General features: G+C 39.2%; 51 protein-coding genes (1 of these 51 running past the window's edge). 31 read left to right on the top strand and 20 right to left on the bottom strand.

Annotated features, from left to right (window positions below; genetic code table 11):
* From DUT71_RS00260 to DUT71_RS00235, 6 genes are all read right to left on the bottom strand, one after another.
* Positions 1-518, bottom strand: partial view of a HEAT repeat domain-containing protein gene (locus DUT71_RS00260; protein ID WP_113660558.1) — the 5' portion only. The gene continues 238 nt to the left of window position 1, outside the view; the window shows 518 of its 756 coding nt (coding positions 1-518); its start codon is at positions 516-518; its stop codon lies beyond the left edge, outside the window.
* Positions 508-1,038: an RNA polymerase sigma factor gene (locus DUT71_RS00255; RefSeq protein WP_162795903.1), complete on the bottom strand. Its 531-nt coding sequence runs from the start codon at positions 1,036-1,038 to the stop codon at positions 508-510. The genes DUT71_RS00260 and DUT71_RS00255 overlap by 11 nt, the downstream gene beginning before the upstream one ends.
* A gap of 102 nt (positions 1,039-1,140) precedes the next feature.
* Positions 1,141-1,836 (bottom strand): DUF6624 domain-containing protein, encoded by a 696-nt coding sequence (locus DUT71_RS00250; RefSeq protein ID WP_113660556.1) that lies wholly within the window; start codon positions 1,834-1,836, stop codon positions 1,141-1,143.
* A gap of 96 nt (positions 1,837-1,932) precedes the next feature.
* Positions 1,933-2,574, bottom strand: coding sequence for a peptidase associated/transthyretin-like domain-containing protein (locus DUT71_RS00245; protein WP_113660555.1), 642 nt, complete (start codon positions 2,572-2,574; stop codon positions 1,933-1,935).
* A gap of 69 nt (positions 2,575-2,643) precedes the next feature.
* Positions 2,644-2,889 (bottom strand): NifU family protein, encoded by a 246-nt coding sequence (locus tag DUT71_RS00240; RefSeq protein ID WP_113648204.1) that lies wholly within the window; start codon positions 2,887-2,889, stop codon positions 2,644-2,646.
* Between the two features lie 35 nt (positions 2,890-2,924).
* Complete coding sequence (locus tag DUT71_RS00235; RefSeq protein ID WP_205313800.1) at positions 2,925-4,004, bottom strand: Mrp/NBP35 family ATP-binding protein; 1,080 nt, start codon at positions 4,002-4,004, stop codon at positions 2,925-2,927.
* A gap of 214 nt (positions 4,005-4,218) precedes the next feature.
* Between DUT71_RS00235 and DUT71_RS00230 the strand changes: the two genes are divergently transcribed.
* The 3 genes from DUT71_RS00230 (at position 4,219) to DUT71_RS00220 (ending at position 7,766) form a co-directional block, all read left to right on the top strand.
* Positions 4,219-6,378: a transglycosylase domain-containing protein gene (locus DUT71_RS00230; protein WP_113660554.1), complete on the top strand. Its 2,160-nt coding sequence runs from the start codon at positions 4,219-4,221 to the stop codon at positions 6,376-6,378.
* Entirely contained in the window at positions 6,368-6,907 is a 540-nt protein-coding gene (gene hpt / locus DUT71_RS00225) for a hypoxanthine phosphoribosyltransferase (RefSeq protein ID WP_113660553.1), read from the top strand. The genes DUT71_RS00230 and hpt overlap by 11 nt, the downstream gene beginning before the upstream one ends.
* 199 nt (positions 6,908-7,106) lie before the next feature.
* Positions 7,107-7,766, top strand: coding sequence for a phosphatidylserine decarboxylase family protein (locus DUT71_RS00220; protein ID WP_113660552.1), 660 nt, complete (start codon positions 7,107-7,109; stop codon positions 7,764-7,766).
* A 340-nt stretch (positions 7,767-8,106) separates the two neighbouring features.
* On the opposite strand, the gene DUT71_RS00215 is transcribed toward DUT71_RS00220, so the two are convergent.
* The 4 genes from DUT71_RS00215 to trmD form a co-directional block, all read right to left on the bottom strand.
* The gene (locus tag DUT71_RS00215) at positions 8,107-9,246 is read right to left on the bottom strand and encodes a mechanosensitive ion channel family protein (protein WP_113660551.1); all 1,140 of its coding nucleotides are present in this window, start codon (positions 9,244-9,246) and stop codon (positions 8,107-8,109) included.
* Between the two features lie 3 nt (positions 9,247-9,249).
* A complete protein-coding gene (locus DUT71_RS00210) occupies positions 9,250-10,476 on the bottom strand; it encodes a Glu/Leu/Phe/Val dehydrogenase dimerization domain-containing protein (protein ID WP_113661057.1) in 1,227 nt (408 codons plus the stop codon).
* A 156-nt stretch (positions 10,477-10,632) separates the two neighbouring features.
* Complete coding sequence (gene rplS, locus DUT71_RS00205; protein ID WP_113660550.1) at positions 10,633-10,980, bottom strand: 50S ribosomal protein L19; 348 nt, start codon at positions 10,978-10,980, stop codon at positions 10,633-10,635.
* 150 nt (positions 10,981-11,130) lie between these two features.
* On the bottom strand, positions 11,131-11,805 hold the full coding sequence (gene trmD, locus DUT71_RS00200) for a tRNA (guanosine(37)-N1)-methyltransferase TrmD (protein WP_113660549.1): 675 nt from the start codon (positions 11,803-11,805) through the stop codon (positions 11,131-11,133).
* A 134-nt stretch (positions 11,806-11,939) separates the two neighbouring features.
* Between trmD and DUT71_RS00195 the strand changes: the two genes are divergently transcribed.
* The gene (locus DUT71_RS00195) at positions 11,940-15,161 is read left to right on the top strand and encodes a chondroitinase-B domain-containing protein (protein WP_113660548.1); all 3,222 of its coding nucleotides are present in this window, start codon (positions 11,940-11,942) and stop codon (positions 15,159-15,161) included.
* On the opposite strand, the gene DUT71_RS00190 is transcribed toward DUT71_RS00195, so the two are convergent.
* The 3 genes from DUT71_RS00190 to DUT71_RS00180 form a co-directional block, all read right to left on the bottom strand.
* Complete coding sequence (locus DUT71_RS00190) at positions 15,162-15,800, bottom strand: hypothetical protein (RefSeq protein WP_113660547.1); 639 nt, start codon at positions 15,798-15,800, stop codon at positions 15,162-15,164.
* Between the two features lie 39 nt (positions 15,801-15,839).
* Positions 15,840-16,367, bottom strand: coding sequence for a ribosome maturation factor RimM (gene rimM / locus DUT71_RS00185; protein WP_113660546.1), 528 nt, complete (start codon positions 16,365-16,367; stop codon positions 15,840-15,842).
* A 119-nt stretch (positions 16,368-16,486) separates the two neighbouring features.
* Positions 16,487-17,056, bottom strand: a complete 570-nt coding sequence (locus DUT71_RS00180) for a 30S ribosomal protein S16 (protein ID WP_113660545.1) — start codon at positions 17,054-17,056, stop codon at positions 16,487-16,489.
* 150 nt (positions 17,057-17,206) lie between these two features.
* Between DUT71_RS00180 and DUT71_RS00175 the strand changes: the two genes are divergently transcribed.
* From DUT71_RS00175 to DUT71_RS00060, 24 genes are all read left to right on the top strand, one after another.
* Positions 17,207-17,725: a 5' nucleotidase, NT5C type gene (locus DUT71_RS00175; RefSeq protein WP_240186813.1), complete on the top strand. Its 519-nt coding sequence runs from the start codon at positions 17,207-17,209 to the stop codon at positions 17,723-17,725.
* Between the two features lie 189 nt (positions 17,726-17,914).
* A complete protein-coding gene (gmd, locus tag DUT71_RS00170) occupies positions 17,915-19,051 on the top strand; it encodes a GDP-mannose 4,6-dehydratase (RefSeq protein ID WP_113661056.1) in 1,137 nt (378 codons plus the stop codon).
* Positions 19,052-19,086: 35 nt separating this feature from the next.
* Positions 19,087-21,546: an SLBB domain-containing protein gene (locus DUT71_RS00165; RefSeq protein WP_113660543.1), complete on the top strand. Its 2,460-nt coding sequence runs from the start codon at positions 19,087-19,089 to the stop codon at positions 21,544-21,546.
* 34 nt (positions 21,547-21,580) lie between these two features.
* The gene (locus DUT71_RS00160) at positions 21,581-22,855 is read left to right on the top strand and encodes a nucleotide sugar dehydrogenase (RefSeq protein ID WP_113660542.1); all 1,275 of its coding nucleotides are present in this window, start codon (positions 21,581-21,583) and stop codon (positions 22,853-22,855) included.
* Positions 22,842-23,972, top strand: a complete 1,131-nt coding sequence (locus DUT71_RS00155) for a DegT/DnrJ/EryC1/StrS family aminotransferase (RefSeq protein WP_113660541.1) — start codon at positions 22,842-22,844, stop codon at positions 23,970-23,972. The genes DUT71_RS00160 and DUT71_RS00155 overlap by 14 nt, the downstream gene beginning before the upstream one ends.
* Entirely contained in the window at positions 23,959-24,543 is a 585-nt protein-coding gene (locus tag DUT71_RS00150) for an acyltransferase (protein WP_113660540.1), read from the top strand. The genes DUT71_RS00155 and DUT71_RS00150 overlap by 14 nt, the downstream gene beginning before the upstream one ends.
* A gap of 6 nt (positions 24,544-24,549) precedes the next feature.
* The gene (locus DUT71_RS00145) at positions 24,550-25,590 is read left to right on the top strand and encodes a Gfo/Idh/MocA family protein (RefSeq protein WP_113660539.1); all 1,041 of its coding nucleotides are present in this window, start codon (positions 24,550-24,552) and stop codon (positions 25,588-25,590) included.
* Positions 25,591-25,604: 14 nt separating this feature from the next.
* Positions 25,605-26,711: a Wzz/FepE/Etk N-terminal domain-containing protein gene (locus DUT71_RS00140; RefSeq protein ID WP_113660538.1), complete on the top strand. Its 1,107-nt coding sequence runs from the start codon at positions 25,605-25,607 to the stop codon at positions 26,709-26,711.
* Positions 26,701-27,105 (top strand): sugar 3,4-ketoisomerase, encoded by a 405-nt coding sequence (locus tag DUT71_RS00135; RefSeq protein WP_113660537.1) that lies wholly within the window; start codon positions 26,701-26,703, stop codon positions 27,103-27,105. Before DUT71_RS00140 ends, DUT71_RS00135 begins: the two co-directional genes overlap by 11 nt.
* Entirely contained in the window at positions 27,105-27,515 is a 411-nt protein-coding gene (locus DUT71_RS00130) for a sugar 3,4-ketoisomerase (RefSeq protein ID WP_113660536.1), read from the top strand. Before DUT71_RS00135 ends, DUT71_RS00130 begins: the two co-directional genes overlap by 1 nt.
* A complete protein-coding gene (locus tag DUT71_RS00125; RefSeq protein WP_113660535.1) occupies positions 27,508-28,056 on the top strand; it encodes an acyltransferase in 549 nt (182 codons plus the stop codon). Before DUT71_RS00130 ends, DUT71_RS00125 begins: the two co-directional genes overlap by 8 nt.
* Positions 28,053-29,153 carry a DegT/DnrJ/EryC1/StrS family aminotransferase gene (locus DUT71_RS00120; protein ID WP_113660534.1) on the top strand — a complete coding sequence of 367 codons (1,101 nt, stop codon included), beginning with the start codon at positions 28,053-28,055 and terminating at the stop codon, positions 29,151-29,153. Before DUT71_RS00125 ends, DUT71_RS00120 begins: the two co-directional genes overlap by 4 nt.
* A complete protein-coding gene (locus DUT71_RS00115; RefSeq protein WP_113660533.1) occupies positions 29,153-30,232 on the top strand; it encodes a hypothetical protein in 1,080 nt (359 codons plus the stop codon). The genes DUT71_RS00120 and DUT71_RS00115 overlap by 1 nt, the downstream gene beginning before the upstream one ends.
* 2 nt (positions 30,233-30,234) lie before the next feature.
* Positions 30,235-31,167 carry a glycosyltransferase family 2 protein gene (locus DUT71_RS00110; RefSeq protein WP_113660532.1) on the top strand — a complete coding sequence of 311 codons (933 nt, stop codon included), beginning with the start codon at positions 30,235-30,237 and terminating at the stop codon, positions 31,165-31,167.
* A complete protein-coding gene (locus DUT71_RS00105) occupies positions 31,164-32,162 on the top strand; it encodes a hypothetical protein (protein WP_113660531.1) in 999 nt (332 codons plus the stop codon). Before DUT71_RS00110 ends, DUT71_RS00105 begins: the two co-directional genes overlap by 4 nt.
* Positions 32,155-33,330 carry a glycosyltransferase gene (locus DUT71_RS00100; protein WP_113660530.1) on the top strand — a complete coding sequence of 392 codons (1,176 nt, stop codon included), beginning with the start codon at positions 32,155-32,157 and terminating at the stop codon, positions 33,328-33,330. The genes DUT71_RS00105 and DUT71_RS00100 overlap by 8 nt, the downstream gene beginning before the upstream one ends.
* 61 nt (positions 33,331-33,391) lie before the next feature.
* Positions 33,392-34,663, top strand: a complete 1,272-nt coding sequence (locus DUT71_RS00095; protein ID WP_162795902.1) for an oligosaccharide flippase family protein — start codon at positions 33,392-33,394, stop codon at positions 34,661-34,663.
* Positions 34,653-35,330, top strand: coding sequence for a hypothetical protein (locus tag DUT71_RS00090; RefSeq protein ID WP_113660528.1), 678 nt, complete (start codon positions 34,653-34,655; stop codon positions 35,328-35,330). Before DUT71_RS00095 ends, DUT71_RS00090 begins: the two co-directional genes overlap by 11 nt.
* Positions 35,331-35,924: 594 nt before the next feature.
* Positions 35,925-36,665: a DUF268 domain-containing protein gene (locus tag DUT71_RS00085; protein WP_205313798.1), complete on the top strand. Its 741-nt coding sequence runs from the start codon at positions 35,925-35,927 to the stop codon at positions 36,663-36,665.
* 14 nt (positions 36,666-36,679) lie between these two features.
* Complete coding sequence (locus DUT71_RS00080; protein ID WP_113660527.1) at positions 36,680-37,780, top strand: glycosyltransferase family 4 protein; 1,101 nt, start codon at positions 36,680-36,682, stop codon at positions 37,778-37,780.
* A complete protein-coding gene (locus DUT71_RS00075; RefSeq protein ID WP_113660526.1) occupies positions 37,780-38,682 on the top strand; it encodes an NAD-dependent epimerase/dehydratase family protein in 903 nt (300 codons plus the stop codon). Before DUT71_RS00080 ends, DUT71_RS00075 begins: the two co-directional genes overlap by 1 nt.
* A 239-nt stretch (positions 38,683-38,921) precedes the next feature.
* Positions 38,922-39,743, top strand: a complete 822-nt coding sequence (locus DUT71_RS00070; protein ID WP_240186812.1) for an MraY family glycosyltransferase — start codon at positions 38,922-38,924, stop codon at positions 39,741-39,743.
* A gap of 51 nt (positions 39,744-39,794) precedes the next feature.
* On the top strand, positions 39,795-41,735 hold the full coding sequence (locus DUT71_RS00065) for a polysaccharide biosynthesis protein (protein ID WP_113660524.1): 1,941 nt from the start codon (positions 39,795-39,797) through the stop codon (positions 41,733-41,735).
* Positions 41,736-41,742: 7 nt separating this feature from the next.
* Positions 41,743-43,365 carry a gliding motility protein RemB gene (locus DUT71_RS00060; protein ID WP_113661054.1) on the top strand — a complete coding sequence of 541 codons (1,623 nt, stop codon included), beginning with the start codon at positions 41,743-41,745 and terminating at the stop codon, positions 43,363-43,365.
* A 63-nt stretch (positions 43,366-43,428) separates the two neighbouring features.
* Here DUT71_RS00060 and fcl read toward each other — a convergent pair whose 3' ends face one another.
* Positions 43,429-44,355, bottom strand: a complete 927-nt coding sequence (fcl, locus tag DUT71_RS00055) for a GDP-L-fucose synthase (protein WP_113660523.1) — start codon at positions 44,353-44,355, stop codon at positions 43,429-43,431.
* 37 nt (positions 44,356-44,392) lie between these two features.
* Complete coding sequence (gene dxs, locus DUT71_RS00050; protein ID WP_113660522.1) at positions 44,393-46,321, bottom strand: 1-deoxy-D-xylulose-5-phosphate synthase; 1,929 nt, start codon at positions 46,319-46,321, stop codon at positions 44,393-44,395.
* A gap of 174 nt (positions 46,322-46,495) precedes the next feature.
* Between dxs and glyA the strand changes: the two genes are divergently transcribed.
* The gene (glyA, locus tag DUT71_RS00045) at positions 46,496-47,767 is read left to right on the top strand and encodes a serine hydroxymethyltransferase (protein WP_113660521.1); all 1,272 of its coding nucleotides are present in this window, start codon (positions 46,496-46,498) and stop codon (positions 47,765-47,767) included.
* Positions 47,768-47,792: 25 nt separating this feature from the next.
* Positions 47,793-50,552, top strand: a complete 2,760-nt coding sequence (locus tag DUT71_RS00040; protein WP_113660520.1) for a PAS domain S-box protein — start codon at positions 47,793-47,795, stop codon at positions 50,550-50,552.
* A gap of 113 nt (positions 50,553-50,665) precedes the next feature.
* Here the strand turns inward: DUT71_RS00040 and DUT71_RS00035 are convergent, their stop codons facing one another.
* Together DUT71_RS00035 and DUT71_RS00030 are read right to left on the bottom strand one after the other, a co-directional pair.
* Positions 50,666-52,051, bottom strand: a complete 1,386-nt coding sequence (locus DUT71_RS00035; protein ID WP_162795900.1) for a hypothetical protein — start codon at positions 52,049-52,051, stop codon at positions 50,666-50,668.
* The gene (locus DUT71_RS00030; protein ID WP_113660518.1) at positions 52,048-52,749 is read right to left on the bottom strand and encodes a ComF family protein; all 702 of its coding nucleotides are present in this window, start codon (positions 52,747-52,749) and stop codon (positions 52,048-52,050) included. The genes DUT71_RS00035 and DUT71_RS00030 overlap by 4 nt, the downstream gene beginning before the upstream one ends.
* 115 nt (positions 52,750-52,864) lie before the next feature.
* Here DUT71_RS00030 and DUT71_RS00025 point away from each other — a divergent pair, with 115 nt between their 5' ends.
* On the top strand, positions 52,865-54,037 hold the full coding sequence (locus DUT71_RS00025) for a TlpA family protein disulfide reductase (protein WP_113660517.1): 1,173 nt from the start codon (positions 52,865-52,867) through the stop codon (positions 54,035-54,037).
* Here the strand turns inward: DUT71_RS00025 and rlmN are convergent.
* From rlmN to DUT71_RS00010, 3 genes are all read right to left on the bottom strand, one after another.
* Positions 54,034-55,083, bottom strand: a complete 1,050-nt coding sequence (rlmN, locus tag DUT71_RS00020) for a 23S rRNA (adenine(2503)-C(2))-methyltransferase RlmN (RefSeq protein ID WP_113660516.1) — start codon at positions 55,081-55,083, stop codon at positions 54,034-54,036. The genes DUT71_RS00025 and rlmN overlap by 4 nt on opposite strands.
* A gap of 79 nt (positions 55,084-55,162) precedes the next feature.
* The gene (rluF, locus tag DUT71_RS00015) at positions 55,163-56,080 is read right to left on the bottom strand and encodes a 23S rRNA pseudouridine(2604) synthase RluF (RefSeq protein WP_240186811.1); all 918 of its coding nucleotides are present in this window, start codon (positions 56,078-56,080) and stop codon (positions 55,163-55,165) included.
* A 112-nt stretch (positions 56,081-56,192) separates the two neighbouring features.
* Positions 56,193-56,690, bottom strand: a complete 498-nt coding sequence (locus tag DUT71_RS00010; RefSeq protein ID WP_113660514.1) for a DinB family protein — start codon at positions 56,688-56,690, stop codon at positions 56,193-56,195.
* Positions 56,691-57,671: the final 981 nt, after the last annotated feature.

Here is a 57,671-nt window from a genome sequence, read left to right as displayed (position 1 = left end):
GCCAGGCGTACGTTGTCGTTTTCATCCTCATTAAAAACTTTACTGAGTACTGTTTTTAGTTTTTGGTCTAAAGTAGGTAATGAGCCCGCTTTAAGTATGGCATTTAACCTGCTTGCCACAGAAAGACTATCAGCTAAGCCGCTATAAATTTCCTTGTTGGGCTGGTATGCAACTAAGCGTTTTGGTTTTTCAGTATTTACAGCTGTTTTTGCGGATACGATCTCTGTAGGCAAGGCAACAGGTGCTTCAACTTTATTTTTGTTGTTGGAAGCTATTTGGCGTGGCGGCGTAGTTACGGTGGTTTCCTGCGAAAGGAATAGGTAACTTCCTGCAAAAATCAACATGGAAGCTGCTACTGCCATCCAGGTATAGGTAAGTTTACGCTTTCTTCTTTCCTGTATTAACTGGCGCTCCCTCATATTCCCCAAAATATTGCCTAGCATGTTTGGAGGTAAAGCTTGGTCTTCAAAAGCCTCTTTGTGCTCTTGGACATATCGCTTAAAAAAATCATGTTCCATAGTATGCCTTATCTTTTAGTGCTAAAAAAACCTTCTTTTTGGCTCGGTGGTATTGCGTCCGAACCGTTGTATGGCTAATGCCCAGCATATTGCCAATTTCTTCTTGCCCCATGTCTTCAAATAAATGTAAAGACATAATGGTGCGGTAGCCATCCGGTAATTGTTGTATGGCTGCTTTTACGTCGTCTACCTTGCATTGAAACAACAGCTCTTCATTCATGTCCAGTTCCTCGTCCGCTACAGTTTCTAATTGGCCATCTTCTGTAAAAACCATTTTTTTCTTTCTCAGGGTTGATATAGCCTGATTAAGTGCTATTCTTTTTAACCAACCCTCAAAGTTGTTTTGGTTTTTGAGTTTGGCAATTTGCTCAAAAGCGGTGCAAAATGCTTCTTGAACAATGTCTTCAGTTTCGGCACTGTTGCCCATTACCCTATAAACGGTATGGTAAATGCGCTTGGCGTATTTATTGTACAGCATGGTATAGCCTTTTTCTTCGCGGGCTATACATTGCTTTACCAATTCTTGTTCATTTATAGAAATGCTCAGGTGCAAGGTGCTTTAAGTTGTACGTTAATAATTAATTTTTTGGTGCAGTTTGCTTTTTTGAGGCTCAACCAGCGCCTACCTAATGTTTTGTTCTTTTACAATTTGTGCTATCTCAGGTAATTTCTTTTTGTATTCTTCTAAATCCCAATTTTTAACATACGCAGCCATTGGGGGCATTCCCATTTGCTTGCGTCGTTGGTCTAATTGGCCTACATCTGCTATTGGATAAATGTAGCTGGTGCCAGTTACTTTATCTTTAAAACCTTGGCTTCCGTACAGTTGTTCCCTTCCTTCCCTCATGGCAATCCGGTCCTCCAATAGGGCTAAATTGCTCGAAAGCGTTTTGCCTTCCTTTTCGGCCTGTTTTATTAGGGGTAGATATTTTTTTTGTGTGGCTAAATCTGCATGTTGAATAACTAAAAATATTCCCTGGCTTCCGTTCATCCCAATTTCCTGCGGGCCTAACCAGCCATGTTTCTCCACAATGCCATTTACTTTATCAAGGTTGATTTCGTCTTTCTTTTTGATGATGCGCTTAATGCTGTCAAGCTTGGCCTGGCCAGCATTGTTTCTGGTTAAATTTATGAGCTCAAACCTGGGTAACTGATCATCTTTGTAAATGGTGTCCAACATGGGAAGCAACGCCATCTTAAATTTACTGCTATCAATTACAAAACTAATTACCTGTGCGCTTGCTTTTGCCTGTGCAAAAATGACTGCTACACCAATGATAGCTCGTTTTATAAATGTTGACGCATGGTATGTTTTCATAAAATTAACGAATAACTATATGATAGTCGCCACCGTTAATTTTTTGTTGCACGCAAAAAGGGGAAAAAAGAAAATATTTTTGAAAAAAGGTATCGGTTACTGTTCAGCACTCCTGGCTTTATCGCCGTTGAAAATTTCCTGCACTAATTTTCCCCATGCAAATGGGTTAAGTAGTGGATTGGTTTGGCGCATGTTTACGTTCACCATCCTATCGAAGTTATATCGATAGTTGGCATTGCTGATTTCCCCGGCATCACGAGGCAGGGTTAGCTTTAGGCCATTAATACTTTGGCGCGATAAATTTTTCTTCGCAATTGCCAGGTCATCATCAGCTATTTTTAAGGAGAGAAAATCTTTGTTAAATTCCTCTACGGTGGCCCATGGATTTACCCTAACCGTTTTTAGGTACACAATCTCAGATTTGATCTGAACCATTGCCGTATACTTATTGTCCGCAATATTTTTTGGCAATACCAAAATTTTACTGGTGAAACCTACTGCAGAGAACATCACCGTATCACCCGGATTAACCACAAAGGAGAAGAACCCCTGATAGTTGGCCGCGTATTTCTGGCTTTTGTTGCTGAGATTGGTAATGGTTACATAAGGTACAACCATGTTGCTGTCAGCATCGGTTACAATACCAGAAAACTGAACAAGTTTGTTGGTCTGGGTTTTATCCTGGGCAAAAGCCAAACCAACAAAAAACAGCAATATGATAGTTAAACTAAATCTCATCTGTAATACGATAATGATACAAATGTAGGTGCTAAAGAGTTTCTATTTGGTTAAAATGTGTTAAAAGTGTTACGCTTGTTCAGCTAAATCAACGGCCACTACACCTTTAATTTCAGGGACATCTTTCATGATTGCCTGCTCAATGCCGGCTTTCATGGTCATGAAACTCATTTTGCATGAGCCACAACTACCCAGTAATTTTACTTTTACAATGTTTTCAGGAGTAATTTCTTCAATAGCCACATTTCCCCCATCAGCTATCAAATAAGGTCTGATAGTTTCCAAAGCTTGCTCTACTCGTGCTGTTAAATCCATATTTTAATTTTTAAAAATATAAAAATAGTAAAAATTTAGCAATTAGCCGTTTGTTGTACGTTGTTGATAGAAATTTGCTGTGCTATTTTGCCGGCAATTTCTTTAAATGCTGTTGCCTGAGGATGGTTGGTTTCCAAAGCGATAGGCTTTCCTTTGTCTCCGGCTTCGGTGATGCCCTGCACCAATGGAATTTCGCCCAAAAACGGAACCTCAAAGCGTTGGGCAAGTTCTTTTCCGCCATCTTTTCCAAAGATATAATATTTGTTTTCAGGGAGTTCTTCCGGGGTAAAGTAGGCCATATTTTCAATCACCCCCAATACCGGAATGTTAATGCCTGGCATCCCAAACATCGCTAGGCCTTTCCGGGTATCTGCAAGGGCTACCTGCTGCGGGGTGGTTACAATTACAGCTCCCGCAATTGGAAAGCTTTGGCTAATGGTGATGTGGATATCACCCGTACCTGGAGGCAGATCGACCAAAAGATAGTCAAGTTCGCCCCAGTCGGCATCATTAAAAAGCTGCTTGATGGCATTGGAGGCCATTGGCCCACGCCATGGCACTGGTTGGTCTGGATCAGAAAAGAAGCCCAGCGAAAGCAGTTTGATGCCATATTTTTCAATGGGAAGAATTAAAGTTTTGCCATCGGCTGTTTCCTTTGCACTTGGTTTTGCACCCACTAAATCAAACATGATAGGCACCGAAGGTCCGTAAATGTCTGCATCAATTAAACCTACCTTTGCGCCATCGGCAGCTAAGGTAACAGCCAAGTTGCTGGATACCGTAGATTTTCCAACGCCCCCTTTTCCCGAAGAAATGAGCACAATGTTTTTAATTGCTTTCAGTTGGCTGGTGTCCATTGGCTTGGTTACTCTTGAAGTAATGTTGATCTCTATTTCTGCCTCGGCATCTACAAAATGCTTGATGGCATTGACGCAGGCATTCTTCAGCATATCCTTCAGTGGACAAGCGGGAGTGGTCAATTCAAGCGTGAAAGCAACTTTTTTAGCTTCAATTTTAACGTCCTTAATCATCTTTAAGGTAACCAGGTCTTTTTTCAAGTCCGGGTCTTCCACATGGCTAAGGGCCGCTAATACTTTCTCTTCCGTAATTATCATCCTTCAAAATTACTAAAACATTAGCTATAAATAATTTTGTATCTAGCTTTTTGTTGTAATTTTAGCACGAAATGAGACGTAACAGACATTACTCCTTTGGGGGTAAAGTTTTGTGATGGAAATCCTGTGCCAGATAAGAAAACAATCGATATTTGCACATGAAAATAAACATTTGTGTTAAGCGTTTGTTAAAGCAGTAATTTCGAGGAGGTTTATGCAGTTGCCCCAAATTAAGATACCAAAAAAATACCTGAAAATTGGCGCCTGGGTACTAGGCATATTTGCGTTGTTGTTAGTGGCTGGCGGAGCTGTGGCATACAGCAAAAGAGAATCGCTGTTAAATAAAATGGTAGCAAAAGCCATTGGCAAAGCCGAAAAAGACTACAACCTCTCTGTAAAGATCGGTGAATATGGCTTTAGTGGATTAAGTAAGGTGCACATGAGCAATATTTCGGTGGTGCCCAAAGACCGTGACACGTTAACCACCATTAAGGATATTACCATTGGTGTAAAGCTTTTTCCGCTGCTTTTTGGCGATGTAAAACTTTCGGAAGTTAACCTTAACGACGGTAAGTTGAACGTAGTGATGCGTGATACGCTAACCAATATCGATTTTATCCTTAAAAGAAAGAAAAAAGATAGTACTGCCACTAAAAACAAAGTTGATTTGAGCGAATTGGCCAGTAATCTACTGAACCAGGTTTTCTATAAAATCCCTGATGATATGGAGATCAAGAATTTCATGATGCAGTTGAATGACAACGATACGGCTCATGTAAAATTTTTAACTACTACGGCAACCATTGATGGAGGAGAACTGAAATCGACCATTAAAGTAAATGATACCGCTGCGGTTTGGCATATCAACGGAAATCTTGATCCTAGCGACAAGCAGTTGGATATCATGCTTTTTGCAGATGGGGAAAAGGTGGAATTGCCCTATCTGGAAAATAAACTGCACACCAAAATCAATTTCGATACCGTTAAAACGCAGATGAAAGATGCGAGTTTTAGTGGAGGCGATTATAAGATTTCGGGTTCGTGGGCCATCAAAAACCTACTGATCAACCAGCCACGGATTTCTGCCGAAGATATCATTGTGCCCGATGCCCGCATTGAAGCGGATATGCTCATTGGCGAAAACTTTGTTTGTTTGGACAGCACGTCAACGGTGTATCTAAGAGATGCTTACGTTCATCCTTACCTGAAATACACGTTGTCTCCCAATAAAATCTACGAAATGAAGCTGACGGCGCAGGAGCAGGATGCCCAGGCCATTTTCGATTCGTTTCCGTTGGGACTGTTCGAATCTCTCGACGGCATAAAAGTGCAGGGCAAACTGAAATACAATTTGGACTTTTATTTAGATACGGCCATGCCCGATAGTGTGAGGTTTAGCTCTACCTTAAGTCCGAGTAATTTCAAAGTGTTGCATTTTGGCAAAACGGATCTGCAAAAGATCAATGCTGATTTTATTTACACACCTTATGAATATGGGAAGCCAATGCGTAACATCACCATTGGGCCATCAAACCCTAATTTTACAAGGCTCGACGATATTTCTCCCAACTTTAAGAATGCACTGTTAACAGCCGAAGATCCCTCTTTTTATCGCCATAAAGGATTTGTAGAGGAGTCGATCCGTAAATCAATTGCGGTAAACTTTAAGGAAAAGAAATTTAAGCGTGGCGGCAGTACCATTTCCATGCAATTGGTGAAAAATGTTTTCTTGAGCAGGAAAAAAACCTTGGTGCGTAAAGCGGAGGAGATCTTAATTGTTTGGCTAATCGAAAACAATCATTTGGTGAGTAAATCCCGCATGTTGGAGGTATATTTCAACATTATTGAAATGGGCAATAACGTATATGGCATTGGAGAGGCTTCGAGGCATTATTTTGGAAAGAGCCCATCCGAATTAACCTTGGGTGAAGGAATTTTCTTGGCCAATATCGTACCCAAACCCAAAGTTGCCCTATATAAGTTCATGAGCAACGGAACGCTCAAAGGTTATTTACTGCCTTATTTTAAGTATATCGGTAATATCATGGCCAGAAGAGGTTTGGCCCCAGCAGATACTACCGGCTATGGATTTTACGATGTGCGTTTACGCGAAGGATTGAGACAATATCTGGCGCCAGATTCTACCACTTTGGATACCAATTCGGTAGAGATCGGCGAAGATGACATGATGACCCCCGAAGGGATGCAGGATAAGTCGAAGAGCTTGTTTGACCGTTTGTTTGGTGGTTCTTCTAAAAAAGATACCGTTAAGGTAAAGCCTGCGGTTGATACGGTGAAAACACGCAAGCAACTAAGACAAGAACGCCGCGAAGAGCGCAGAAGAAAAAAAGAGCAAGAAAAAAATGGAAACTAGGGTAACTGTTCACCAAAAGGAGTTTGAACTTTTGTTAGAGGAAGACACGATTGCAAAGCGCATTCGCCTAATGGCCATACAGCTTAATGTAGACTATGAGGATAAAAACCCGATTTTTATTGGCGTGCTCAATGGTAGCTTTCTTTTCATGGCCGATTTGATGAAAGAAGTTGATTTGCCCTGCGAAACCGAATTTATCAAGGTAGCTTCTTACCATGGAACCGGTAGCACGGGAAGTGTTAAAGATGCCTTGGGCATGCCCGCCAATTTAAAGGGAAGGCACTTGGTCATAGTTGAGGATATTATTGATAGCGGCCTCACCATGAAATATATTCTTTCTAAAATTGAGAAACAGGAACCTGCTTCCGTGGCTGTTTGCACCTTGCTTTTCAAGCCGGAGGCACTTAAAGAGCCATTGGAAGGGTTGAATTATGTTGGCTTCGAAATACCGAATGAATTTGTGGTAGGTTACGGCTTGGATTACGATGGTTTGGGTAGAAATTTAAATCATATTTACAGAGCGGTTTAGTTCTAGAAAACCATTAGTGGTATAAACCTCGTAAGTTTCAAAACCTACGAGGTTTTTTTGTTCCCTACAACAAAAGCATTTCCCTGCAGTTGAGTCAGCTTCCAAAAACCTGTGCATCAGCTTAAAAGATAAAACAGGCAATAGGACAAAAAATTGATAAATTTTTACGAGTTTTGCAGCATAACAAAAGCTAAGTTAAATGACCATACATAAAGAAGGATATACCTCCATAGCCCTTACGGTGCTTTTTATTTTTATCATCAATGCCGTTGTTGAATATCGTTTTGCCGACGTTTTTATATTGAGATGGTTTATCTATATCTTTTCATTTGCCTTATTTATTATCGTACTTCAGTTTTTCAGAAACCCAAAGCGTACGTTTACCAACGGCGAAAATTTAATTATTTGCCCTGCTGACGGTAAAGTGGTAGTAATTGAAGAAACGGAGGAAGGCGAATACTTTAAAGATAAACGTTTGCAAGTTTCTATCTTCATGTCGCCAGTGAATGTGCACATCAACCGTAATCCAATTTCGGGTGTGGTTAAGTTTTTTAAATACCATCCAGGAAAATACCTGGCCGCATGGAACCCCAAATCAAGCACCGAAAACGAGCGTACCACCGTGGTTGTTGAGCATAAAAATGGTTCGCCGGTGTTGTTCCGCCAAATTGCCGGAGCTTTGGCACGTCGAATCGTTTGGTATGTAAAAGAAGGTGATCAAGTAGTGCAAAATGAACAGTTTGGTTTTATTAAGTTCGGTTCAAGGGTTGATATTTATTTGCCTTTAGGTACCAAAGTAAATTTAGAACTTAACCAAGTAGTTAAAGGCGGCATTACCGTGCTGGGTGAACTAAGTTAATTTTAAGTCGAAATTAAAATTCGAAAATATGAAAGTCCCGCATGTGCGGGACTTTTTTTATAGTGTTTTTGAGAAGGAATTAGGGGCTAGGGGTTGTTTCTAACCATTTCGTCATTGCGAGGTACGAAGCAATCTTAAAGCGATATTTTGTTTTTACTCTGGCGATGGTTGTAGGATTGCTTCGTGCCTCGCAATGACGGGTTGAGTTCAAGAGAAGGTTAGGGAGAGATTGTATTATCTATAAAGTGTCGTGAGTTAAATAAACGGGATGAGAAGCAAAAAGCCCCGCATGTGCGGGGGCTTCTGTAATTGCTTTTCAAATTATTTTAAGGCTTACTCCTTATTTTTCTTCTTTGTGAGCGCTTTCACCTATGCTGCGTTGCGTTGGATAAGCAAACTCGGAACCATTTTTTCCAACAATTTCAATCAGCCTAAAATTTACTTCTTCCTTAATTTTAATAAGGTCCAGATCTTTTTTCATGGGAACCAGATAAATGACCTGTACATTCAGCGAGGAGTCGCCAAAAGAGTCAAGCGCCACGGTGCTGTCCGTAACTCCAGGATGTTCCTTCAAGTATTTTTCAGTTTCAGCAATGATTTTTTTGATGTTGTCCGAACTTGTTTCGTAGGTTAGTCCGAGGTCAAACTTTACCCTGCGGGCATTTCTCATGGTGAGGTTTTCCAGTACGCCATCTATCATTGAGCGGTTGGGGATCACATAAGTGGTTTTATCGGTACTGCGCAGTACGGTACTTCTAAAGCCCACACGCTCAATAGTACCTTCAATACCGTCAACCCTTACCACATCGCCAACGGTAAAGGGCTTGTCCATGAAAATGAGGAAAGAGCCCAATAGGTTTTCCAAACTTTCTTTCGCGGCCATAGCAATGGCGATACCGCCAATACCTAAACCAGTGATCAAGCTTACCGCGTTTACTTCAAAAACATATCCCAGTAGTACAAAAAAGCCAATAAAAGCTACAATGAATTTTAACAGCTCTTTGATAAATGGCACCAATTGGTCGTCGGCTTTGTTTTTTGTTTTGGCCGCTCTTACCAAAAGTACGTGGGCAATAAAATCGATGATCCTTAGCACTATCCAAAAAACAGATAGAATAATCAGGAAAAGGAAAATTTTATCTATAAACTCGCCAATGGTGAAGGCTTGGTTAACCTTTACCTTATCGATAGTTTTCTTGTAATGGAAAAAAGTAACATCCAAGGGATGCTTTAATTGGTTAATAGCAACATACAGGGTAAAAACACTGATGAAAAACTCAATTGGCTTTAGCAGTAAGGCGATAAAGGTTTCGGAATTTACCTGATCTGCAAATTTTTTGAACAGTTTGAAGATCAATTGGCTCAGGATACGCGATACAATCCTTTTAAAGAGTAAACCGATGAGGATAATCGCAGCAACAATAATGTACTGTTTAATTGTATTGCCCCAAAAAACTTGTTCAAAAAAGCTAACTTCCATAATTTATACCAATTGTTTTAATGCAATTTCAAAAGCGGTGCTAGATAAGTTTGTTTTTTTATTAGAGGTTTGGTGTACGGCAACCAGCGCATTTTTGATGATGTTGGACGCATCGGTAAAAATAGCATCGTCGCTCATTTCTACGTTTCGCTGCATCAGGTAAGCAAATACCCTGGCCATGCCGCAGTTGGCAATGAAATCAGGGATGATGGCTAAATGATTATCCGCATGTTCCATAATGCTGCCAAAGAAAATTTCCTTGTCGGCAAAAGGCACGTTGGCCCCACAAGCAATCACTTCCATGCCGGCAGCAATCATTTGGTCTACTTCATTTTGTTTGACCAACCTTGAAGCGGCGGCCGGAACGAAAATTTCAGCACCCATACTCCAGATTTTCTCGTTGGCTTCTTCAAAGGAGATCAGCTGGTCTGAAACCAAGGTGTTGTTTACCCGGTTGTTAAACAGGTTGGCTATTTCCTGTTCGCTAAATCCATTGGGGTTAATCAGTCCGCCCACACGATCAATAATGCCCACTATTTTAACTCCCTGTTGCGACAGGTAGTATCCAGCCGCCGCAGCTACGTTGCCCCAACCTTGGATAATGGCTCTTTTGCCTTTAATGTTGCCGCCCCAAATTTCATAAAAATGCCTAATGGATTCTGATACGCCGTAGCCGGTAATCATATCAGCCACTTTATATTTTCTTTTGATATCCGGGGTGTAGGTTAAATCTTCAAGTACCTTGGAAACACCGTAGCGCAATTGCCCAATTTGATGGATGCGCTCATTTTCCCTGGCTTGGTAATGGCCGTTAATTACACCTTCTTGCGGGTGCCATAGGCCATATCCTTCGGTAATTGGGATTACTTCGTGGATCTCGTCAATGTTTAAATCGCCACCGGTACCATAATAGTTCTTAAGCAAAGGCATCACGGCCTTGTACCAACGTTCCAAAACCTCTTTTTTACGCGGATCCGCAGGGTCGAAATTAATTCCGGATTTTGCGCCCCCAATGGGCGGGCCAGAAACGGTAAATTTCACTTCCATAGTTTTGGCAAGTGATTCTACTTCGTGCTTATCCAATCCCTTGCGCATTCGGGTACCGCCGCCGGCTGCGCCGCCACGCAATGAATTGATGACTACCCAGCCTTCAGCTTCCGATTCTTTGTCTTTCCACTCGAAAACAATTTCTGGCTGTTTCTGTTCGTACTTTTTTAAAAGTTCTTTCATGTGTTCATGTATTGAGATAATGGCCGATGTTTCATTTGGTACATCAGCATAATTTGCTGCGCCATTATCAGATTTCAATTTGGTTGCGCAAAGATATAAACAAAAAAACCTCCACGAGTAGTTCGTGAAGGTTTTAATACTTTTATATTAAATCTATTATTTTCTTAAAGATTTGATACGAGCTGCTTTACCAGTTAAGCTGCGCAGATAGAACAATTTAGCTCTACGTACTTTACCATAGCTGTTCACTTCTACTTTCTCGATATTTGGAGAACTAAAAGGGAAAATACGCTCTACACCAACACCGTTGCTGATTTTACGAACGGTAAAAGTTTCGTTAGCGCCAGTGCTGTTGCGCTGAATAACAACGCCTTGGTAAATCTGAACACGTTCTTTGTTACCTTCGCGAATTTTATAATGAACACTTACGGTATCTCCCGATTTAAAAGAAGGAAATTCTTTTTTAGTGTTTGCCTGTTCTTCTACAAATTTTACTAAATCCATGATTTTAAGCTATTAAGCCGATATTTTTATTGTTTAAAATCGGACTGCAATATTAGGAATTATTTTTTGAAAAAAAAAGTGAATATTAAAAATATTTAATGATTTACAAATTCGCTAATCTGCTAATTATCAAATTGCCTCGCTGTGCTATTATTTCAATAAATCCGGTCGGCGCTGCTGTGTGCGCTTTAGGGCTTCTTCATGCCTCCATTCGGCAATTTTTGCTTCGTGGCCGCTCAATAGCACATCTGGTACCTTATGCCCTCGCCATTGGGCAGGCCTGGTATAAATGGGCGCATCTAGTAGTTCGCCTTGAAAACTGTCTGACAGGGCAGAGGTTTCGTCGTTCAGCACGCCGGGGATCAAACGGGTCACGGCATCCACTAATACGGCCGCAGGGAGTTCGCCGCCTGATAGTACATAATCACCAATGGAAATTTCACGGGTAACATAAATATCGCGGATGCGCTGGTCTATCCCTTTATAATGGCCACATAAAATGATGATATTTCCTTTGATGGAAAGTTCATTTGCAATGGTTTGGTTCAATGTTTCCCCATCGGGGCTCATGAAGATAATCTCGTCATACGATCTTTTGCTTTGCAAATTTTCGATACAGTTGGCAAAAGGTTCAACGCTCATGACCATGCCGCTTCCACCACCGTATGGATAGTCATCTACACTTTTCTGTTTATTGGTGGCATAATCCCTAAGGTTGTGCACTACAATCTCGGCAATCCCCTTTTTTTGCGCTCTTTGTAAGATAGAGTGGGCAAAGGGGCTAACGAGCAAGTCAGGAAGTACTGTAATGATATCAAAACGCATGGTGCAAATATAAGGCTTTGTTTGTGCTTTGTTCTTGCGTTCCAAAAATGTAAACTTCTTTGGGATAAAAATTTGGATTTATCCCAAAGTTGTTATATTTGGTTAACCAAAAATTGGTAGACCAAATATAACAGATGAAACAAGTTATTTATTGTGTAGTGGCAATACTGCTGTTACCATTTTCTTCTATGGCACAAACTGCCATTAAAACCTCGTTTGAAACGCCTGCGTACAGTCCCGGAGGTATTCATGCTCAAAATTTGTGGACTGTAGCCAGCGGAAATGCGATAGTGGGCAGTGCAAAATCAAAAACGGGAACCAATGCTTTAAGCTTTACCAACGGCAACAGTACCTTAGCGGTCAGCTTTATTCCGTACAGTGGTGCGGTAACGGGGATCAGAGATGTTTTTTATACGGATTTGTGGATCAATCCTGTTGCATTTGTAACCAAAGGAGTTCATTTAACAGCTTATGATCAATATGGAGGAAGCTTAAAGCGGATTTATATTGTAGAGTTCACCACGGATAATAAGATAAAAGTTTCTAACGGAGGTACGCAGGTAGAGGTTGGCGCCTGGAGCACTAACCAATGGACAAGAATTTCGATCAGGACTGATCTTGTTGCCGAAAAGTTTAAGATTGCCATTAACGGCGTTTTGAATGCCTCCGATTTTTCGATGCGAGAGGCTTATGTGCCAACTGCAAGCGCAGGAAGAGCAGCCACCTATAAAGAATTTCATTCGCTGCGCATTAACCACACGTTGGATACGCAGCTGGCCAGTTCCGATTTTACGATCGATGATCTTTACATTGGTAAAAATCCAATCCCGGATATTTCTTTCTTGCCATCGCCTACGGCAAGAATAATCATGATGGAACAACCCAGTTATGGAAGTATTTCGCTAAGCCCATCGCAAACAAGTTACCAGGTTAATGATCAGGTAACGGCCACGTTGACTTTGCCGCAAGGCTATCAAAATGACGGTTGGACAGGTGATTTAAGTGGCACAGCCTTGAGTAAAACATTTAATATTGTAACCAACATGGTTATCGGCGCCAATGTGGTAGTGGATCATACGGCGCCGCCTGCCCAGTACCCGGTAACGATAACGCAGCCCTCCAATGGTTTGATTACTTTGTCTCCGGCACCTATCAACGGTAAATATTCCAGCGAAACTGTGGTTACAGCTACCATAGCGGTCGAATCCTGCTATCATTTTAACGGATGGACGGGAAATTTAAGTGGAACACAAATCTCGAAAACTTTTACGGTTAGTGGAGAGATGTCTATTGGCGCTGATGTAGCAATTAATACTGCGCCGGGAATTACCCGAAACGTGACTTCTGTTGTTGAATTTAAGGCCGCCTTGGCCGCCATGAACCCCGGAGATATCATTTTGGTGGATGATGGAAGTTACGATTTGAGCAGCTTAACGATCAACCGCTCGGCCTGCCCAAACAGGCCCATTGTAATTAAAGCAAAAAATCAGGGGCAGGCCATTCTCAACGGCGCTACAGCATTGGTTTTAGATGGTTTGCAATATGTGACACTCCAGGGCTTTTCCTTTAAGAGCGCCAATGTGGGAACTGGTATCAAAATGCTGAACTGTAGCAGGGTAAGGGTTACAAGAAATAGTTTTGCTTTGGATGAAACAAATATAGCTTCCTGCAATTGGCTGTACATTGGTGATACTTTTGCGAGTACCCAGCCACTTAGGTCAGGGCATAACCGTATCGATTATAACTTATTTGAAGGCAAAACCAAATCTGGAAAGTTTATTTTGCTGGACGGCAATATCAATCAACAAACCCAATATGATACCATTAGCTATAATATCTTTAGGAACAACGGGCCTCGTGAAGAAAATGAAAAGGAAACCATAAGAATTGGCGTAAGTGCGCTTTCGCAAAGTAATGGCTATACTTTGGTAGAGTACAACCTTTTTGAGGACTGTGATGGAGACCCTGAAATTGTGTCGGTCAAATCTTTTGCCAATACCATCAGGTACAATACTTTCCGTAGATGTTTGGGCACAGTATGCCTACGCCAGGGGAATAATAGCACTGTTGAAGGCAATTACTTTTTTGGAGAAGGGAAGACCGCAATTTATACTAACGAAAACGGGAATTCCAGCCTGATTGGCTGCGGCGGGGTAAGGGTTTATGGGAAAAACCACAAAATCTTTAACAATTATTTCTCTGGCCTAACGGGAAGTATTTTTGATGCAGCGGTAACCATTACCAATGGCGATGCTTATAACGTGGAAAATCCAACAGATTTGGCCAAGCATTATGTGCCGGAAAACGTAGAAGTGGTGTTTAATACTTTTGTGAACAATAAATCGAATATCGAGATAGGTTACAAATACGATAAAGCGCCAATAAACTGTCTGATCGCAAACAACATTGTCAAAGAGAATGCCACACAGATCATAAAGGCCTATAGTCCTGAATCCTTGGCGGGCGTTAGCTTTCACAACAATATCATGTATGCCAGCGGTGCCGCCAGTATCGGGATTTCCGTGCCCACTTCGCAAATCAAGAATATAGATCCTTTATTGGAGCAGCCGGCATGCAATGGTGCAGGTTGCGAGTTGAAAAAAGCCTACGAAGTGCTGCGGTTAAATGCCGCCAGCCCTGCAATTAACGCTTCGGTAGGTACCTTTAATTATGTGCTTGCTGATTATGAGAAGCAGGGGCGTGTAGGCCTGGCGGATATCGGCGCCGATGAATACGACCGGGACAATGCAATTTTTGTTAGTGCACTTGACGAGCTTAACGCAGGACCTAACGCAGCGGCTTTTGACTATAGTTATTTTTCGGTACTGCCCATTAAGCTAATATCCTTTGGCGTATCATATCATCAACCTCAGGTAGATATTAGGTGGTCGGTAGCGAAACAGGAGCACGTAAAACGATATGAAATAGAATGGCGTACAGATTTTTCGGATTTTGAGAAGGTGGCCGAAACAATTGCCGAGGACGGAAGATCAGTTTATGTGGCAAGACACTCCCTGCCAGCGGTTGGATATAATTATTATCGCCTTAAAACGGTAGATGAAGATGGAACGGCAGCGTTTTTTGGAGAAAAGGCGGTTAATGTTTTTGCTAATTCTGTGGTGAAAATCTACCCCAATCCGGCTACCACAGCGTTTAAAGTGGATTTGGGTAATATGCCATCTAAACCGGTAAAACTTAAATTGGTAAATTCTTTAGGCAACGGTGTTTTGGATATGGTGCTTTCGGGAACCTCTTGCAACGTTCCGGTGAGTAACTTGGCTAAAGGAGTATATTTTTTACGGATAACGGAAGAAGGCAGGCAACCAGTTTCATTACCTGTGGTCATCAATCCCTGATCAAGATGTCCACTGATCGTGTACAACTGCTACCAGATAATAGTTGCTTTGATATTGCTTGAAAACCAAACGTAGGCTGGTCCAATCCAATCCGGCATATTTTTGCTCGAAACCACTAAAGTGGTATTCGATAAAGGGTTGTTTGGGGAAAATTTCAGCAAGGTTATTTAAGGAATTGCCTTGGCCAATAACCTGGTCGTGTCCAATTTTTTCGGCGTGGAGGTAATCTGCATTGTAAACAAACTTTTCTAGGTATTGCTGGGCTGTCAATGTAATTATCTCACCAGTGCCATCGTAATTTCCCCAAATTACAGGACGTCTTCCTTCAATTAATTTTAAAAAAGAAGCTTTGGAAAGGTTTTTTGCGGTTTTGGTATCAATAAATCCGTAGGGAGAAAAAGTTACGCCTTCTGTTGGATGAAAGTATGAGGCAAAAGCAGGATAGTCTTTTGCCTTTAAGGTGGTCAGAATTTCAGAAGCTATGGTTGTTAGAGTTTCTTCGTCGGCTAAGCTATCCACGGGCTTAGCGGTTTTATTGCTATCGCCCGAAATAGAGGAGTCTGCTGATTTATCTGTGCTATTGCAGCTAACTGCCGTTAGTACAAATATTACAAGCCATAATAAACTTAACTGCTTCATGGGTATAAAACTTATGAATGGGCGGTTTTGTTTTGCAGGCTAAGGATTTAGGTAGATATCCAACAGGCCTTCGGGCAAATCCAGGGTCAGGATGTTCTCCTCATCATCAATTTCTACAATAAAATCTTCGTTTAAAGGAAACAGGATTTCTTTATTCTGATAGTTTACGGTAGCCACAAATTGTTGAGGATATTCATTTATCTCAATAATTTCACCAAGTTCGCCCAGTGTTTCGTCTACTGCGATAAAACCTTTCAGGTCTGTGTAGTAAAATTCATCGTCGTCACGCACCGGCTTTTTGCTCAAGGGTAGGTAGGCTTTTTTCTTCACCAAAGGTTGGGCTTTGTCCACGTGATCTACATCGTCAAAATAGAAAAGGCCGGTGCTGTTATCGTACAGTTTATGGCTGGCTACAAAAAAAGGCACCATTTTGCCGTTTAGCTCCAAGAAAAGCACGTCAAGGTCCAGCTCCTGGTAGTCCTCAAACTCAAAATAAAGCTGTAGTTCGCCTTTTAGTCCCTTGGTTTTGGTAACGTAGCCAATGTAAAATGCTTCTTCTTTTGTCATGCTAGAAATGTGATGATTTGTTAATGCGATAATTAGCTAATTATCAAATCGGCTAATTAGCTAATAAAAATAGCGTCCCAATCTTAATCGAGACGCTATTTTTTTTGAAGTAAAGTTAATTATTCAGCTTTATCTTCTGCTTGAGTTTCTTCAGCGGGAGCTTCTGTTGCTGCTTCAGCTTCCACCACTGGAGCTTCTTCAGTAGCCTCTTCCACAACTTCTTCTGCTACAGGAGCATTTTTAGCTGCGATGGCCGCTGCTCTTTCTTCGTTTTTCTTAGCTTCTGCCGTTAAGGCTGCTTTACGAGCTTCAGCTTTGCTGCTTGCCAAACCTTCGGTTTTGCCAGCAATTTTACCTGCTTTAGCATCTAACCAAGTCGCAAATTTAGCATCTGCTTGTTCCTGAGTTAAAGCACCTTTTTTAATGCCGCCTTCTAAGTGCTTTTTGTAAAGAACACCTTTGTAAGAAAGGATAGCACGAGCTGTATCTGTAGGCTCAGCACCGCTAAGTACCCATTTTACAGCTTTGTCGAAATTAAGTTCGATGGTTGCAGGATTGGTGTTTGGGTTGTAAGAACCTAAACGCTCAATGAACTTTCCATCTCTTGGAGCACGCGAATCCGCTACTACCACGTGGTAAAAAGGTTTTCCTTTTTTACCGAATCTTTGCAATCTGATTTTAGTTGCCATTCTTTTTTAGTGATTTATGTATTCAACATAGTTCCCGGAACTTCGTGTTGCGGGGCTGCAAAGGTAAATAAAATGTTAATAACTAGCAAGCTATGATAAAATTAGATTTTGTTTGATGATATCCGTTGCGCTTTATGGATATTTGGATATATGAGAATAGCGATAGATATGGACGAAGTCCTGGCAGATCCGATACACAAGTTTATCCAGCTTTACAACAGAGATCATCAAGTTCCCCTGGACTTGGTAATAAAACCGGGAACCGAAATTTTCCAGAACGTGCCAAGCCAGGTGAAGGATAAATGGTTTGAGTACATTAATGAGAAAGGTTTCTTCCGTGACCTTCCTGTTATTGAAGGGGCGGTTGAAGCGGTGAAAAAGCTGCAGCAAAAGTACGACGTTTACATTGTATCCGCAGCCATGGAATTTAGGAATTCGTTGGAAGATAAACTGGATTGGCTTGCGGAACACTTTCCTTTTATAGACTGGAAGCATATCATCTTCTGCGGAGAAAAAATTGTGAACGTAGATATTATGATTGACGACAGGATCAAAAACTTCTCTGGCTTTGGAGGGAGGCCACTGCTTTTTACCTCACCGCATAATCTTTTAATTACCGAGTATGAACGGGTAAACGATTGGCAGCAGGTTTTAGCTAAATTAATATAAATATGGGTAACAAAAAGCATTAATGGCTTATCTCACCAATGTGCATGGTTTTGGGCATGCGGCATAAATTTGAATGCCATAAATTCAATAAAAATACTATTTTTGGGGCATTGCTCATCTACAACTTTTTTATTACAAATAACAAATTGTATATGTTTGCAGGCTTTAAATTTTACTAAAAAAAATCAGATGAAAGTTGCGCTTATTACGGGGGTGACCGGCCAGGATGGTGCCTATTTAACAGAGTTTTTGCTGAAAAAAGGTTATTTTGTGCATGGTGTTAAGAGAAGAACCTCATTGTTCAATACTGACAGGATAGATCACCTTTATCAAGATCAACACGAAAATAACGTTAAATTCAAGCTTCACTATGGTGATTTAACGGATTCTACTAATCTTATTAGGATCATTCAGGAAACCCAACCCGATGAGATTTACAACCTGGCCGCCATGAGCCATGTAAGGGTAAGTTTCGAAATGCCTGAATATACTGCCAACGCCGATGGAATTGGAACCCTAAGATTATTGGAAGCCGTTCGTATATTGGGGCTAACAGAAAAAACAAAGATCTATCAGGCATCTACTTCAGAACTTTACGGTTTGGTGCAGGCGGTACCTCAAAGTGAAAGCACCCCGTTTTATCCTCGTTCACCGTATGCGGTTGCCAAAATATATGGCTATTGGATTACCGTGAACTACCGTGAAGCCTATAATATGTTTGCTTGTAATGGTATTTTGTTTAATCACGAGAGTCCTTTGCGTGGCGAAACTTTTGTAACCCGTAAAATTACCAGGGCGGCTTCAAAAATAGCTTTGGGGCTTCAAAACTGTTTATACCTTGGTAATTTATCCGCACAACGTGACTGGGGGCATGCTAAAGACTATATAGAGGCCATGTGGTTGATCCTGCAACAAGAAAAACCCGAAGATTACGTTATTGCCACTGGTATCACTACTACCGTTCGTGATTTTGTACGTATGGCTTTTGCCGAATTGGGAATTACTGTAGAGTTCTCTGGCAAGGACGAACAAGAAAAAGGTGTTATTATTGATATCGATACAAATAAAGCAACACAACTAGGCTTAAACTTAGAAGCCTTGAAGCTGGGTAGTACGGTAGTTAAAGTAGATCCTAAATATTTTAGGCCAACCGAGGTAGATTTGCTGCTTGGTGACCCAACCAAGTCAAAAACCAAACTGGGCTGGCAGCCTAAATATGATTTACAGGCTCTAGTGGAAGATATGATGCAATCTGACTTGAACTTGATGAAGAAAGATGAGTATTTGAAGCAAGGCAATTACAAGACATTGAATTATTTTGAATAATTTGTGTCTTCACAAAAAATAAGAAGATCATTTTCATGAAAAGAATTTTTCTATCATTTCTATTAATTTTTATCGCAGCAATAACCTTTGCGCAATCAGCTGTAGACGTTAAAGTTGACGAGCTTTCTGATGCCCAGATCTTGCAGATTGTGAAACAAGCAGAAGCCATGGGTTATACCACTGATGCCCAGCTAGAACAAGCTGCGGCGGCCAAAGGGATTAAAAAAGAAGAAATGGTTAAATTTAAGGCCAGGGTAGAAAAATTAAAGAAACAAGGCGCAGGCGCACAAACTGCCGATAAACCCACTGCCGGCACAGGAAGGGAATACAGCGAAACTACCGGCGGCGGAGCCATTGACAACCTGAAAAAAGAGAAAGACGGCGAGATACAATCTAAAATATTTGGATCAGATCTGTTCAGAAACGGAAATATTACTTTCGAACCCAATTTGAGAATAGCAACTCCTAAGAGTTATATCATAGGCCCAGACGACAGACTGATCATTGATTTGACAGGAGATAACGAACGTAGCTACAATCTTCAAGTTAGCCCAGAGGGAGTAATTAATTTAGAATATGTTGGCAGAATTGCTGTTGGAGGACTAAGTATAGACCAAGCGGCCTCCAAAATTAGGGCAACCATGTCTAAAACCTATCCAGCGCTAAAGACAGGAAGAACCTCCGTTGCCGTTAATTTGGGTAACATCAGGAGTATACAGGTAACGGTAACAGGACAGGTGGTAAAAGCCGGAACCTATACCTTACCCTCGTTGGCCAATGTTTATCGGGCCTTATACGTGTCAGGTGGGCCTGCTCAAAATGGATCTTTCAGAAATATACAAGTGATCAGGAATAACAAGATCATTGCCACTATAGATGTTTATGATTTCCTGCTAAAAGGAATGCAGCAGGGCAATGTTCGCCTACAAGATCAGGATGCCATTAATATTCCCGCTTACGATAGAAGAGTAGAGATTTCTGGCGAAGTGAAAGATGCCGCTATCTTCGAGGTAAAAAATAACGAAACACTGCAGGATGTCATCAATTTTGCAAAAGGATTTACTTCAGAAGCCTACACCGCCAAAATAAAATCATTTCAAAATACAGATAGAGAAAGAAGGATAAGTGATATCCCAGAATCGCAATATAGTACCTACCAGCCTAAAAACGGGGATAAATTTGTGGTAGAAGCTATTCTGGAACGCTTTGAAAACAGGGTCGAAATTATCGGGGCCGTATTTAGGCCAGGTGTATATTCATTGGATAATGGACTTACTCTTGCCGGGCTGATCAAAAAGGCAGATGGGATTACCGAAGATGCTTTTCTTAATCGCGGGTATATTAACCGCCTAAACCCAGATAAAACCCAATATCTCATTTCATTTGATGTAGCCAAGATACTTTCGGGAGAAGAGAAGGACATTCCTTTAACCAGAGAAGATAAAGTTACCATTAGTTCAATTTTTGACCTAAGGGAAGAATATACCGTAACGGTACAAGGAGAAGTTAGGGCTCCCGGAACTTTTGAGTTTTCGCAAAACATTAAACTAGAGGATATTATCCAAATGGCGGGAGGGTTGAAAGAAGGAGCCACGCCAAATCGGATTGAAGTATCGAGAAGGATAAAAAATACAGACCCAACATTAACTTCTTCAAAAACAGCCGATTTATTTATAGTAAATATTGATGAAAACCTGCGTGTTTTAGGCGATAAGTTTGAGCTCAAGCCTTTTGATATCATCACCGTTAGAAGCTCCGAAGGCTACTCCGTACAAAAACAAGTAAAAATAGAAGGAGAGGTACTTTATCCCGGAATGTACACCATCACCAGTAAAGATTACCGGATATCAGATCTTATTAAGAGAGCCGGTGGATTAACATCCTTTGCCTATGCTGAAGGGGCTTCTTTAAAAAGGCCGGGAGCAGAAAAGATAAACCCTGCAGATAAAAATGCAATCAATAATAGCGACGAGGAGCAAAAGAAATTTGCCAATCTGGAACGACTGAAGGAAAAAGATGCGAAAGATACCGACACGGTTAAAAAGCTGAGGGAAGAATTGGCCCAATCTGATTTAGTAGGGATCAACTTAGAGAAGATCTTAAAAAAGCCACTTTCTAGGCAGGATTTGATTTTGGAAGAAGGTGATATTGTACGTGTGCCCAAGCAACTTCAAACGGTAAAAGTAACTGGCGAAGTGCTAAACCCTAACAGCATTGTATATGTGCCCGGTAAAAGCTTTAAGCAGTATATCAACGGAGCAGGAGGGTTCACCAACTCGGCATTGAAAAAGAGCGCTTACATTAAATACGCTAATGGTTCGGCCGAAGCGGCAAAAAAATTCTTGTTCTTTAATAATTATCCGAAAGTTAGGCCTGGAGCCGAAATTTTTGTTCCGGTAAAAGCCGAGCGAGAAAAAATGAGCGCACAGGCTTGGATAGGAATAGGTACGGGCGTAGCCTCTTTAGCGGCAATTATTGTGAGTTTGTTTAGATAATACTTAACCAGCCGATATAACTTCCTAATATCAAGTGAAAAATTATAATATAGCAATTGTTGGCCTTGGTTATGTTGGATTGCCATTGGCAATTGAGTTTGCAAAAAAATACGAGGTTGTAGGCTTTGATATTGATAAAGAGCGAGTAGAGGAGCTTAAGGAAGGAAAAGACAGGACAAAAGAGGCCAACATTACGGCCTTAAATGAAGTAATAGTAGAAAAAGGGATAGGAGTTTCATTTTCTTCGAATATTGAGGATCTGAAGAAATGTAATATTTACATCGTTACCGTACCTACGCCAATCAATCAATTTAAGGCCCCTGACCTCGGTCCACTGCTCAACGCTTCGAAAATGTTAGCGGGAGTAATTAAACCTGGTGATATCGTTGTTTATGAGTCCACTGTTTATCCGGGCTGTACAGAAGAAGATTGTGTCCCCGTTTTGGAGCAGTTCTCGGGATTAACCTATAATAAAGATTTTTTTTGCGGTTATTCGCCAGAGCGGATCAACCCCGGAGACAAGGTCAATACCCTCACCAAAATCAAGAAGGTAACTTCTGGGTCAACTCCTGAAATTGCAGAAGTAGTGGACCAATTGTACAGTAGTATTATTACAGCAGGAACCCACAAAGCACCTAGCTTAAAAGTGGCCGAGGCCTCTAAGGCGATAGAAAACGCCCAACGAGATATCAATATCTCTTTTGTAAATGAACTGGCGCTGATTTTTGATAGGATTGGAATTGATACAACAGATGTTATTGAAGCGGCGGCCACCAAATGGAATTTCTTAAAATACAAACCTGGGTTAGTGGGAGGACATTGTATCGGCGTTGATCCCTATTATTTGGCCCATAAGGCCGAATCCCTGGGCTACCACCCCCAAGTGATCCTTTCTGGAAGACGGGTAAATGATAATATGGGGATGTTCGTGGCCAATAAAATAGTTAAATTAATGATTAATAAGGGCCACAAAATACAGGGGGCCAAGGCACTGATCTTGGGCATTACCTTTAAAGAGAACTGCCCAGATATCAGAAATTCAAGGGTGATAGACATTTATACCGAGTTATGCCAGTTCGGCATGGAAGTAGAGGTGTATGACCCACATGCGGATGTAAAACAAGTAAATCACGAATACCAGATCGATCTCATCCCACAAGTTGGCGAACAGTATGATGCCATGGTTTTAGCGGTAAGCCACCATGAGTTTTTGACTCTTGATTTTTCAGCACTAAGAAAAGACGAAAAATCAGTAATTTTTGATACCAAAGCATTTTTGGACAGAAATATTATTGATGCTAGACTTTAAATTGGAAATTCCTTTTTTTGACGCCAAGGCTGCATACTCCCATCAACAAGAGAAACTAGACAACGCTATCCAAAGGGTTTTGTCGCACGGCAGCTACATTAATGGTCCCGAAGTTTCAGAATTTGCCCTAAACCTAGCCGAGTATCTAGACATAGCCCAAGTGGTTCCCTGTGGTAATGGTACAGATGCTTTAATGTTAGCATTAATGGCCCTGGAATTAAAAAAGGGTGATGAAGTTATCATTCCTGCCTTTAATTTTGTTGCAGCCGCCGAAGCGGTAGCTTTACTGGGATTAACACCAGTATTTGTTGATGTAGACGAAACCAGCTTTAATATCAATGCTTCCAGCTTTGAACAAAAAATCAACAATAAAACGAAAGCGATCATTGTGGTTCATTTGTTTGGATTGGCTGCGCAAATGGAACAGATTGTTGAACTAGCAGTGCAGAATAATTTAATCGTAATTGAGGATGTTGCGCAGGCTTTGGGAGGGAATTATCAGCATAAAAAACTAGGCACTATTGGGCACATTGGCTGCACATCTTTTTTTCCCACCAAGAATTTGGCTTGTTTTGGAGATGGTGGAGCAGTTTTTACCGATAATTTGGATCTGGCAAAAAAAATAAAAATGTTGGCCAACCACGGGCAGCAGCAGAAGTACGAGCATACTTACATTGGCATAAACTCTAGATTGGATACCATACAGGCTGCAATTTTAAATATCCAATTAAAGTACCTCGGCGCACTAATTGAAAAGCGGAGGGCAATGGCAACATATTACCTGCAAAATTTAAAAGGAATATCTTGCATTTCTTTACCGCCGGAAAGTGAAGACCATACCTATAATCAATTTTGTATCCTGTTGGCAAATAGAGCACTAAGAGACCAGCTTAAAGCTTTTTTGGAAAAGCATGGAGTAGGCAGTATGGTCTACTATCCAAAGGCAACTCATTTGCAGCCAGCATTTAGCCGGTTTGGTTTTAAAGAAGGCGATTTTCCAGTAGCTGAGAGGCTTTGCCATAGCATATTGGCCCTGCCCATATTCCCCGGACTAGCCCCTGTAAATCAGGCCCACATCGTAGCGCTTATTCGCAGTTTCGCAGATGAAATCAAATAGTTACTTTGTACATGAAACATCGGTAATTGATGCAGGAGCAACGATAGGTGCGGAAACCAAGATCTGGCATTTTTGCCATGTGATGAGTGGAGCGAAAATTGGCGAGAAATGTAGTTTAGGGCAAAATGTAATGGTGGCAAGCAACGTAGAAATTGGCAATGGCGTGAAAATCCAAAATAATGTATCAATATATGAAGGCGTAACATTGGAAGATGATGTTTTTATTGGCCCATCAGTGGTGTTTACCAATATTAAAAATCCAAGAAGCTTCATCGATCGGAAAATGGCGTTTAAAAAAACGCTCGTCGCCAAGGGCGCCTCAATTGGTGCAAATGCAACTATCCTTTGTGGAAATTCAATTGGCGAATATGCACTAATCGGCGCAGGAGCGGTTGTAACCAAGGACGTAAAAGCTTATTCGTTAATGATAGGCAATCCCATGAAACAGGTGGGATGGGTAAGCGAATATGGACAAGTGTTGAATTTCAACATAGGTAATTTTGCAAAATGTCCTGAAAGCGGTCAGCTCTATCAGCTTTCAGATAATCAGGTTTCTAGATTTTACAGTTAAATTTAAATGAAGGTTAAGTTTGCCATAGTAGGTTGCGGGCATATCGGCAAGAGGCATGCTGAACTTGTTGCAAAACATCCCAATGCAGCATTAGTTGCAACGGTAGACCCAGCCTATGACAAATTTGAAACCTCTACCAGTCAATGTATCCATTTTAAAAGCTTAGACGATTTTTTTAAACAAAAAATAGCGGTTGACGTTATTAATATTTGTACGCCAAATGGACTGCATGCCAAACAAGCTATTCAATGCCTAAATCAAAACTGCCACGTAGTGATTGAAAAACCAATTGCCTTGAAAATGGAGGATGCACACGCAATTTTAGCAGCAGCAAATAAAAATGGCAGGCATGTTTTTCCTGTAGTGCAAAATAGATATTCTTCAACGGTTAAGTGGCTTAAGCAACTGTTAAATAGCGGGGCTTTGGGCAATATATTCATGATCCAATTAAATTGCTTTTGGAATAGGGACCAACACTATTACAGCAAAGGAAACTGGCATGGTACCTTAGCTTTAGATGGAGGGCCGCTATTTACCCAGTTTTCACATTTTATTGACGTGTTGAACTGGGTTTTCGGTACCATGACCAATATCAAGTCGAAGTTTTATAATTTCAGCCATCAAAGCAATACTGAATTTGAAGATAGTGGTTTGATTACGTTTGAGATAAATGGTGCAGCTGGAACGATCTCATATACAACATCTGTTTTCCAAAATAATTTTGAGAGCAGTATTACAGTAATTGCCGAAAACGGAACGGTAAAAATTGGCGGCCAGTACATGAACTGCCTAGAATATTGCCAAATCAACGGAACAGAGCAGCCTATTTTGGATGAAAATACCTTGGTAAACGATTATGGAGGTTACAAAGGCTCGGCTTCTAATCATCAGCAGGTAATTGATAACGTGGTGGGCGTACTCAATGGATTGGAAATGCCCGATGTATCCCTGGAAGAAGGTATCCGGGTAGTTGAAAGCATTTCCCAGATCTATGAAAATAGGAATATTGAAAAAATTATACTAGAAAAAGAAAAACCTCTAGTTTAGTATTTATTTAGCAAATGGCAAACGAAGAAGAAAAAAGGAAATCAGGACAAGAAGATGAGATTTCGTTAAGAGACTTAGTCTTAAAAATTAGAAGCTGGGTAATATATCTTTGGAATAAAAAATGGCTCGTTATTGCTGCTGGTATTTTCGGAGCCTTTTTAGGTCTGGGATATTCGTTGATCAAAAAGCCAGTATATATCGCTACCACTACATTTGTTTTAGAAAGCGGTGAGAAGAGCGGAGGTTTATCTGCTTATTCAGGCGTAGCATCAATGATGGGCATAGACATCGGCGGCGGTGGCGGCGGTATTTTTCAAGGAGATAATATTCTAGAATTATACAAATCTAGAACAATGATAGAGAAAGCCTTGTATAGTCTATTAGATAGTACCTCGAAGGAAACTCTGCTAGAAAAATACATAGAAATAAGCAAATTGAGAGAAGCATGGGAAAAAACACCGGAACTCAGGAAAATTCAATTTGCACCAAAAGATTTTGATTACCGGGCCGATCCCAAAGCTCAACGTTTAAAGGATAGCATTGTTGGAAAAATTGTGGCAGACATAGTCAAAAGTAATTTGAGTGTTGCTAAACCTGACAAAAAATTGAGCATCATTAAAGTTGATGTCAAATCAACCAATGAAGTATTTGCCAAACGTTTTAATGAAGAGTTGGTCAAAAATGTGAATGATTTTTATATCCAAACTAAAACTAAAAAGTCATTAGAGAATGTTGCTATTTTAAAACACAAAGCAGATTCGGTTAGAGGCGTGATGAATGGAGCTATTCTTTCGGCTGCATCCGTAGCTGATGCTACACCTAACTTAAATCTCACAAGGCAAGTTCAGCGGGTAGCACCTGTGCAAAGAGCACAGTTTTCGGCAGAGACAAACAAGTCTATTTTAGGAGAAATGGTTAAAAATCTTGAAATGAGTAATATAGCACTTATGAAAGAAACACCTTTAATTCAAATTATAGATAAACCTATCTATCCAATAGATGTAGAGCGTTTTGGTAAACTAAAGGGTATAATCATGGGTCTCTTAACCGCCAGCCTAATAACAATTTTAATAATTTTAGTTAAACGTATTTATAACGAAATAATTAACAATGAAAATTGAAAATGCCAAAATTATTAACCTTCCTAAGATTTTAGATGAGCGGGGAAATTTATCTTTTTTACAAGAAAACTCTCAGATACCCTTCAAAATCGAAAGGTCGTATTGGATATACGATGTTCCGGGAGGTGAAGTTAGGGGTGGTCATAGCTATACAACCAACCAAGAAATTATCATTGCGCTGAGCGGAGGTTTTGATGTAGTATTAGATGATGGCACTCAAAAGAGCACTGTTTCATTAAACCGTTCATATGTTGGTTTGTATGTTCCAGCAGGGCTTTGGAGACATATGGAGAATTTTTCAACCAACTCCGTAGCATTTGTTGTTGCCTCTACAGCTTTTGACGAAGCCGACTACGTAAGAGATTATAAATTCTATCAAAATTCAAACAGATAATGATGACAACATATGACTGCTCGATTTTCGAGTTGCCAAAGATTAGAAATAGAGCTGGAAATATAACGCCGGTACACAACTCTAAAGAAATTCCGTTTGAAATAAAAAGGGTTTTCTATTTATATGATGTGCCGGGAGGAGAATCCCGTGGAGCTCATGCACATAAAGAATGCCATCAGTTTTTAATAGCAGCAAGTGGAAGCTTTGAAGTTTTATTGGATGATAGTAGAACAAAAAGAATTGTTCAATTAAATAGACCTTATATTGGGTTACACATCCCTCCGGGAATTTGGGCTTCCGAGATCAACTTTTCGTCAGGTGCCATTTGTTTGGTTTTAGCCTCTCATGGCTATAACGAATTAGACTACATTAGAGATTATCAAGAGTATTTAAATTATATAAATGGTTAAAATTCATCCTTTAGCTGAAGTACAATCTGTAAACATTGGTGATGAAACTACTGTATGGCAGTTTACCGTTATACTTGCAGGAGCCGAAATAGGTGCAAATTGTAATATTAATGCTCAAGTTTTTATCGAGAATGACGTTAAAATTGGTGATAATGTAACGATAAAGTCTGGAGTTCAAATTTGGGATGGTATTACCATTGAAAATAATGTTTTTATAGGGCCAAATGTTACTTTTACAAATGATCATATACCAAGATCGAAAGTATATCCCGTAGAATTTAAGAAAACTTTGATGAAAATGGGATGTTCTATCGGTGCCAATTCAACCATTGTTGCTGGAGTAGAAATTGGAGAAAAAGCACTCATTGGAGCTGGCAGTGTTGTTACAAAATCAATTCCCCCTTACACGGTATGGTATGGTAATCCGGCACGGCAACATGGATATATTACAGAAGATTCTATTCTATTGGGTATAGATCTTATCGATAAAAAAACCAATGAGCAGTATTTTTTAAAAGATTCTCAACCAATTAAATTATGATTAAGTTCTTAGATTTATTTCAAATTAACCAGAACCATAAAAAGGAATTGATGGCAGCTTTTGAGCAGGTTTTAGATTCTGGGTGGTATATTATGGGCAAGCATTTGGCGGCATTTGAACAGCAATTTGCAACATACTGTGGCGTTAAGCATTGTATTGGAGTAGCTAATGGCTTAGACGCTCTTATTTTAATTATACGGGCTTACAAGGAAATGGGGATTTTTAAAAGTGGGGATGAAATTATTGTGCCTGCAAATACTTATATAGCAAGTATATTGGCAATATCCGCAAATGACTTAGTACCTATTCTAGTCGAGCCTTCTTTAGACAGTTATAATCTTGATCCACTATTGATAGAACAGCATATCACAGCTCGTACGGTAGCTATATTGCCAGTTCATTTGTATGGGCAACTTTGTAATATGGATGCAATTAATACAATTGCTAAAAAATACAATTTAAAAGTCATAGAAGATTGTGCACAATCGCAGGGAGCTGAATCGGTAAAAGGGACAAAAGCTGGGAATTTCGGAGATGCAGCTGGGTTCAGTTTTTATCCTGGCAAAAACTTGGGCGCATTAGGAGATGCTGGCGCTATTACCACTAATGACGAAGTCCTTGCAGAAACCCTAAGAGCATTATTAAATTATGGTTCGCATGTTAAATATAAAAATAAGTTTAAAGGTGTAAACAGTCGCTTGGATGAATTACAAGCAGCTCTTCTGAGCGTAAAACTTACCGGTTTGGAAGTAGAAAACCAAGCTAGGAGAAAGGTAGCTGTGAGATATTTGAACGAAATTTCAAATCCTAAAATTATATTACCAAATCTTGTTTCAGACAAAGCACATGTTTGGCATTTGTTTGTCATACGAACGCAAAATAGAGACGAACTTCAGCAATATTTGACGGCAAACGAGATCCAAACGGTAATACATTATCCGATTGCACCACATAAACAAGAGGCTTATAAAGAGCTCGGAGAACTTCATTTACCTATTTCTGAAAAAATTCATAAAGAGGTGCTAAGCTTGCCTATCAGCCCAGTTTTATCTGAAGACGAAATCACTAAAATTGTAGACGCAATTAACAAATACTAGTGAAAAGGAGTTATATCCTATACTTTATTCTAAAAATATTTTATCTCTTTTTTGGGGTTTTTGTTTTCTCTAAGTTTGCCGCATTGGGCGATGCTGAACGGTATACCTCTTCGGATGCCAATGTATCTGTAGATGCTTTATTAGATAGAACGGCACTAATAGACATTATTGCTGGTAACATAACAAGGGTTTTTTTTACTCCATTAGCGAGTCACCTTTTTTTTTGTATTCTTTCTTTTTATGGGATTTATTATGCTGTATCTAAATTAGAGATACCAAAAAATGATTTGGTTGCCCTATTAGTAGTCTTGAGTTTTCCAGACTTCGCAATGTGGACTTCCGTAGTTGGCAAGGAGGCTTTCACCGTTTTCACGACAGGCATAATTCTAGGGAATGTTATCAATTTGCTGAAGGGTGAAAAAATAACCAACCACTTTTTACTATTGATTTGTATTGTACTATCAATGCTAATACGACCGCACTATAGTATAGGTCTTATCACATTTTTATTATTCCTATTTATTTGCCGGCATTTTTATTTAAAACGTTTATCAATGTTCGCTTTAAATATTTCGGTGTTTGTAATTTTAACATCAATTGTATTTTTATTTGTAGTACCATTTGTAAACGCCGGTGGGTTTGTGGATTTAGCACAAGCCTACTTTTTAGGATATGAAGATGCGGGCGCAATGAGGAATCAAAATTTTTGGCAAAATAATCATGACTATTTCACCAAAATGCCGCAAGGTGCATTTATTGCACTAATGGGTCCAACTTTTTTTGATTCATTAATTCGGCCAGTATATTTCCCGTTTTTCCTGCAAAGTTTATTTTTTCTAATTTTTATAGGGTATTATTTATCTAAATCCTTTTATATCCAATTTAAACATAATTCTTATTCCCAGTACTTCTTTTTCGCAGTGTTTTATGTACTAATATTAAATATGATAATGCATTATCCATTTGGTCTTTTTAATTCGGGTTCTGCAATTAGATATAGGGCGGCATTTTACCACATAATGGCTATAATTCCCGTTGCTATGTATGCCTATATAGAAAAAAATTACTCAAAACGTTAAAGATGAATATTTATATAAAAACATTTAACAGACCATTTTATTTAGAACGTTGTATATCGTCAATTTTGTTCAACGTTTCCAATTACGATCAGATCATCATACTAGATGATGGTACAAAGCATTCATTTAGGGAAAAAATACAACAAAAGTTTCCTATGGTTAAATGGGTGCAATTCCATAGTGATGATGAAAAATATGACTTAATACGAAGTGGCAAAAAGGAAATCGCTAAAAAGAAATATGGAGATCCGGCTTCATTCTGGCAAAGGGAAATAGAGAAGGAAGCTAAAGATTACTTCTTACTTATTGAGGATGATACTTGGTTTGTGAATATGATTGATTTAGAAGATTATGAAAAGGTATTGTTTAAAGAAAATGCTGTAATTTGCAAGCTTTGGTGGGCAGATGATTATGATCTGACATATGTAAAGCATTATCATCTTTGGAACTCTTTGTCTATAGATTTCTTTAAATTAAATATCAAGGATTTAAGTGATGCCTATCAGATTTATATCGTAGCGATGGCTATATTCAGAAAAGATTACTACTTGAATGCGATCAAAAATGTAAATCATTTCGCCGATGAAGTTACGCAACTATCTAATACATTATCATTTTATTCGAAGAATAGAGACGTCTCCTATTGCAAAACCAGCGAAAGAGTTATTTACCAGGGCTGGGCAACTAGTATAAGGCATGATGATGCAATTACTATTGATGTTGGAATGTCCAATTTTGAATATGTAGATAGTTTAAATTTAGCTTGGGCAGAAGATAGACTTGACGTGCTGAATAATTATCCATTTGATTTTGATATGGACTCAATTGTATCGGTTTTTAAAAGCAGCATGTTAGAAGACAAACTTATAAGCACTTACATTGACTGGAGAACAAAACCACAATTAAATTCTACTCAATTACATTATAATTTATGATTTCTATAATAGTTTTTTCGAAAGATAGGCCGTTGCAGCTGGAGGCTTATCTAACCAGTTTAATGTATTACTCTGGGTTAAAAGAGCAGAATTTTACAATTCTATATAAGGCCACCGAGAATATAAAATACGAGAAGCTGATAAAAAAATATTCCAATATAACATGGATCGATGAACAAAATTATGCTGCGGATCTAAAAAATGCCATCGAAAAAGCGAACGACTTTTTAATTTTTGGTTGCGATGATGTATTCTTTAAAGAATATATGAATATCAATCATGCACTTGATGTTTTACGCAAAGATGAAGAGGTTTTTTCATTTCATTTAAGATTGGGAAGAAATATCGAGAATAAACCTAGATATGAAGAAAATAAAAACTATATAAAATGGGATTGGACTTTAGCAAAGGGAATGCATTGGAATTATCCCTGGGAAGTTAGTGCTGCAGTTTACAGAAAGAAAGACGTGCTGTCAATTATCGATTCCTTAGATTTTAATTTATGTAGAAGCCCTAATTACTTCGAGGACTTAATAGCACAAAGTATAATGAACGGTAACATTGTCGTTCAAAAAAAGCTTGCGGCTTTTGCTTCTGGTAAAGCATTGACCCTTACCGTAAACAGAGTACAAGACGATTATCAAAACCCTTTTGACAGTAGCTCTGAAACCTCAATTGAGGATCTATACAGGCTTTATGAAGAAGGTATGTTCTTAGACTGGAAAAAATTTGAAAACGCTATAAACACGTATATTCATGTAGACAGCTCTTATTTCAGCGTTACAAGTACGGATCTAAGTAAAATAAAAAGAGTAGAACCTCGCATTGTTGATAGCCCAGTAAGTGGTTCGATACAAGAATATTCTGAATTTAAGTTAAAATGGTTGATAACTAAAAATATGCTCAGACGCCGTACCATAAGGGTGTTAAATATCATTAGTCCGCAGATTATTTTGACGATAAGAAAACTGAGGAAAAGCATCAAAAATGGTTAATAGACCTTTAAATAAAATATTACACGTATTACCTACTTTTTGTAAAGGAGGAGGTGAAAAACTTGTACACGATCTTTGCAATCATCAGGTGCAATCAATAGCGGTTGTAGATATACTTTGTGTTTATAAAAACACTTATCAGGGCCAATTCTTAACCGACACTTTGAATCCATTGGTGAAAATAAATTACATTATATCTAAAGAACAAGATAAGTCATTAGGAAATAGTTTTCTTGAAATTCTGTCTAAAATCTTCCTTTATTTAAAAATAGTCTTGTGGTTCTTCGGAAATAAAAAGCGCATTTACGAATATGATATTGTGCACGTTCACATGACATATGGGGCTTTTTTTGGCACACTTGTTTATTTATTTAGACCTCGTACATCTAAACTCAAAGTAATAGAAACCAACCATACAGATTCTTCTAGTATTCGGGGGATGCTAAAAGTCTTTTTTTCAATAAATAGAAAGTTTAGAGACGGAATAATTTTTGAATTAAAAAAAGACGATTATACCGAACATGTTAGAAAAGGAGATAGACCTCGATCTACTTTTATACCCATAGGTACAAGCTATGTAGCCCCTATGAATGAACTTAATATAGTTCCAAAGCATCAAGATATTTTTGTGATAGGCCAAGTGGGTAGGATACATTTTTACGACAGAAGGACAGATTTGTATATAAAATTAATTAAGGAACTCAATTTACTTACAAATATCAATTTTATATTCCATGTTTATGGAGATGGTCCCGATAGAGCTAACTTTGAAAAGATGGTAGAAAGTTATGACCTGAGCGATCGGTTTAGGTTTTTTGGTTACACGGACGATATTGGCTCGGCATTTAAAAGCGTTGATCTTTATGTTACTATCAATGTTGGCGAAAATTGCGGTGTGGCAGGCCTGCAAGCAATCTGGTCAAAAGTCCCAACGGTGGCAATTCAAGTAGACGAAACTTATACTTCTAATGGCTTGAAAGATAATATTCCTAATGCGGTTGACTTAAAAGCGTTGGCTAGCTATATGAATTCGCTTATGCTAGAAAAACAGAACCTGCAAGTACTGCAGAAAAGACAGTTTGAATATATTAGTCAAAATCATTCTATTGAGAATTATTGTAGTAAGACGGAAGTTTTTTATAAACGGTTGTTTGAATTAAAAGTATAAAATCGAATTAGTGAGCTGGATTAAAACTTGTTAAGTTACTTTTATTCTGTTATTTAAAATAGTGAGAGCCATAAATATATTTAAGAAATCTAAATTTCTTCAAGCAATTTCGGTTGTTTTTTCCTCTACTTTAGTTAAAATATTATGTATTTTTTTAGTCACTAAGTATATTTCTTTGAGGTTTGGGCCAGAAATGTTAGGGCTATATGGTCAGAGTCAAAATTTAATAAATTTAATCATTACATTTTCAACGCTATCTTCGGCAACAGGTATAACGAAATTTATAGCTCAATATAAGGATAATGCTATACTATCAGCTAAATTAAATGTGGCTGCTTGGGTTATTACATTATTCGGTTCATTAATAGTTTCCGCATTAGTTGTAATCTTTTCAAACTCTATTTCGAGTTTTATATTCTTTTCAAGCTCTTATTCTAATTTAGTTAGGTTGATTGGGTTATCTACTTTTTTCATTGCGGCTTATAAGACACAAATTGCTATTTTGAATGGAAAGCAATCTTTTAAAAAAATTGCATTTTGGGAAATTATATTTAACATTGGAAGTTGCGCATTATTGCTCGTGATGGCCATTTGGAATAAAAGCAATATACTGATTTCGATTTCTACAAGTTATCTGATTATTTTCTGGTTCATGAACAGGTTGGGTATAAAGCCTATTAAACTCTTTCTAAGATTTAAAAGACTAAATGTGATGGTGCCTTTGATAAAATATTCAATATTAATTTTTATTCAGGTCGGTATCGGATATATTGTTGAAATAATGATAAGAAAATTGTTGGTGAGCCATTTGTCTCTAAATGATTTAGGTTTGTATGAGGGGATGAATAAAATTTCGGGGGCAATCTTATTGCCATTATCCAGCATTATATCAATATACTTTTTGCCTCTTTTTGCTCATAATAACGGCCAAAGCTTTAACTCGAAAATCATAGACACTTTTAAGAAGATTATCCCACTTTTAAGCTTATCTCTTATCCTTATTTATTTTTTAAGGATAATTATTATAAGGTTAATGTTGTCAAATAGTTTTTTAATCATCGAGAAGTATGTATTTTTACAATTAGCTGGGATTTTCTGTTCAGTTATTAACTTGGTTTATTTAAATGCACTTTTAGGACGAGGTATGATTAAATTGATCTTTATATTCGCAATATTATTTTCTTGTTCATTGTTTTTTTTAAACTTAGTCTTAATCCCTAGATTTGGCTTATCAGGAGCATTCATTAGCTATTTTATTTGCTCCTTTATTGGAGTAATACTATATATCACCGCCCACTTAACTTACAATAAAAAAATTAATTATGCTAAATAAGATAGTAAACGGAGTTTTAGGAATGTCTCCACAAATATTCCAACCTTTTTTAATGAAGAAATTTAATAGGCTTTCTCGCGAGAATTCTTTCGTTAAAAGATTAATAATAAATGATTGGGAAAAAAATGGTAGACCCTCCCCTCCGCCGCATATTATTAAGCAATTGGCAATAAAAAATGTTCAAAAAGAGTGTTCATATACAACCTTAGTGGAAACGGGTACTTTCTTAGGAGATATGGTTGAAGCTCAAAGAATGAACTTTTTGAAGATTTATTCCATTGAACTAAGCGAAAGATTATGGCAAGGCGCAGTAAAACGTTTTAAGAATTTTCCGGATATCGAAATACTTCAAGGGGATAGTGGCGATGTGTTAAAAAGCTTAAAGGACAGATTAATTTCACCTACGATATTTTGGCTGGATGGTCACTATTCTGGTGGTTTTACTGCATTAGGAGACAAGATCTGTCCAGTTTTCGAGGAACTAGATGCAATATTTAACAATAAAAATCTAAAGCATATTATTTTAATTGATGATGCTCGTTTATTTATTGGTACGGGCGGCTATCCGACTACTGAGGAGTTAAACGAATATGTTAAGGCGAATATGCCGAACTATACTATGCGTATTAAAGATGACATTATACACATTAGGCCTATAGAATCTTAATGATTTAATGAGAATATTGATTGTTATAGCGCGTGGAGACTCTATTGGCGGAGCGCAAACACAATGTATTATCTATCGCTAAAGGACTTAAAGCTAATAGTGATTAAGTTCTAGTAGCATTGGGGGGGAAGAAGGAGTATTCTCATCTCTTTTAAAAGCCGAAGGGATAAACTAAGTCCTGCTTAAATATCTTAAACGACCTGTTCTTCCCGTTGAGATTTTAGAGCTGTTTATGAACTTTGTAAATTGATTAATCTTATAAACCCAATTTGGTAGCCCTACACTCATCAAAGGCTGGTATACTGGGGAGAATTGCCGGAGCTTTCACCAAAGTTCCAACAGTTGTGACTATACACGGTTGGTCTTTTCTTCTCAGTCATCAATTTAATATATTTAAATGCCTTTCTTGGCCGGGGGAAAATTAAACTTGTTTTTTATTTAACAATTTTAAATGCCATAATGTATCTGATATCTAGCTATATAATCATATCATTGTTGGGTTTTTAGGGCATCTTTTATAGCGATCTCTTTGCCGCCCTTTTGGGATTCTTAACATACTTAACAACACAATTGGTAATCTTAAAAAAAAATAATATGCGCTTAAAAAATATTCCAAAGCTTTTTGTTTATGCACAAGAGTATCTTTCTTTAAGTAAACAACTGAAAAAAAATCCAGATTTCAAGATAACGTCTTTTCGACCTTTTCTTGGTGACAAAACAGAAAGTGGAGGGACAATTTCTGGGCATTATTTTCATCAGGACTTATTGGTCGCCAAGAAAATTTATTCAAATAATCCAGTTAAACATGTTGATGTTGCATCTCGTATCGATGGTTTTGTCGCACATGTTGCTGTATTTAGAGAGATAGAAATTTTTGATATAAGACCTCTTGAATCAAAAGTCGATAATATCAAATTCATTCAGTTAGACTTAATGAATGTAACTGGTAATTATACTGAATATTGTGATTCTATTTCTTGCCTACATGCTATTGAGCATTTTGGATTAGGCCGCTATGGTGATCCAATAGATGCAAATGGCCATATTAAAGGCCTTAATTCTATATATGATATTTTGAAACCAGAAGGTGTATTTTACTTTTCAACCCCAATTGGAGCTCAGAGGATAGAATTTAATGCACATAGAGTTTTTAGTATAAAATATTTGTTGGAGCTATTTAAAGACCAATACGTATTAAGGGGGTTTTCTTATGTTAACGATGCGGGTGATTTATTTGAGAATATTTCACTAACCGATGAACTGATAGAGAAAAATTGTGGCTGTTCATATGGCTGTGGAATATTTGAGCTGGTTAAAATTAACAAATCAAACTAAGTTAGTTCGTTTTGATGAGAATACTTATCGTAATTACTCGTGGAGATTCAATTGGTGGAGCGCAAACCCATGTATTATCTATCGCTAAAGGACTTAAAGCTAACGGAGATCAAGTTCTAGTAGCATTTGGGGGGAAAGAAGGAGTATTCTCATCTCTTTTAAAAGCCGAAGGGATAAACTACGCCCTGCTTAAACATCTTAAACGACCTGTTCGTCCCGTTGACGATTTTAGAGCTGTTTATGAACTTTGTAAATTGATTAAATCTTATAAACCCAATTTGGTAGCCCTACACTCATCAAAGGCTGGTATACTGGGGAGAATTGCCGGAGCTTTCACCAAAGTTCCAACAGTTGTGACTATACACGGTTGGTCTTTTACAGACGGAATAAGTAATCTTAAAGCTATTTTTTATAAAAGTATAGAAAAGGCATTGGCCCGTTTGGCTGATAAATTAATTGTTGTTTCTGATTATGATCTAAAATTAGGGCTTGATAATGGAATATCACATCGTAACGCTTTTGTCAGAATATATAACGGAATCTATGTAGATGATCAATTTGAAATTGAACGGAAAACAAAAAAGGATAAAGTTGAGATAATAATGGTTGCCAGGTTTGATAATCAAAAAGATCACTCAACCTTAATTAAGGCGTGTAAGGATATCGAAAACATCCAAGTTAGGCTGTTGGGAGACGGACCCAATATGGAGGCAATGGTGGCTTTGGTGAAAAGTCTTTATGTAGAAGATAAGTTCATTTTTGAAGGTTACCAAAGTAATGTGGGTGAAAGTTTGCGTCGAGCAGATATCTTCGTTTTGATATCAAATTGGGAAGGTTTCCCTATATCTACTTTAGAAGCAATGAACTATGGTTTGCCAGTAGTGGTTTCAGATGTAGGTGGCGCTTCTGAGGCTGTTAAAGATGGTATTAGTGGTTTTCTGGTGCAAAGGGGAGATGTGGAGGCCTTACGCGAAAGAATTTTGATGTTAGTGGAAAATCCTGTACTTAGGCAGGATATGGGGCGTCATTCTAGACAATTTTTGCAAGATAACTTTACACAAATAAAAATGTTTGAAGAAACGTATCAAGTTTACAGAGAAATAGCTAAGCTTTAATGAAAATTTTAATTACCGGTGCTAGTGGCTTTTTAGGTAAAGAGATTGTCCGTGAGATTGCTAATGAGCATACCTTGGTTTCCTTGGGTCGGCATAGTGCTGATATTGAAGTTGATTTGTTCTTTCAAATTCCTAAACTAGATTTTTTTGATCTAGTCATCCACGCCGCGGGAAAAGCACATTCAGTTCCGAAAACTGCAGCGGAAAAGCAAGAATTTTTTAACGTAAATGTAGTGGGAACAGAGAATTTGCTAAAGGGACTTGAAGAAGCGCCTTCATTGCCAAAATCATTTGTCTTCATTAGTTCTGTATCAGTATACGGAATAGAAAGTGGTACTAATATAAATGAAAGTTGCCACTTGAATGCTACTGATCCGTATGGGCTAAGTAAAATTCAAGCAGAGCAAATTGTAAAGGATTGGTGTACAAAAAACAATGTTACTTGTAGCATTTTAAGATTACCTCTTTTAGTAGGCTCTAATCCACCAGGAAACTTAGGCGCTATGATTAGGGGAATAAAAAAGGGGTATTATTTTAATATTGCAGGTGGGGCGGCTCGTAAAAGTATGGTGATGGCGGAAGATGTTGCGAAGATTATACCTAAATTGACTGAATTAGGCGGTGTGTATAATCTAACCGATGGATATCATCCAAGCTTTAATAAGTTGTCAAAGCATATTGCCAATCAACTTGGGAAAAAAAACGTACCAAATATGCCGAAGCCTATTGCCGTATTGTTAGCTAGAATAGGAGATCTAATTCCAAAGTTCCCGTTAAACTCTGGTAAATTTTTTAAGATAACTTCAGATTTGACCTTTAATGACGATAGCGCTAGGTCGCTATTGGATTGGTCTCCCCGTCCAGTCTTGGAAGCTTTTAAGTTATCACAATCTTTCCCATAACTCAAAGAGCAAAATAGTGGGAATATATATAATACGCTAAATACTTGATTGCATAATTATCCTTTTTCCAAATGCCAATTGCCAGTTTATTTCTATACTTTATTCTTTTTCTAGTACTTGAGCTTGTTTACTTCAAAATTGCAGATCGTTTTAATATCATTGATAAACCCAACCATCGTAGTTCCCACACAAGCGTCACCATCCGCGGCGGAGGCATCATATTTCCAATTGCAGTTTTGGTGTACGCACTAATCAGCGGCTTTCAAAGCCCTTATTTTGTGATTGGCTTACTGGCAATTTCAACCATTAGTCTCTTAGATGATATTTTAACTTTAAATAACAAAGTTAGATTAAGCCTACACCTTACCTCGGTATTGCTACTTTTCTTTCAGTGGGATCTGTTCAGCTTAAACTGGTATTGGGTATTAACCGCCTTGATCTTTGTAATAGCTACCATCAATGCCTATAATTTTATGGACGGCATAAATGGCATTACCGGAGGCTATAGTTTGTTAACCATTGGCACCCTATATTACATCAACCAAAACTTGGTCAGTTTTACTTCCGCGGAACTTTTACTGATCGTCGGTTTATCATTGCTGGTATTTAATTTCTTCAATTTCAGAAAAAAGGCAAGGTGTTTTGCCGGAGATGTTGGAAGTGTTAGTATTGCCTTTATTATCGTATTTTTTATTGGTCAGCTGATCATAACTTCGCAAAACCTGTCCTATATTTTATTGCTTTTAGCATATGGTACCGACACCGCATTCACCGTGCTGTTCAGAAAGATTAGGGGCGAAAATATTTTTGAGGCCCACCGTAGCCATTTCTATCAATATCTTTCCAACCAATTGAAATATGCCCATATTTTAGTCTCTGCGCTTTACATTGTGGCGCAATTATTGATAAATGTATTGTTGATTTCATTAATTAACGAAACTATGATCTACACTTTACTTTTATTTTTAGCTTTTATTGCCACTTACCTTTCTCTTCGATTCAATCTTGAGGGAAAAAATAGGCTTTTGGTCGCTTATGATACGCATCGTTCACAAATGTAAAAATTTTGTTAGACCATGGTTTTGTTGTACCTTTATTTAAAATAGCCTATTTTGTTTGGTAAAATAAATATCGTCCCTCGGTGGATTATCTTTCTTCTAGACTTGGGCATTTGCTTAGTTTCGCTCGCGGTTGCTTACGCTGTTAGGTTAAACTTGGCATTGTCGGATGTCAACGTTGTAGAATTTAGTAGGAATATTCTTATTCTAACGGCCATTAACATCATCGTATTTTTCAATGTAAAAACCTATGCCGGTATTATTCGCTACACAAGTGCACAAGATACCTTTAGGATTCTCTTTGCAGTGCTGATTAGTAATGGCGTATTTTCCTTTTTGAATTTTGTGATTACGGCCCTGGGTTTCCATCCGTATATCTCCAATACGGTACTCATCATCAATCTGCTAACGTCATTTCTGTTGTTGATTACCTACCGGGTACTGATCAAGTACTTTTTCATGTATATCAAAAACTTGAACCTTGATAAACGCAAGGTAATTGTGTATGGGGCAGGCGAAGCAGGATTGGCTACCAAAAGGACTTTCGACCACGATGGCAAGGTAAACAAAACCATTATGGCCTTTGTAGACGACGATGAAAGAAAAGTTGGAAAAGCTATTGATGGGATCAAAATACTGAGCGCCAGGCGTTTAGAGCAGCTTATCAGAGAACATGAAGTGGATGAAGTGATCTTTGCTTCTTATACGATCCCGCCTGAAAGAAAAAATAGAATTGTTGATGTATGCTTGGAGAATGAGGTAACGGTACTGAATATTCCTCCAGCCGACGCTTGGGAAGATGGTAAACTCAACAAGTCCCAAATACAGAATATTAATATCGAAGATCTCCTGAACAGGAAGCAGATCGAGATAGATGTAAAAAGCTTGCAAACGCAGTTGAAAGACAAAAGGATTTTGATAACCGGTGCAGCAGGTTCTATTGGGAGTGAAATCGTTCGGCAATTGCTTAATTTTGATATCGGACTGATTATTCTCTGTGACCAATCTGAAACAGCATTGCATAATGTATACCTGGAACTGGAGGAAACCTATAAGCATAATAATTTTCACGCATTTATTGGCGATGTGAAGGATGAAAAGAGAATGAAACATCTTTTCGAAATGTACAAACCCCACTATGTGTACCATGCGGCGGCGTATAAACACGTTCCCTTAATGGAAGATAATCCTTCAGAAGCCATTAAGAACAATGTGCACGGCACCAAAATGATTGCAGATCTGTCTGTTAAATATGGTGTGCAAAAATTTGTGATGGTTTCTACCGATAAGGCTGTAAATCCAACCAATGTAATGGGAGCTTCCAAGCGCATTGCCGAAATCTACGTACAGTCCTTAAATAATTCCTTAACACAAAAAGACTTTATATTTAGTAATGGTTTAAGCTACATTAACGAAATGGAAGTGAAGCCTATAACTAAATTTATTACTACCCGGTTTGGAAATGTATTAGGATCAAATGGCTCGGTAATTCCGCGCTTTAAGCAGCAAATAGAAAAAGGCGGGCCGGTAACGGTGACCCATCCTGAAATCACCAGATATTTTATGACCATCCCTGAAGCCTGCCGACTTGTTCTTGAAGCAGGTTGTATGGGTAACGGAGGCGAGATCTATGTGTTTGACATGGGTAAGTCCGTGAAAATTGTAGAACTGGCCAAGAAAATGATCCGTTTAGCAGGATTGATCCCTAATCAAGATATTAAAATTCAATATTCAGGGCTAAGACCAGGCGAAAAGCTTTTTGAAGAGCTTTTAAATGATAATGAAAACACCCTGCCAACCCACCACGAACAGATCATGATTGGTAAAGTTAGGGAGTATGTATTTGATGATGTGGAACGGCAGATATATACCCTATTGCAGCATGCAAGTGCCAATGATGACAGAAACGTGGTAATTGCCATGAAAAAAATTGTAGCCGAATTTAAAAGCAAAAATTCTGTTTTTGAAGAGCTAGACGGTGTAGCAAATGACTAATACTTACATGAAAAAATACCTTATAGTGGCCACATTTATGGCCTTTTTTGTTTTTAGCACAAAAGCGCAGCAGCCGGTAACTACTGCTAACCAAAATATACTACATGACTACCAGCTGTATCAGAAACTAAATCGGTCGGTTTATGATACCAATACTAAATTTCACTCTTCCATTAGAGGGTTTTACGCTGATGATCCCAGGCTTAAATTCACCTATGATTCGTTGATGAATTATGGTACGGATAGCCTAAATAGAAGAAGTTGGGTACATAGGAAACTTTTTCAGGAACATTTAATTGAAGTTAAAAACGAAGAGTATCATATTTATGCCGATTTTCTTGGCGACTTTCAAATAGGAAGGGATTTTAAGGGCAGCAGAACAACTTGGCTAAACACTCGTGGATTTCAAGTTGGCGGAAATGTGGGGGAGAAATTTTCCTTTTATTTGAACGGCTTTGAAAACCAAGGTAAATTTGCCGATTATGTGAATGATTATATTGTGGCCAACCAAGTAGTGCCAGGTCAAGGTTACGGAAAACTGGCGACCGATAAACAAGATTGGTCTTATGTAACAGCGCTCCTTTCTTATACGCCCAATAAATATCTAAATTTTGCGCTCGGCTACGATAAGAACTTTATTGGCGATGGCTACCGATCAGTACTGCTATCAGATGCATCTTCAAATTACACCTTCTTTAGATTAAGAGCTAGCTTGGGGAGCTTGCAGTACCAAACCATTTATGCGTATATGCTTGATCCGGGAGCGCCAAAACTGGCCAATGATAGAAGATTGGGGGATAGGGGCAAGTGGATGGCTGCACATTACTTAGATTGGAACGCTACCAAGAGATTTTCCATTGGGTTTTTCCAGGCGGTAACCTGGGCTGATGCAGAGGTAGAGGGCAAACGTGGGTTTGACTTTAATTATATCCACCCATTCATGTTCCTGAGGCCGGTTGAAAATACCAATACAACCTCTCCCGATAAGATGAGGCTGGGAATAAACGCAAAGTATGAAATATTGGAAAAAACAGCCTTGTATGGCCAGTTTATGTTTGATGAATTTACCGCCAAGGAATTTTTTAAAAGCAATGGCTATTGGGCAAATAAATGGGCCATACAGCTAGGTGTGAGAGGTTCAGATTTATTCAAGGTAAAAAGCTTAAACTACCTTGCTGAATTTAACACTGCACGTCCTTATACTTATGCTCACTTTGATAGACTTTCTAACTACTCAAATTATAACCAGCCGTTAGCGCACCCATTTGGGGCAAACTTTAGGGAGTTTTTGGGGATTTTGAACTATAGTGTGAAGAAATTTGATTTTCAGGGACAGGCTTTGTATGCAGCGTATGGCTTAGATCCAACAGGGGCTAATTTCGGGAAAGATATTTTTAAGAGTTATGATACTAGGTCTGTGCAATACGGAAGCCATGTAGGGCAAGGGATTTTAACCGAGCTTTACATGCTACAAGGAAAGGCAGCATATTTACTTAACCCAAAATATAACTTGAGGTTAGAATTGGGTGGGGTATTAAGACAAGAAAAAAATAGCTTGGGAACCCATAATACCGCTATGGTAACCTTTGGTTTAAAAACAAGCTTTAGAAATTTATACTACGATTTTTAATCTTTCGGAATTTTGAAGGCTAATAGGCCAATAAGAAAAAGCTCCGCACATGCGGAGCTTTTTCTATTTCTTGCTTAAATAATCTTGATAAGCTAACTTCAATCCTTCTCGAAGTTCTATCTGGTGTTTCCAGCCTAAATGATGAAGTTTTGAAACGTCCATCAGCTTTCGGGGTGTGCCATCCGGTTTGCTTGTGTCAAAAACAAGTTCTCCTTCAAAACCTACCGTTTCTTTAACTGCTAAGGCCAGATCCTTAATCGTTAAATCTTCTCCGGTGCCTATATTAATTAGGTTCGGTTCATTGTAGTTTTCCATTAGGAAATAACAAGCATCGGCCAAGTCATCTGCAAATAAAAACTCACGCATAGGTGAGCCCGTTCCCCAGATTACAACTTCTTTGCTGCCATTGTTTTTTGCCTCATCAAACTTTCTGATAAGCGCAGGTAATACATGAGAGTTTTCGGGGTGATAATTGTCGTTATAGCCATACAAATTGGTTGGCATTACCGAAATAAAATTGCAGCCATATTGGTCTCTGTAGGCATCACACATTTTAATGCCAGCTATTTTGGCAATAGCATAAGGTTCATTGGTAGGTTCCAATAATCCAGTGAGTAGGTAATCCTCCTTAAGTGGTTGGGGAGCCAGTTTAGGGTAAATACAGCTTGATCCCAAAAACATCAGTTTCTTTACACCATTCAAATAGGATTGATGAATTACATTGTTTTGGATTGCCAGGTTTTCGTACAGGAAATCGGCACGATAAGTATTGTTGGCTACAATGCCTCCTACTTTTGCGGCCGCCAGGAAAACATATTCGGGTTTTTCCTGGGCGAAAAAATCGGCAACTGCTTGTTGATCTCTAAGATCGAGCTCATTTGAAGTGCGAGTTACAAGATTTTGATAACCCTCTTTTTGTAATTTACGATATATGGCAGAGCCAACCATCCCCCGGTGACCTGCAACAAAAATTTTAGAATTTTTTTCCAATGTTTTATGGTAATTGTTAAATCTAAGCCTGAAAGGACTAAGAAGCCATTATTTTAGTGGGCCTACTTACGGCAATTTTCTTTACTGCTTGGATAATCGAATGCGTATCATAACCACATAATGCCCAAAGTTCAGGTTGTTCGCCATGTTCAATGATCTCATCTGGTATGCCCAATCTCACTACATTTGCTTTATAGTTATGGTCGGCCATAAACTCTAGTACAGCACTTCCCATTCCTCCTTGTAAACACCCGTCTTCCACCGTAATCACGTTTTTAAAGCGTGTAAATACTTCGTGAAGTAATTCGGTATCCAAAGGTTTAACAAAACGTAAATCAAAATGAGCTGGGTTAATTCCGTCACTATTCAGCTCTTTACAGGCTTCAACGGCAAAGTTGCCTACGTGGCCTATGGTTAAAATGGCAACATCTTCGCCATCGCATATTTTTCGGCCCTTTCCAACTTGTAAGGTATTGAGTGGCCGTTTCCAATCAGGAAGAACACCGCTGCCTCTTGGATAACGGATGGTGAAAGGTCCCATGTTTTCTTGCTGGGCGGTATACATCATGTTACGCAGTTCCTCTTCGTTCATTGGCGATGCTACCACCATGTTAGGAATGCAGCGCATGAAGGCTAAATCATAAGCACCATGGTGGGTAGCCCCATCGGCACCAGCCAAACCAGCCCTATCAAGGCAAAATACTACGTTTAGGTTTTGTATGGCCACATCGTGGATAACTTGGTCATAAGCCCTTTGCATAAAGCTAGAATAGATATTACAAAAAGGGATTAGCCCTTGTGCTGCCAAACCAGCTGAAAAAGTTACCGCATGTTGCTCGGCAATGCCTACATCAAATGCTCTGTTAGGCATGGCTTTCATCATGATGTTGAGAGATGAACCAGAAGGCATTGCCGGGGTAATACCAACAATTTTGTCGTTGGCCTCCGCAAGTTCAACCATGGTATGGCCAAAAACATCCTGGTATTTGGGCGGTTGAGGTTTGTCTACCACTGGTTTTTTGATCTCGCCCGTAATTTTATCGAACAAGCCAGGGGCATGCCATTTGGTTTGGTCTTTCTCCGCCAATGCAAAGCCCTTGCCCTTAACCGTTACGCAATGCAACAGTTTTGGCCCCGGAATATCTTTTAAGTCCTTAATGATGGCTGCCAAACGTTTTACGTCATGTCCATCTACCGGACCAAAGTATCTAAAATTTAAAGCCTCAAACAGGTTGCTTTGTTTAAGCAATGTCCCTTTGATGCTTTTCTGTATTTTCTTTACATATTTCTGTGCGTTAGGCCCAAGTTCCGAAAGTTTGGTCAAAACGTTAAACACATCGTCTCTAAAGCGGTTATATGATTTAGAAGTAGTGATGCTAGTAAGGTATTCTTTCAGGGCGCCAACATTGGGATCAATGGACATGCAATTGTCGTTTAAAATCACCAAAACGTTCGATTTTTCGATGCCTGCATGGTTCAAGCCTTCAAAAGCAAGGCCTGCGGTCATAGCTCCGTCACCAATAACGGCAACATGTTGCCTGTCTTTTTCACCTTTGTAGTGTGAGGCAACGGCCATGCCCAAAGCAGCCGAGATAGAGGTTGAAGAGTGGCCAACGCCAAAAGTGTCGTATTCACTTTCGCTAATCTTTGGGAAACCACTAATGCCGTTAATGATACGGTTGGTATGGAACTGGTTACGCCTTCCCGTTAATATTTTGTGCCCGTAAGCTTGGTGTCCTACGTCCCAAATGAGCTTGTCGTAAGGCGTATTTAAGGCATAATGTAGCGCTACAGTTAACTCAACCACACCTAGGCTGGCACCAAAATGACCGCCATTAACGCTCACTACATCAATGATATACTGGCGAAGTTCCTGGCAAATTTGTTCAAGATCCTGCTCTTTATATTTTTTTAAATCCGCTGGATAGTTTATCGTTGATAATAAGGGCCCTGTCTTAACTTCCATGTATAATTATAAAAGCACAAATTACGGCATTTTGTTTAACAAATTTATGAAGAATAATTTCAAATTACAGGAGCCGCATTTTCAATGTTGATGAGAATGACTTAGTTATACGAATTACTTCATTGTATAACCTAATAATTTGAGTATTTTTACCGAACAAACATAATTCCAATAATGAATAGAGATACATTAGTTTTCGACTTAATTAACCAAGAACTAGACAGACAAGAACACGGATTAGAGCTTATTGCATCAGAAAATTTTGTAAGTAAGCAAGTAATGGAAGCGGCAGGTTCGGTATTGACCAACAAGTACGCTGAAGGACTACCAGGAAAACGCTATTATGGTGGTTGCCAAGTAGTAGATGAGATTGAAAATATTGCCATTGATAGAGCAAAGCAACTTTTCGGGGCTGAATGGGTAAACGTACAACCACACTCAGGAGCACAAGCTAATGCTGCGGTAATGTTAGCGGTAATTCAACCTGGTGATAAAATCTTAGGTTTCGATTTGTCGCACGGAGGTCACTTGACCCACGGTTCACCAGTTAATTTCTCAGGAAAGCTATATCAGCCATTGTTTTACGGGGTTAAAAAAGAAGATGGTTTAATTGACTATGCAAAATTGGAAGAAATTGCTTTAGCCGAAAAGCCGAAGTTGATTATTTGTGGAGCTTCTGCCTATTCAAGAGAGTGGGATTATGCCTTTATCCGCAAAGTTGCCGACCAAGTTGGAGCTTTGGTATTGGCTGATATTTCGCATCCGGCAGGCTTTATTGCCAAAGGATTGTTGAACAACCCACTGCCTCATTGCCATATCGTAACCACTACTACCCACAAAACCTTAAGGGGCCCTCGTGGTGGTATGATCATGATGGGGAAAGATTTTGAAAATCCATTTGGTTTAAAAACACCAAAAGGCGAAATCAGAATGATGTCGTCGTTATTAGATATGGCCGTTTTCCCAGGCACTCAAGGAGGACCATTAGAACATATTATTGCCGCTAAGGCCATTGCTTTTGGAGAGGCTTTAACAGACGAGTACGGCGATTATATCAAACAAGTAGGGGCCAACGCACAGGCAATGGCCAAAGCTTTTGTAGCAAAAGGCTACGGCATTATTTCTGGTGGCACCGACAACCACTTAATGCTTATTGATTTAAGAAATAAGAATATTACCGGAAAGCAAGCGGAAGAGGCGCTTGGTAAAGCAGACATCACGGTTAACAAAAACATGGTGCCTTTTGACGATAAATCTCCATTTGTAACTTCCGGTTTTAGAGTGGGAACAGCTGCAATTACTTCTAGAGGTTTTAAAGAAGCTCAAATGGCAGAAATTGTTGACCTTATTGACGAAGTGGTTTTAAATCCGGGAGACGAGCAGGTATTAAATAGCGTAAAAACAAAAGTTCAGACGTTAGTAAGTCGTTTTCCTCTTTATAAATAGTTATATTAGATCATAGTTATCCAATATGCTAAAAGTCCCTTCTCCAAGCCATAATCTGGAAGAGCAGCGCTTGGCTGCACTTTATTCTTATGATGTGCTTGGAGAAGGTCTTGAAAATGAGCTCGATAATCTGGTTAAGCTTGCCGCCCAAATTACCTCTGTAAAAAAAGCCTATATCAGTTTTGTAGCACAAGACACCATCGTTTTTAAAGCCACCTACGGTCTTACTACCAAAGAACGCATCTTCAAAAGGAGCGATAGCGTTTGCCAGTATGCGATGTACCAGGATTTCTATATCGCCGGCGACATTAGGACGCATGATGATTTTACTGGTAGCCCTTTACGCCTTTCGCAGGAAAACCTGGTGTTTTATGCCAGTGTACCTTTAGTTGATGCCGAAGGTTTTCCTTTGGGTTGTTTGTGTATTGTAGATGATTGCGAAAGGCATTTAACTTCCCAGCAAATTGAGGCGCTGCAAACGCTATCTGTCCAAATCATGGCACAGCTTGCCCTACGCAGAAAGAACCTCCAATTGGCGGCTCAAACAAAACGTGCCGAAGATTTTGTTAACGTGTTTCAAGCCTCGCCAGAAATCCACTGTATTTTAAACAGGGATGGAGATATCATGTTTGTAAACCAAGCGGTTGATTCCATGCTAGGCTATAGCCCCCAAGAAGTATTGGGAAAGAGCATGTGGAGCTTTTGCTACAAAGAGGATATTTTAAGGATATCCACCTACCTCGAAGAAGGACTAAAGCAAGGCCATAAACAATTTTTCCTCGACTTTAGGGTGGTAGATAAAGCGCACAATATCAAGTGGCTAAGCTGGAGCATGGTAGCCAAGGAAGATGCTTGGTATAGCTATGGCCGTGACATTACCGAGAAGAAGCGGTTGGATGTAGAACTTACCCATTTATCTTTTGTGGCAAGTAAGGTAAACAATGGGGTGGTAATTAGCGATGATTATAACCGGGTAAGCTGGGCTAACGATGCCTTTACAGAAATTACTGGGTTTACGCTGGAAGATATCCAGGGCAAGCCTTTGGGAGATTTGATCAGAGGCCCTGAAACCGATTGGTCAGTGATAGAAAATGCAAGGAAGCTAACGAGCGAAAAGAAATCATTTACCGTTGATATCCTCGCTTACCGGAAAGATAAAAGGAAAATCTGGCTTTCTATTTATAGCACCATTATTTTAAGTGCAGATGGCGAAGTAGAAACCGAGATAGAGATCATTATCGACATTACCGAGAAAAAAATGGCCGAACAGCAATTGGAGGTCCTGTCAACCGTTGCCAGTAAAACACATACCGGTGTGGCCATTTGCAATCAAAACGGTGAAATCACCTGGGTAAACGATGCCTTGGAACAATTGATTGGCTACTCTGCTCAGGAACTCTCTGGTAAAATGTTGGGAGATGTGCTTTCTACCGATGAAACTGACAGACGGGTAATTTTGGAAGCCAGGCAGGCATCAGAACATAAAAAATCCTTTTCTATTGAAGTACTTGCCCAAAAAAAGGATGGCACTTCTATTTGGCTTTCCGTTTCTAATACCCCAATTGTTAACGACAAGGGAACTGTAGAACGATACATCGAGCTAATTGGAGATATCACCGAGCGTAAACAGGCCGAGCGAGATATATTATTTGCCAAGGAACAGGCCTTGCAGCTCAGCGAAGCAAAAGAAATGTTCCTGTCGGTAATGAGCCACGAAATACGCACCCCCCTAAATGCGATCATTGGGATGACACATCTTTTGATCGAAAACAATCCGAAGCCATCACAAACAGAAGACCTGAATATCCTGAAGTTCTCCAGTGAGAACTTGTTGAATATCATCAATGATGTACTTGATTTTACCAAAATTGAAACCGGGAACCTACACCTGGAATTTCTACCGGTCAATCTTCAAAACCTATGCAACGATATTATCAGCTCATTGCAGGTAAATGCCCATAAGCAGCACAATGTATTAAGTTTGAACTTTGACCATCAGGTGCCGACATTGGTTTTGGCAGATAAAACCAGGCTTTATCAGATATTGATGAATTTGTTGGGCAATGCCATCAAATTTACCACCAATGGCAAAGTTGAGCTGTCTGTTGAGGTGCTTAATGAAGTTAGGGACGATATAGCAGTTTATTTTGAGGTAAATGATAACGGCATAGGCATTCCATCTGATAAGAAAGACTATATCTTTGAAACCTTTACCCAAGCAAAAGCTGATATTTCTAGAAAATATGGCGGCACTGGACTTGGATTGGCCATTACCAAAAAGCTGTTGAAGCTTCATGGCACCGATATCAAAGTGGACAGCGTGGAAGGAGAGGGTACTACCTTTTCATTTGTCATTAACTTCAAAAGATCATTACAAACGGAGCTGCCAGAGAAAGCCAAAGAGGTCATTTTTGAAGGAAAAAGAGTTTTGGTAGTGGATGATAATGAGATTAATATCCTTATTGCCAAGCGGATTTTGATGAAATGGGGACTAAACATCGATTTTGCCTCCGATGGTTACCAAGCCATTGATGCCATAACTAAAAATCAATATGATTTGGTATTTATGGATATTAAAATGCCAGGCATAAATGGCTTTGAAACCACTATTATCATCAGGGAAATGGAAGATGGACATTATAAAAACTTGCCAATAGTAGCGTTAACGGCTTCGACCCTGCACGATGAAGAAAGCAAATTTAGAGAAAGCGGCATGAATGGTCATGTACTGAAACCCTTCAATCCGGGCGAGATTAAAAAGGTGCTTGCTCGTTATTTATCCTAAAAGTAAAGGGCCGATATCCCGAATGGAACTATCGACCCTTACCATCTAAATTAACGCTCTCGATATAATAAACGAGAACGAGGGGCGAAAAGTTTTTTAAAAAACAAAAAAAATCAATTTTTCTCGTAACATCCTAATTCAGAGGGGAATAATCTTTCTTTCCCCAAAAGATCTTTGAATAGGTAAATTGAAAAATACGGGTGAGTGAGTAAACTGTTTCCTTTGTTTATTGCAGGACTATTATCGTTGATCTTGAAGTTGCCTTGTCTGGGGTTAATGAACAGCGGATCCGTGTTGATGAGGTTGCCGTTGTTTGCGTAGGCCTGCTGGCTACTCTTAATGAGGTTGTTCTTTACCTCAACTACCGAAACTGCATTGGATTTTTTTTCTACCGTGAATTCATCTTCTAAGCTGCCCCAAATAACATTATTGGTGAGTGTGGCATTTAGTGACGCAAATTCCTTTGCGCTGATAAAATCAGAAAGAAACACTGCGGGGCTTCTACGGGCAAAACTGTAATTATAGGCAGCAAAAGTATTTTGTGCCAGGTCATAAGTGCCACCGCCAATACCGTAAATTAAATATTGTCCGCAATTGTAAAAAAGGTTGTTGTAAGCCACCAATTGGGTATGATAGCCCAAAAAGCCCACTACCTGCATGTTTTTGATTACGGTGTTGGCCAACACCAACTTTGGATTACTGTTGGACGAGAGTGAATCAACGGTAATGCCTGCAATGCCGTTTTTAATGGTAGCGTGATTAATCACAGAGTTTTTGCTGCTGCCATAAAAGTGTAATCCATTCCACTGCCCAGGCTCTTCTTCGTAAATGCGTTCTGTCCTGTCGCTGGCAAACAAAATAGTATCTTTAGGAGTGCCTATTGCCGTAAGAGTTCCCTTGATGTTCATGGTAGAACCATTGTGGAAAAACACCCTGCTGCCCGCCGCAATGTTCAGGCTAACGTTTTCTGGAATGGTTAAAGAGTTGTAAATGATATAAGGGAGCTTGCTATCCCAGGTGGTATGGCTATTGATGGTAATATTTTTAAGGAAATTGGCATTTTGGCCATAGGCAACCAATGGCATTTTCTCCTTTTTGCCATTAAAGAACATCAGGATAGAATCCTCTACAATAAAAGGCTGGTTTTGGGCCGTTGGGTTAATCAACACCTTTACCAAAATATTGATAGAGTCTTTTCCGTTGATTTTGATGTTTTTCCCCTGAACCATCTGTTGACCATTTACATTCATGCTAAAAGGTGAATTTGCGCCACCACCTATTTTGATGTTATCGATATTAATGGCCTTTTCGTTATAGTTGAAAACTTTAACTCTGCGCACGGTAGAGCCTATAGAAGTAAATACGGTATCGAACAATACGCTATCGGTAGAAAAATTGAGTTTCGCTTTTGGATCAAAAGTAATGTCCTCATCCTTATTGCAGGCTGTAAAGGACAGGGTAAACATCGCTAATAAAAGAAGGAGGTAATTATGTTTCATTGTTCTGCATAAGCTATAGCTGCAACACTCAATTTTTTAACTCCATGGCTCAGCAATACATTTCCGCAAGCTTCTAAAGTAGCGCCAGTGGTCACTACATCATCAACTAGCAAAACATGCTTATTAGCCAGTTCCATTTCATTGTTAACGCAAAAAACACCTTGCATATTCTCATAGCGAGTGTATCTTGCTTTTTTGGTTTGACTTTCTGTTGCTTTATTTCTGGTTAAACTTTTGGTGTCCATCGGAACATCAAGCGCTTGGGCCAAACCTTTTGCAATATACTCACTTTGATTGTAACCTCTTAACCTAAGTTTCTTTTGATGCAAGGGAACAGGGATAATTAGATCAATATCTACATAATACTGACTTGTTGAAAGTCTTTGTCCTATTAGTTTCCCTAAACTAGTGCCGATATTAGTTTGGTTTTTATATTTTAAGCCATGCAGGAGGTTCTGCACTTTGGTTCCTTTTTTAAAATAGAGCATTGCCATGGCGGCTTCCAAAGACAAACGTCCCCAAAATTGTTTAGCCAATGGATTATCTGGATAAATATGGTAGTCGGTGTAGGGAAGGTCATAGATACAGGCGGTACAAATATCCTTTTCCCCTTGGTATAACAAATTTCCACAGCCATAACACAGTTCTGGGAACAACAGATTAAGGAGATCTTCGGTATAACGTTTTAAGGCAAACATTATACAAGTTACTAAATATTAATCTATTGTAGCGTAGTAGGTGCTCGGGTTTTGGACGAAATGTCTTATATTGTAAACTGACTTTAATGTTGACTGCATATTATTATTCGCTCTTATGAAAAGACTACTATTGTTGATGTGTGCCTGCTTCTTTCTTTTGTCGTGCGACCAAGAAAATTTTGTGACTATCACAGGCGACTTTAAAAACATGGAAAATGTACTGGTCACATTAAGGTTTGATAATAAAGTTTTGAAGACCGATACAGTCAAAAATGGAAAGTTTGAAATGTTGGTAAAACTGCCCAATAATAGGTTGTTCAGCTTATCTTTTTTAGATACTGAAATTAGAACTGTAAAAGGAATACCTACTAGAAATTTGCCTTTTATCAATGCATTCACTGGCGATAAAGAGGTAAAAATATCCATTTTGGCCGACTCTATACAAGGATTGTTTCGCTTCGGCAATTATAAAGTACTGGGGAGCTCCGAGAATCAAATCGAGTACAATAACTATCAATCCCTAATTAAAAAGGATAGCGAAAATAATCAAGCAAAATTTAATATCCTCAGCAAAAAGCAAGATGAAGCTTTATTGGCTAAAAATGATTCGTTGTATACCTTATACACAGATTCCCTAAGATTTCAAGAGCAACTAAATAAAACATCTCACCATAAAATTATTAGGGATTTTATAGCCAATCATCCAAACAGCCACGTTTCCATGTACTTGCTTTCAAAAAGATCAGATTTAAAAAGTAATCTGGCTTTCTATCAACTTTTATACAACAAGGCAGATAGAAAATACCGGAAGAGCTGGTATGGCTTGTATTTTGCCAAGCGTGTAGAGCAATTGGAGAAACTGAAAGAAAAATATATTAAGCAGCTAGAGGTTGATGCTTTTGATGTGAATGGCTTACGGTTTAATTATGGGAAATATACCAACAGCAAACTGATTGTTTTTGATATATGGGCTACTTGGTGCATTCCCTGCATGGAAGATATGCCTGCTGCTTTGAAGCTGGCAAAGGAGCTGGAAAGTAAATCGGTAAGCTATGTTTTCCTTTCCTATGATTTTAATGGTAAGTATTGGAAGCAGCAGATTCAAAAACTGGGACAGATAAACAGCTATTATCTCTCAAACGAGACCAGAAAATTTCTTAACGAAGCATTGGTCGTTACAACTATCCCTAGATATATGATTTTGAATAATAAAGGAGAGATATTGGTATTGGATGCGCCATCGCCGTCATCTCCAGGGCTCAAGAAATTGATTGAAAGTATGCTTTAAGCCTTCTCTTTTACTGCCAATTGTCCGCAGGCGGCGTCAATATCTTTACCACGGCTTCTTCTAATGTTGGTGGTAATTCCTTGTTTACGAAGATAGGCTGCAAAAGCATCAATTTTATCACCCTCTGCATTGATGAAATCAGCAAATTGGATTGGGTTATACTCGATAATGTTCACTTTGCAGGGAACATGCTTACAGAACCTGGCCAGTTCCATGGCATCTTGTATCTCGTCGTTAAAGTTGTTAAAAACAATATACTCGTAGGTAACTGGATTTTTGGTTTTCTGAAAATAGTATTTCAGCGCCTCAGCCAAAGCTTTTAAAGAATTATGCTCGGTAATAGGCATAATTTCATGGCGTTTCTCGTCATTAGCTGCATGAAGAGAAAGCGCCAAGTTGAATTTTACGCCGTCATCGCCCAGCTTTTTAATCATTTTGGCAATACCTGCGGTAGATACCGTAATCCTCTTATAGGACATGTTCAATCCATCTGGAGCAGTAATGCGTTCTATAGATTTAAGTACATTGGCGTAGTTCAGTAAAGGCTCGCCCATGCCCATGTACACAATGTTGGTAAGGGGAATATTGTAGTTCTGCTTGGCTTGCTGATCAATTAAAACCACTTGGTCGTAAATTTCGTCGGCATTGAGATTACGTTTACGCTCCATGTAACCCGTGGCACAAAACTTACAGGTTAAGCTACAGCCCACTTGTGAGCTTACACAGGCCGTCATCCGATCTTCAGTTGGAATTAAAACACCTTCCACAATGTTGCCATCATATAATCTAAAAGCATTTTTGATGGTATGGTCGTTGCTGAATTGCGCATTGCTGATTTCAACTGTATTGATGGTATAGCCATCATCAAGTTTCTTGCGCAAATCTTTGGAAAGATTGCTCATTTCCTCGAAACTACGTGCAGATTTTTCCCAAAGCCACTGATAAACTTGTTTGGCCCTAAAAGCGGGTTCCCCCATATCCTTGAAATGTTGGGCTAACTGCTCGGGACTTAACGATCTGATGTCTATCTTTTTTGTGCTTTGCATGGACTTGCAAAATTACAAAAAAAAGCTGAGCCAATGATGATTCCCCGTTCAATGGCGCATTTATGACACTGGTGCTATATTAACGTCGTTTTTTGGCACCTGAGTGTTTGGTTTTTGCACCCGAAAATCCTGGTTTTGGCTTCTGCTTGGCAGGCTTATGGCTGTTCTTGGCCCCTGGTTTGCTCCGCCGATCTACATTGGTGCCTGTATGGTTTGGCTTTGTTTTTCCAAAACTCTTTGCCGGTTTTGCTGTCGATGGCTTTGGTACTTTAGCTGTTTCCGAACTCGAATCGGCCAGCAGTTTATAAAGAACTGCTTGTTCTTTTTCATCTAGTTCACGCCAATCGCCAAGTGGCAAGCCCTTAAGGGAAATGTTCATGATACGGACACGTTCCAGTTTGGTTACCTCATAACCGAAATATTCGCACATGCGACGAATTTGCCTATTAAGTCCCTGAACGAGTGTAATCCTAAAAATATGGCTGCTTTCTTTCTTAACCTTGCATTTTTTGGTCATTACGCCCAAAATTGGCACGCCTTTGCTCATATCCTCTACAAACTGCTCGGTAACAGGTTGGTTAACCGTAACAAGGTACTCTTTCTCGTGATTATTGCCCGCCCTAAGAATTTTGTTAACTAAATCACCGTTGTTGGTTAAAAAAATCAAGCCCTGCGAATCTTTGTCGAGCCTGCCGATAGGGAAAATACGCTCGCTGTGGTTTACATGTTCTACAATGTTGTCCTTAACCCCGGTTTCGGTGGTGCTGGTAACGCCTACAGGTTTATTGTAGGCAATAATGATGATATTTTCCGCTTCGCGGGCAGCAATTTTTTGTCCATTAACGCTTACTACGTCGCCAATGGCCACTTTGTCTCCTACCTTGGCCCGCTTACCGTTGATAAATACTTGGCCCAACTCGATAAATTTATCGGCTTCTCGCCTCGAGCAGAGTCCGCTTTCGCTAATGTATTTATTTAAACGTGTGGTAAGTTCCATGATCAGAGTTGGTATTGAAATGCAAATTAACCAATTCTAATTGGGATATGCTCATAAATAGCCTTGCGAAGTTCAATTATAAACTTCGCAAGTGATTATTCTGGTCAATTCATTAGAAACCTAGTTCATCTGCACTTGGTCCGTAAGATCCCGGGATTGGAATATCTAACAAGCGTAGATACACGCCTAATTGTGCTCTGTGATGGGTGATCTGGTTAAGAGATACTCTAATTATGCCATATTTGGTCATTTCGGCATGGATTTGCTCGCCAGTACGCAACACCCAAGGCTTGTCCAAGTCTGCCTCGCTTAAGGTCGAAAGGCTTTCCAAACTTTCTTTGGTGTTTTTCTCCATTAAGGCAACCAATTGATCGTTATTATCGGCCTTTGCAGGATTGTAAGGAGCGGCAGCAAAATCAAGCTCTTCGGTTTCAATGCCTAACTTCGGCCAGCTACTCAAATCAGCAATATGAGTGGCAAGGTCTATCATCTTCATACTTTTCTCATGGGGTGCCCAATCTGATTTTCCGAAAGGAACTAAAGCTAAAAATTTAAGGGTGGTTGCAGTCTCGTTTGCTAACTCTTCTTTTAATTGATTGATCGTATTCATGTCTAAATTGTTTTGTTGAAACAAAGTTGACCCGCTCAACTGACAACCCTATGGCAGTGTGTTTTTTGGTTTGAAAAAAATTATTCGCAAGAAAAAATTGCCTTCCTGAGATTGGAGATAGTTAGCCGTTATATTAAATTTAATGAGAGGAGGTAAAAGAGTGGGGGATATGCCAAAAGTGCTCACCTTTTCTCTCCAAAGTGGGCACATATTACGCTCGATGTGGTTGTTTCTCGTTCTATATTTTGTTAATAAATGGGGTAGATGTGGGCTTTTGCGTAGCAAAAGTGATTTGGAAAGAATGGCTATTTGAAATTTCTTGGACCCCAGGCTATGAATATCGTATTGTCAATGGAAGGGTTTGCAAAAACTGAACAATGGGTTGGGTGGTCGGTTTGGAACGAAAGGTGGCGGTTACTTTTGACGAAATCTACAATATTGGCGAATTGATGATGGCATTGCCTACCTTATTATGCTCTGGGATATAATAAGTAGAGAGCCCTGTTAGTATCGGTATAATTGTTTCTGTGCTTGGTAATCTTGGTTTCTACTATATAATATATGAATGGGGGCATGCCGTTTAATATAGTATATATAGGTAAAAGTAGTAGCGTTTAATATATGATGTAAGGATAAGCTGCCATCCGTATGTCCATTGTCCATGCCAGGCTTGCCAAAAAAAAGCAGCCCCGTTTCCACTGATTTGCGCCATGTTCCGCTTCCCTGCCATATCCTGTTGTATTTTTTCTGCTTGTTCCCCAGTGCTTTGCGAGTTTATTGGTGATAAAAAAGGCTGTTTGTATTGCATACGGGATATATTTTCCTACCTTTGCACTCCGCTTCGGAGGAAGGGGTTGAGGTTGAAAAGAGGAAGGAAAGAGAAGGACGAGATGAAGAAAGGCAGGCAGGTAGAAAATATTTCATTTTTTATTTGCACAGAAGAAAAAGTTTCCTACCTTTGCATTCCCAAACGAAACGGGA

Origin of the sequence: Pedobacter nanyangensis, assembly GCF_003313505.1 — a bacterium.
Lineage (GTDB): Bacteria > Bacteroidota > Bacteroidia > Sphingobacteriales > Sphingobacteriaceae > Pedobacter > Pedobacter nanyangensis.
The sequence above is the reverse complement of the archived record's forward strand: the minus strand, read 5'-3'. Positions and strand labels throughout refer to the sequence as shown.

Excerpts from the sequence above, each read along its gene's own strand:
- DUT71_RS00025 (WP_113660517.1), top strand. The coding sequence starts at position 52,865 with ATGAAAAGACTACTATTGTTGATGTGTGCCTGCTTCTTTCTTTTGTCG.
- rimM (WP_113660546.1), bottom strand. The coding sequence starts at position 16,367 with ATGACAAAAGAAGAAGCATTTTACATTGGCTACGTTACCAAAACCAAG.
- DUT71_RS00195 (WP_113660548.1), top strand. The coding sequence starts at position 11,940 with ATGAAACAAGTTATTTATTGTGTAGTGGCAATACTGCTGTTACCATTT.
- rplS (WP_113660550.1), bottom strand. The coding sequence starts at position 10,980 with ATGGATTTAGTAAAATTTGTAGAAGAACAGGCAAACACTAAAAAAGAA.
- DUT71_RS00155 (WP_113660541.1), top strand. The coding sequence starts at position 22,842 with ATGCTAGACTTTAAATTGGAAATTCCTTTTTTTGACGCCAAGGCTGCA.
- DUT71_RS00190 (WP_113660547.1), bottom strand. The coding sequence starts at position 15,800 with ATGAAGCAGTTAAGTTTATTATGGCTTGTAATATTTGTACTAACGGCA.
- glyA (WP_113660521.1), top strand. The coding sequence starts at position 46,496 with ATGAATAGAGATACATTAGTTTTCGACTTAATTAACCAAGAACTAGAC.
- DUT71_RS00165 (WP_113660543.1), top strand. The coding sequence starts at position 19,087 with ATGAAAAGAATTTTTCTATCATTTCTATTAATTTTTATCGCAGCAATA.
- DUT71_RS00180 (WP_113660545.1), bottom strand. The coding sequence starts at position 17,056 with ATGGCAACTAAAATCAGATTGCAAAGATTCGGTAAAAAAGGAAAACCT.
- DUT71_RS00235 (WP_205313800.1), bottom strand. The coding sequence starts at position 4,004 with ATGATAATTACGGAAGAGAAAGTATTAGCGGCCCTTAGCCATGTGGAA.
- rlmN (WP_113660516.1), bottom strand. The coding sequence starts at position 55,083 with ATGCAAAGCACAAAAAAGATAGACATCAGATCGTTAAGTCCCGAGCAG.
- DUT71_RS00150 (WP_113660540.1), top strand. The coding sequence starts at position 23,959 with ATGAAATCAAATAGTTACTTTGTACATGAAACATCGGTAATTGATGCA.
- DUT71_RS00230 (WP_113660554.1), top strand. The coding sequence starts at position 4,219 with ATGCAGTTGCCCCAAATTAAGATACCAAAAAAATACCTGAAAATTGGC.
- DUT71_RS00120 (WP_113660534.1), top strand. The coding sequence starts at position 28,053 with ATGATTAAGTTCTTAGATTTATTTCAAATTAACCAGAACCATAAAAAG.
- DUT71_RS00175 (WP_240186813.1), top strand. The coding sequence starts at position 17,207 with ATGAGAATAGCGATAGATATGGACGAAGTCCTGGCAGATCCGATACAC.
- DUT71_RS00130 (WP_113660536.1), top strand. The coding sequence starts at position 27,105 with ATGATGACAACATATGACTGCTCGATTTTCGAGTTGCCAAAGATTAGA.
- gmd (WP_113661056.1), top strand. The coding sequence starts at position 17,915 with ATGAAAGTTGCGCTTATTACGGGGGTGACCGGCCAGGATGGTGCCTAT.
- DUT71_RS00110 (WP_113660532.1), top strand. The coding sequence starts at position 30,235 with ATGAATATTTATATAAAAACATTTAACAGACCATTTTATTTAGAACGT.
- hpt (WP_113660553.1), top strand. The coding sequence starts at position 6,368 with ATGGAAACTAGGGTAACTGTTCACCAAAAGGAGTTTGAACTTTTGTTA.
- trmD (WP_113660549.1), bottom strand. The coding sequence starts at position 11,805 with ATGCGTTTTGATATCATTACAGTACTTCCTGACTTGCTCGTTAGCCCC.
- DUT71_RS00125 (WP_113660535.1), top strand. The coding sequence starts at position 27,508 with ATGGTTAAAATTCATCCTTTAGCTGAAGTACAATCTGTAAACATTGGT.
- DUT71_RS00040 (WP_113660520.1), top strand. The coding sequence starts at position 47,793 with ATGCTAAAAGTCCCTTCTCCAAGCCATAATCTGGAAGAGCAGCGCTTG.
- DUT71_RS00030 (WP_113660518.1), bottom strand. The coding sequence starts at position 52,749 with ATGTTTGCCTTAAAACGTTATACCGAAGATCTCCTTAATCTGTTGTTC.
- DUT71_RS00140 (WP_113660538.1), top strand. The coding sequence starts at position 25,605 with ATGGCAAACGAAGAAGAAAAAAGGAAATCAGGACAAGAAGATGAGATT.
- DUT71_RS00145 (WP_113660539.1), top strand. The coding sequence starts at position 24,550 with ATGAAGGTTAAGTTTGCCATAGTAGGTTGCGGGCATATCGGCAAGAGG.
- rluF (WP_240186811.1), bottom strand. The coding sequence starts at position 56,080 with ATGGAACTTACCACACGTTTAAATAAATACATTAGCGAAAGCGGACTC.
- DUT71_RS00245 (WP_113660555.1), bottom strand. The coding sequence starts at position 2,574 with ATGAGATTTAGTTTAACTATCATATTGCTGTTTTTTGTTGGTTTGGCT.
- DUT71_RS00215 (WP_113660551.1), bottom strand. The coding sequence starts at position 9,246 with ATGGAAGTTAGCTTTTTTGAACAAGTTTTTTGGGGCAATACAATTAAA.
- DUT71_RS00100 (WP_113660530.1), top strand. The coding sequence starts at position 32,155 with ATGGTTAATAGACCTTTAAATAAAATATTACACGTATTACCTACTTTT.
- DUT71_RS00105 (WP_113660531.1), top strand. The coding sequence starts at position 31,164 with ATGATTTCTATAATAGTTTTTTCGAAAGATAGGCCGTTGCAGCTGGAG.
- DUT71_RS00080 (WP_113660527.1), top strand. The coding sequence starts at position 36,680 with ATGAGAATACTTATCGTAATTACTCGTGGAGATTCAATTGGTGGAGCG.
- DUT71_RS00220 (WP_113660552.1), top strand. The coding sequence starts at position 7,107 with ATGACCATACATAAAGAAGGATATACCTCCATAGCCCTTACGGTGCTT.
- DUT71_RS00060 (WP_113661054.1), top strand. The coding sequence starts at position 41,743 with ATGAAAAAATACCTTATAGTGGCCACATTTATGGCCTTTTTTGTTTTT.
- DUT71_RS00250 (WP_113660556.1), bottom strand. The coding sequence starts at position 1,836 with ATGAAAACATACCATGCGTCAACATTTATAAAACGAGCTATCATTGGT.
- DUT71_RS00085 (WP_205313798.1), top strand. The coding sequence starts at position 35,925 with ATGCGCTTAAAAAATATTCCAAAGCTTTTTGTTTATGCACAAGAGTAT.
- DUT71_RS00090 (WP_113660528.1), top strand. The coding sequence starts at position 34,653 with ATGCTAAATAAGATAGTAAACGGAGTTTTAGGAATGTCTCCACAAATA.
- DUT71_RS00135 (WP_113660537.1), top strand. The coding sequence starts at position 26,701 with ATGAAAATTGAAAATGCCAAAATTATTAACCTTCCTAAGATTTTAGAT.
- DUT71_RS00210 (WP_113661057.1), bottom strand. The coding sequence starts at position 10,476 with ATGAAAGAACTTTTAAAAAAGTACGAACAGAAACAGCCAGAAATTGTT.
- DUT71_RS00010 (WP_113660514.1), bottom strand. The coding sequence starts at position 56,690 with ATGAATACGATCAATCAATTAAAAGAAGAGTTAGCAAACGAGACTGCA.
- DUT71_RS00075 (WP_113660526.1), top strand. The coding sequence starts at position 37,780 with ATGAAAATTTTAATTACCGGTGCTAGTGGCTTTTTAGGTAAAGAGATT.
- DUT71_RS00035 (WP_162795900.1), bottom strand. The coding sequence starts at position 52,051 with ATGAAACATAATTACCTCCTTCTTTTATTAGCGATGTTTACCCTGTCC.
- dxs (WP_113660522.1), bottom strand. The coding sequence starts at position 46,321 with ATGGAAGTTAAGACAGGGCCCTTATTATCAACGATAAACTATCCAGCG.
- DUT71_RS00240 (WP_113648204.1), bottom strand. The coding sequence starts at position 2,889 with ATGGATTTAACAGCACGAGTAGAGCAAGCTTTGGAAACTATCAGACCT.